Origin of the sequence: Bacillus sp. CGMCC 1.16607, from assembly GCF_042683745.1 — a bacterium.
Taxonomy (GTDB): domain Bacteria; phylum Bacillota; class Bacilli; order Bacillales; family Cytobacillaceae; genus Pseudoneobacillus.
The window spans coordinates 173,014-228,829 of the sequence record NZ_JBHUJX010000025.1 but is presented as its reverse complement, the minus strand read 5'-3'; the positions used below and the strand labels follow the sequence as shown (position 1 = coordinate 228,829).

General features: G+C 35.2%; 70 protein-coding genes and 2 pseudogenes (2 of these 72 running past the window's edge). 52 read left to right on the top strand and 20 right to left on the bottom strand.

Translation table 11 applies throughout. The annotated features are described in order from the left end of the window. From ACFSO7_RS17545 to ACFSO7_RS17510, 8 genes are all read left to right on the top strand, one after another. Positions 1-144 carry the 3' portion of a BrxA/BrxB family bacilliredoxin gene (locus tag ACFSO7_RS17545; RefSeq protein WP_377878639.1) on the top strand. It extends 294 nt beyond the left edge of the window, so the window shows 144 of its 438 coding nt (coding positions 295-438); its start codon lies beyond the left edge, outside the window; its stop codon occupies positions 142-144. A gap of 261 nt (positions 145-405) precedes the next feature. Next, positions 406-1,179 (top strand): class I SAM-dependent methyltransferase, encoded by a 774-nt coding sequence (locus ACFSO7_RS17540; RefSeq protein WP_377878638.1) that lies wholly within the window; start codon positions 406-408, stop codon positions 1,177-1,179. Between the two features lie 99 nt (positions 1,180-1,278). After that, positions 1,279-1,872, top strand: a complete 594-nt coding sequence (locus ACFSO7_RS17535) for a YpjP family protein (RefSeq protein WP_377878636.1) — start codon at positions 1,279-1,281, stop codon at positions 1,870-1,872. Between the two features lie 161 nt (positions 1,873-2,033). Continuing rightward, positions 2,034-2,771, top strand: a complete 738-nt coding sequence (locus ACFSO7_RS17530) for an anthrax toxin lethal factor-related metalloendopeptidase (RefSeq protein ID WP_377878635.1) — start codon at positions 2,034-2,036, stop codon at positions 2,769-2,771. A 136-nt stretch (positions 2,772-2,907) separates the two neighbouring features. Next, positions 2,908-3,402, top strand: a complete 495-nt coding sequence (locus ACFSO7_RS17525; protein ID WP_377878634.1) for a CarD family transcriptional regulator — start codon at positions 2,908-2,910, stop codon at positions 3,400-3,402. 143 nt (positions 3,403-3,545) lie between these two features. Next, positions 3,546-4,340, top strand: a complete 795-nt coding sequence (locus ACFSO7_RS17520) for a thymidylate synthase (RefSeq protein WP_377878633.1) — start codon at positions 3,546-3,548, stop codon at positions 4,338-4,340. After that, positions 4,337-4,831 carry a dihydrofolate reductase gene (locus tag ACFSO7_RS17515; RefSeq protein WP_377878632.1) on the top strand — a complete coding sequence of 165 codons (495 nt, stop codon included), beginning with the start codon at positions 4,337-4,339 and terminating at the stop codon, positions 4,829-4,831. The genes ACFSO7_RS17520 and ACFSO7_RS17515 overlap by 4 nt, the downstream gene beginning before the upstream one ends. A 69-nt stretch (positions 4,832-4,900) precedes the next feature. Then, positions 4,901-5,632, top strand: coding sequence for a lysophospholipid acyltransferase family protein (locus ACFSO7_RS17510; protein WP_377878631.1), 732 nt, complete (start codon positions 4,901-4,903; stop codon positions 5,630-5,632). A 43-nt stretch (positions 5,633-5,675) separates the two neighbouring features. Here ACFSO7_RS17510 and ACFSO7_RS17505 read toward each other — a convergent pair whose 3' ends face one another. Continuing rightward, positions 5,676-5,906: a hypothetical protein gene (locus ACFSO7_RS17505; RefSeq protein ID WP_377878630.1), complete on the bottom strand. Its 231-nt coding sequence runs from the start codon at positions 5,904-5,906 to the stop codon at positions 5,676-5,678. Between the two features lie 377 nt (positions 5,907-6,283). Here ACFSO7_RS17505 and tatA point away from each other — a divergent pair, with 377 nt between their 5' ends. Next, positions 6,284-6,478: a twin-arginine translocase TatA/TatE family subunit gene (gene tatA, locus ACFSO7_RS17500; protein ID WP_377878629.1), complete on the top strand. Its 195-nt coding sequence runs from the start codon at positions 6,284-6,286 to the stop codon at positions 6,476-6,478. Between the two features lie 68 nt (positions 6,479-6,546). Beyond that, positions 6,547-7,296 carry a twin-arginine translocase subunit TatC gene (gene tatC / locus ACFSO7_RS17495; RefSeq protein ID WP_377878628.1) on the top strand — a complete coding sequence of 250 codons (750 nt, stop codon included), beginning with the start codon at positions 6,547-6,549 and terminating at the stop codon, positions 7,294-7,296. A 38-nt stretch (positions 7,297-7,334) separates the two neighbouring features. Here tatC and ACFSO7_RS17490 read toward each other — a convergent pair whose 3' ends face one another. Both ACFSO7_RS17490 and ACFSO7_RS17485 read right to left on the bottom strand, forming a co-directional pair. After that, positions 7,335-7,919 carry a class D sortase gene (locus tag ACFSO7_RS17490; RefSeq protein ID WP_377878627.1) on the bottom strand — a complete coding sequence of 195 codons (585 nt, stop codon included), beginning with the start codon at positions 7,917-7,919 and terminating at the stop codon, positions 7,335-7,337. Between the two features lie 68 nt (positions 7,920-7,987). Next, complete coding sequence (locus ACFSO7_RS17485) at positions 7,988-8,329, bottom strand: helix-turn-helix domain-containing protein (RefSeq protein WP_377878626.1); 342 nt, start codon at positions 8,327-8,329, stop codon at positions 7,988-7,990. Between the two features lie 288 nt (positions 8,330-8,617). Here ACFSO7_RS17485 and ACFSO7_RS17480 point away from each other — a divergent pair, with 288 nt between their 5' ends. The 11 genes from ACFSO7_RS17480 (at position 8,618) to ACFSO7_RS17430 (ending at position 17,800) form a co-directional block, all read left to right on the top strand. Beyond that, positions 8,618-9,238 (top strand): TasA family protein, encoded by a 621-nt coding sequence (locus ACFSO7_RS17480; protein WP_377878625.1) that lies wholly within the window; start codon positions 8,618-8,620, stop codon positions 9,236-9,238. A gap of 190 nt (positions 9,239-9,428) precedes the next feature. After that, positions 9,429-10,004: a signal peptidase I SipW gene (gene sipW / locus ACFSO7_RS17475; protein WP_377878624.1), complete on the top strand. Its 576-nt coding sequence runs from the start codon at positions 9,429-9,431 to the stop codon at positions 10,002-10,004. A gap of 62 nt (positions 10,005-10,066) precedes the next feature. Next, positions 10,067-11,029 (top strand): TasA family protein, encoded by a 963-nt coding sequence (locus tag ACFSO7_RS17470; RefSeq protein ID WP_377878623.1) that lies wholly within the window; start codon positions 10,067-10,069, stop codon positions 11,027-11,029. A gap of 53 nt (positions 11,030-11,082) precedes the next feature. Then, entirely contained in the window at positions 11,083-11,715 is a 633-nt protein-coding gene (locus ACFSO7_RS17465) for a TVP38/TMEM64 family protein (protein ID WP_377878621.1), read from the top strand. A gap of 31 nt (positions 11,716-11,746) precedes the next feature. Next, a complete protein-coding gene (locus tag ACFSO7_RS17460) occupies positions 11,747-12,121 on the top strand; it encodes a DUF5658 family protein (protein WP_377878620.1) in 375 nt (124 codons plus the stop codon). A gap of 362 nt (positions 12,122-12,483) precedes the next feature. Beyond that, positions 12,484-12,735: a DUF2535 family protein gene (locus tag ACFSO7_RS17455; RefSeq protein ID WP_377878619.1), complete on the top strand. Its 252-nt coding sequence runs from the start codon at positions 12,484-12,486 to the stop codon at positions 12,733-12,735. A gap of 240 nt (positions 12,736-12,975) precedes the next feature. Continuing rightward, positions 12,976-13,818 carry a DegV family protein gene (locus ACFSO7_RS17450; protein WP_377878618.1) on the top strand — a complete coding sequence of 281 codons (843 nt, stop codon included), beginning with the start codon at positions 12,976-12,978 and terminating at the stop codon, positions 13,816-13,818. Positions 13,819-13,953: 135 nt separating this feature from the next. After that, the gene (locus tag ACFSO7_RS17445; protein WP_377878617.1) at positions 13,954-15,579 is read left to right on the top strand and encodes an ATP-binding protein; all 1,626 of its coding nucleotides are present in this window, start codon (positions 13,954-13,956) and stop codon (positions 15,577-15,579) included. Between the two features lie 134 nt (positions 15,580-15,713). Beyond that, positions 15,714-16,292, top strand: coding sequence for an SCO family protein (locus tag ACFSO7_RS17440; RefSeq protein ID WP_377878616.1), 579 nt, complete (start codon positions 15,714-15,716; stop codon positions 16,290-16,292). A 94-nt stretch (positions 16,293-16,386) separates the two neighbouring features. Next, entirely contained in the window at positions 16,387-17,217 is an 831-nt protein-coding gene (locus ACFSO7_RS17435; RefSeq protein ID WP_377878615.1) for an SGNH/GDSL hydrolase family protein, read from the top strand. 1 nt (position 17,218) lies between these two features. Beyond that, positions 17,219-17,800, top strand: a complete 582-nt coding sequence (locus ACFSO7_RS17430; protein WP_377878614.1) for a YpmS family protein — start codon at positions 17,219-17,221, stop codon at positions 17,798-17,800. 85 nt (positions 17,801-17,885) lie between these two features. On the opposite strand, the gene ACFSO7_RS17425 is transcribed toward ACFSO7_RS17430, so the two are convergent. Next, positions 17,886-18,458, bottom strand: a complete 573-nt coding sequence (locus tag ACFSO7_RS17425) for a DUF502 domain-containing protein (protein WP_377878613.1) — start codon at positions 18,456-18,458, stop codon at positions 17,886-17,888. 229 nt (positions 18,459-18,687) lie between these two features. On the opposite strand from ACFSO7_RS17425, the gene ACFSO7_RS17420 reads away from it, so the two are divergent. The 12 genes from ACFSO7_RS17420 to ACFSO7_RS17365 all read left to right on the top strand — a co-directional run bounded on the left by ACFSO7_RS17420 (position 18,688) and on the right by ACFSO7_RS17365 (position 33,079). Then, positions 18,688-20,154, top strand: coding sequence for an NAD(P)/FAD-dependent oxidoreductase (locus ACFSO7_RS17420; protein ID WP_377878612.1), 1,467 nt, complete (start codon positions 18,688-18,690; stop codon positions 20,152-20,154). A 121-nt stretch (positions 20,155-20,275) separates the two neighbouring features. After that, positions 20,276-21,253 carry a S66 family peptidase gene (locus ACFSO7_RS17415; RefSeq protein WP_377878611.1) on the top strand — a complete coding sequence of 326 codons (978 nt, stop codon included), beginning with the start codon at positions 20,276-20,278 and terminating at the stop codon, positions 21,251-21,253. A 109-nt stretch (positions 21,254-21,362) separates the two neighbouring features. After that, on the top strand, positions 21,363-22,709 hold the full coding sequence (locus tag ACFSO7_RS17410; protein ID WP_377878609.1) for an aspartate aminotransferase family protein: 1,347 nt from the start codon (positions 21,363-21,365) through the stop codon (positions 22,707-22,709). Beyond that, positions 22,709-23,401 (top strand): CoA transferase subunit A, encoded by a 693-nt coding sequence (locus ACFSO7_RS17405; protein ID WP_377878608.1) that lies wholly within the window; start codon positions 22,709-22,711, stop codon positions 23,399-23,401. Before ACFSO7_RS17410 ends, ACFSO7_RS17405 begins: the two co-directional genes overlap by 1 nt. After that, positions 23,386-24,051 (top strand): 3-oxoacid CoA-transferase subunit B, encoded by a 666-nt coding sequence (locus ACFSO7_RS17400; protein WP_377878607.1) that lies wholly within the window; start codon positions 23,386-23,388, stop codon positions 24,049-24,051. Before ACFSO7_RS17405 ends, ACFSO7_RS17400 begins: the two co-directional genes overlap by 16 nt. Before the next feature lie 24 nt (positions 24,052-24,075). Next, positions 24,076-25,341, top strand: a complete 1,266-nt coding sequence (locus ACFSO7_RS17395; protein ID WP_377878606.1) for a peptidase — start codon at positions 24,076-24,078, stop codon at positions 25,339-25,341. Between the two features lie 19 nt (positions 25,342-25,360). Beyond that, positions 25,361-26,692 carry a 4-aminobutyrate--2-oxoglutarate transaminase gene (gene gabT, locus ACFSO7_RS17390; RefSeq protein WP_377878605.1) on the top strand — a complete coding sequence of 444 codons (1,332 nt, stop codon included), beginning with the start codon at positions 25,361-25,363 and terminating at the stop codon, positions 26,690-26,692. Between the two features lie 731 nt (positions 26,693-27,423). Beyond that, on the top strand, positions 27,424-28,842 hold the full coding sequence (locus ACFSO7_RS17385) for an aldehyde dehydrogenase family protein (protein WP_377878604.1): 1,419 nt from the start codon (positions 27,424-27,426) through the stop codon (positions 28,840-28,842). A gap of 61 nt (positions 28,843-28,903) precedes the next feature. Then, complete coding sequence (ablB, locus tag ACFSO7_RS17380) at positions 28,904-29,773, top strand: putative beta-lysine N-acetyltransferase (protein WP_377878603.1); 870 nt, start codon at positions 28,904-28,906, stop codon at positions 29,771-29,773. A 53-nt stretch (positions 29,774-29,826) separates the two neighbouring features. Then, a complete protein-coding gene (locus ACFSO7_RS17375; RefSeq protein ID WP_377878602.1) occupies positions 29,827-31,239 on the top strand; it encodes a sigma-54 interaction domain-containing protein in 1,413 nt (470 codons plus the stop codon). Between the two features lie 117 nt (positions 31,240-31,356). Then, positions 31,357-32,787: a lysine 2,3-aminomutase gene (gene kamA, locus ACFSO7_RS17370; protein ID WP_377878601.1), complete on the top strand. Its 1,431-nt coding sequence runs from the start codon at positions 31,357-31,359 to the stop codon at positions 32,785-32,787. Between the two features lie 10 nt (positions 32,788-32,797). After that, the gene (locus ACFSO7_RS17365) at positions 32,798-33,079 is read left to right on the top strand and encodes a YokU family protein (protein WP_377878600.1); all 282 of its coding nucleotides are present in this window, start codon (positions 32,798-32,800) and stop codon (positions 33,077-33,079) included. A 514-nt stretch (positions 33,080-33,593) separates the two neighbouring features. Here the strand turns inward: ACFSO7_RS17365 and ACFSO7_RS17360 are convergent. After that, positions 33,594-34,172 carry a CBO0543 family protein gene (locus ACFSO7_RS17360; protein ID WP_377878599.1) on the bottom strand — a complete coding sequence of 193 codons (579 nt, stop codon included), beginning with the start codon at positions 34,170-34,172 and terminating at the stop codon, positions 33,594-33,596. A gap of 348 nt (positions 34,173-34,520) precedes the next feature. Here ACFSO7_RS17360 and ACFSO7_RS17355 point away from each other — a divergent pair, with 348 nt between their 5' ends. After that, positions 34,521-34,766 (top strand): hypothetical protein, encoded by a 246-nt coding sequence (locus ACFSO7_RS17355; protein ID WP_377878598.1) that lies wholly within the window; start codon positions 34,521-34,523, stop codon positions 34,764-34,766. A gap of 374 nt (positions 34,767-35,140) precedes the next feature. Here the strand turns inward: ACFSO7_RS17355 and ACFSO7_RS17350 are convergent, their stop codons facing one another. Next, positions 35,141-36,079 carry a sigma factor gene (locus tag ACFSO7_RS17350; RefSeq protein WP_377878597.1) on the bottom strand — a complete coding sequence of 313 codons (939 nt, stop codon included), beginning with the start codon at positions 36,077-36,079 and terminating at the stop codon, positions 35,141-35,143. Positions 36,080-36,280: 201 nt separating this feature from the next. On the opposite strand from ACFSO7_RS17350, the gene ACFSO7_RS17345 reads away from it, so the two are divergent. Continuing rightward, complete coding sequence (locus tag ACFSO7_RS17345) at positions 36,281-37,285, top strand: RNA polymerase sigma factor (protein ID WP_377878596.1); 1,005 nt, start codon at positions 36,281-36,283, stop codon at positions 37,283-37,285. A gap of 87 nt (positions 37,286-37,372) precedes the next feature. After that, positions 37,373-37,747 carry a VOC family protein gene (locus tag ACFSO7_RS17340; protein ID WP_377878595.1) on the top strand — a complete coding sequence of 125 codons (375 nt, stop codon included), beginning with the start codon at positions 37,373-37,375 and terminating at the stop codon, positions 37,745-37,747. 413 nt (positions 37,748-38,160) lie between these two features. On the opposite strand, the gene ACFSO7_RS17335 is transcribed toward ACFSO7_RS17340, so the two are convergent. Beyond that, entirely contained in the window at positions 38,161-38,499 is a 339-nt protein-coding gene (locus tag ACFSO7_RS17335; protein WP_377878594.1) for a DUF5655 domain-containing protein, read from the bottom strand. 489 nt (positions 38,500-38,988) lie between these two features. Between ACFSO7_RS17335 and ACFSO7_RS17330 the strand changes: the two genes are divergently transcribed. Continuing rightward, positions 38,989-40,083 (top strand): L-dopachrome tautomerase-related protein, encoded by a 1,095-nt coding sequence (locus ACFSO7_RS17330; RefSeq protein ID WP_377878593.1) that lies wholly within the window; start codon positions 38,989-38,991, stop codon positions 40,081-40,083. Between the two features lie 309 nt (positions 40,084-40,392). Here the strand turns inward: ACFSO7_RS17330 and ACFSO7_RS17325 are convergent, their stop codons facing one another. Continuing rightward, positions 40,393-40,827: an ASCH domain-containing protein gene (locus ACFSO7_RS17325; protein WP_377878592.1), complete on the bottom strand. Its 435-nt coding sequence runs from the start codon at positions 40,825-40,827 to the stop codon at positions 40,393-40,395. A gap of 744 nt (positions 40,828-41,571) precedes the next feature. On the opposite strand from ACFSO7_RS17325, the gene spxA reads away from it, so the two are divergent. The 3 genes from spxA to ACFSO7_RS17310 all read left to right on the top strand — a co-directional run bounded on the left by spxA (position 41,572) and on the right by ACFSO7_RS17310 (position 42,924). Further along, positions 41,572-41,967, top strand: coding sequence for a transcriptional regulator SpxA (gene spxA, locus ACFSO7_RS17320; RefSeq protein WP_377878591.1), 396 nt, complete (start codon positions 41,572-41,574; stop codon positions 41,965-41,967). A 108-nt stretch (positions 41,968-42,075) separates the two neighbouring features. Next, entirely contained in the window at positions 42,076-42,489 is a 414-nt protein-coding gene (locus tag ACFSO7_RS17315) for an RrF2 family transcriptional regulator (protein ID WP_377878590.1), read from the top strand. 99 nt (positions 42,490-42,588) lie between these two features. Next, the gene (locus tag ACFSO7_RS17310) at positions 42,589-42,924 is read left to right on the top strand and encodes an IDEAL domain-containing protein (RefSeq protein ID WP_377878589.1); all 336 of its coding nucleotides are present in this window, start codon (positions 42,589-42,591) and stop codon (positions 42,922-42,924) included. Positions 42,925-43,200: 276 nt separating this feature from the next. Here the strand turns inward: ACFSO7_RS17310 and ACFSO7_RS17305 are convergent, their stop codons facing one another. From ACFSO7_RS17305 to ACFSO7_RS17275, 7 genes are all read right to left on the bottom strand, one after another. After that, positions 43,201-43,500 (bottom strand): spore coat protein, encoded by a 300-nt coding sequence (locus tag ACFSO7_RS17305; RefSeq protein WP_377878588.1) that lies wholly within the window; start codon positions 43,498-43,500, stop codon positions 43,201-43,203. Positions 43,501-43,521: 21 nt separating this feature from the next. After that, positions 43,522-43,716 carry a hypothetical protein gene (locus ACFSO7_RS17300; RefSeq protein ID WP_377878587.1) on the bottom strand — a complete coding sequence of 65 codons (195 nt, stop codon included), beginning with the start codon at positions 43,714-43,716 and terminating at the stop codon, positions 43,522-43,524. An 18-nt stretch (positions 43,717-43,734) separates the two neighbouring features. Beyond that, the gene (locus tag ACFSO7_RS17295; RefSeq protein WP_377878586.1) at positions 43,735-44,871 is read right to left on the bottom strand and encodes a zinc-dependent alcohol dehydrogenase; all 1,137 of its coding nucleotides are present in this window, start codon (positions 44,869-44,871) and stop codon (positions 43,735-43,737) included. 18 nt (positions 44,872-44,889) lie between these two features. Continuing rightward, on the bottom strand, positions 44,890-45,258 hold the full coding sequence (locus tag ACFSO7_RS17290) for a spore coat protein (protein ID WP_377878585.1): 369 nt from the start codon (positions 45,256-45,258) through the stop codon (positions 44,890-44,892). A 16-nt stretch (positions 45,259-45,274) separates the two neighbouring features. Next, the gene (locus ACFSO7_RS17285; RefSeq protein WP_377878584.1) at positions 45,275-45,520 is read right to left on the bottom strand and encodes a spore gernimation protein GerQ; all 246 of its coding nucleotides are present in this window, start codon (positions 45,518-45,520) and stop codon (positions 45,275-45,277) included. Between the two features lie 284 nt (positions 45,521-45,804). Further along, the gene (locus ACFSO7_RS17280; protein ID WP_377878583.1) at positions 45,805-46,293 is read right to left on the bottom strand and encodes a CBO0543 family protein; all 489 of its coding nucleotides are present in this window, start codon (positions 46,291-46,293) and stop codon (positions 45,805-45,807) included. Positions 46,294-46,547: 254 nt separating this feature from the next. Then, on the bottom strand, positions 46,548-46,982 hold the full coding sequence (locus ACFSO7_RS17275; protein ID WP_377879462.1) for an Rrf2 family transcriptional regulator: 435 nt from the start codon (positions 46,980-46,982) through the stop codon (positions 46,548-46,550). 204 nt (positions 46,983-47,186) lie between these two features. Here ACFSO7_RS17275 and ACFSO7_RS17270 point away from each other — a divergent pair, with 204 nt between their 5' ends. The 4 genes and pseudogenes from ACFSO7_RS17270 to ACFSO7_RS17255 all read left to right on the top strand — a co-directional run bounded on the left by ACFSO7_RS17270 (position 47,187) and on the right by ACFSO7_RS17255 (position 49,643). Beyond that, the gene (locus ACFSO7_RS17270) at positions 47,187-48,050 is read left to right on the top strand and encodes an SDR family oxidoreductase (RefSeq protein WP_377878582.1); all 864 of its coding nucleotides are present in this window, start codon (positions 47,187-47,189) and stop codon (positions 48,048-48,050) included. A gap of 231 nt (positions 48,051-48,281) precedes the next feature. Further along, on the top strand, positions 48,282-48,542 hold the full coding sequence (locus ACFSO7_RS17265; RefSeq protein WP_377878581.1) for a hypothetical protein: 261 nt from the start codon (positions 48,282-48,284) through the stop codon (positions 48,540-48,542). A gap of 377 nt (positions 48,543-48,919) precedes the next feature. Beyond that, positions 48,920-49,351: pseudogene (locus ACFSO7_RS17260) on the top strand (lysine 2,3-aminomutase); the annotation flags it as partial. 10 nt (positions 49,352-49,361) lie between these two features. After that, positions 49,362-49,643, top strand: coding sequence for a YokU family protein (locus tag ACFSO7_RS17255; protein ID WP_377878580.1), 282 nt, complete (start codon positions 49,362-49,364; stop codon positions 49,641-49,643). Between the two features lie 88 nt (positions 49,644-49,731). On the opposite strand, the gene ACFSO7_RS17250 is transcribed toward ACFSO7_RS17255, so the two are convergent. Next, positions 49,732-50,535, bottom strand: a complete 804-nt coding sequence (locus ACFSO7_RS17250) for a recombinase zinc beta ribbon domain-containing protein (protein WP_377879461.1) — start codon at positions 50,533-50,535, stop codon at positions 49,732-49,734. Beyond that, positions 50,532-50,786: a DUF7662 domain-containing protein gene (locus ACFSO7_RS17245; protein WP_377878579.1), complete on the bottom strand. Its 255-nt coding sequence runs from the start codon at positions 50,784-50,786 to the stop codon at positions 50,532-50,534. The genes ACFSO7_RS17250 and ACFSO7_RS17245 overlap by 4 nt, the downstream gene beginning before the upstream one ends. A 565-nt stretch (positions 50,787-51,351) precedes the next feature. Between ACFSO7_RS17245 and ACFSO7_RS17240 the strand changes: the two genes are divergently transcribed. The 5 genes and pseudogenes from ACFSO7_RS17240 to ACFSO7_RS17220 all read left to right on the top strand — a co-directional run bounded on the left by ACFSO7_RS17240 (position 51,352) and on the right by ACFSO7_RS17220 (position 53,638). Beyond that, complete coding sequence (locus ACFSO7_RS17240) at positions 51,352-51,831, top strand: GNAT family N-acetyltransferase (protein WP_377878578.1); 480 nt, start codon at positions 51,352-51,354, stop codon at positions 51,829-51,831. A gap of 103 nt (positions 51,832-51,934) precedes the next feature. After that, positions 51,935-52,087 carry a hypothetical protein gene (locus ACFSO7_RS17235; protein ID WP_377878577.1) on the top strand — a complete coding sequence of 51 codons (153 nt, stop codon included), beginning with the start codon at positions 51,935-51,937 and terminating at the stop codon, positions 52,085-52,087. 120 nt (positions 52,088-52,207) lie between these two features. After that, a pseudogene (locus tag ACFSO7_RS17230) lies at positions 52,208-52,490 on the top strand (YokU family protein). Positions 52,491-52,599: 109 nt separating this feature from the next. After that, positions 52,600-52,824: a YozE family protein gene (locus tag ACFSO7_RS17225; protein WP_377878576.1), complete on the top strand. Its 225-nt coding sequence runs from the start codon at positions 52,600-52,602 to the stop codon at positions 52,822-52,824. A gap of 130 nt (positions 52,825-52,954) precedes the next feature. After that, positions 52,955-53,638 (top strand): hypothetical protein, encoded by a 684-nt coding sequence (locus tag ACFSO7_RS17220; RefSeq protein ID WP_377878574.1) that lies wholly within the window; start codon positions 52,955-52,957, stop codon positions 53,636-53,638. Here ACFSO7_RS17220 and ACFSO7_RS17215 read toward each other — a convergent pair. Beyond that, positions 53,635-53,787: a hypothetical protein gene (locus ACFSO7_RS17215; protein WP_377878573.1), complete on the bottom strand. Its 153-nt coding sequence runs from the start codon at positions 53,785-53,787 to the stop codon at positions 53,635-53,637. The genes ACFSO7_RS17220 and ACFSO7_RS17215 overlap by 4 nt on opposite strands. A gap of 157 nt (positions 53,788-53,944) precedes the next feature. Here ACFSO7_RS17215 and ACFSO7_RS17210 point away from each other — a divergent pair, with 157 nt between their 5' ends. From ACFSO7_RS17210 to ACFSO7_RS17200, 3 genes are all read left to right on the top strand, one after another. Next, on the top strand, positions 53,945-54,115 hold the full coding sequence (locus ACFSO7_RS17210) for a YozD family protein (RefSeq protein ID WP_377878572.1): 171 nt from the start codon (positions 53,945-53,947) through the stop codon (positions 54,113-54,115). Between the two features lie 164 nt (positions 54,116-54,279). Beyond that, positions 54,280-55,050: a sporulation protein gene (locus tag ACFSO7_RS17205; protein ID WP_377878571.1), complete on the top strand. Its 771-nt coding sequence runs from the start codon at positions 54,280-54,282 to the stop codon at positions 55,048-55,050. 159 nt (positions 55,051-55,209) lie between these two features. After that, the gene (locus ACFSO7_RS17200) at positions 55,210-55,518 is read left to right on the top strand and encodes a YodL domain-containing protein (protein WP_377878570.1); all 309 of its coding nucleotides are present in this window, start codon (positions 55,210-55,212) and stop codon (positions 55,516-55,518) included. A gap of 136 nt (positions 55,519-55,654) precedes the next feature. On the opposite strand, the gene ACFSO7_RS17195 is transcribed toward ACFSO7_RS17200, so the two are convergent. Then, positions 55,655-55,780: a hypothetical protein gene (locus ACFSO7_RS17195; RefSeq protein WP_377878569.1), complete on the bottom strand. Its 126-nt coding sequence runs from the start codon at positions 55,778-55,780 to the stop codon at positions 55,655-55,657. Between the two features lie 12 nt (positions 55,781-55,792). Then, positions 55,793-55,816 carry the final stretch of a hypothetical protein gene (locus tag ACFSO7_RS17190; RefSeq protein WP_377878568.1) on the bottom strand. Its footprint extends 102 nt past the window's final position, so 24 of the gene's 126 nt are visible here — the last part of the coding sequence; its start codon lies off the right edge, out of view; it ends in the stop codon at positions 55,793-55,795.

The following is a 55,816-nucleotide window of genomic DNA, read 5'->3' as shown; positions in this document are numbered from 1 at the left end:
GGACTAGAACCATCTTCACCATCCATGGCCTTGTTAAAAGGAAAAGAAGTTGTTCACTTTATCCCTCGACATGATATAGAGAGCTATCCGATGGAAGCAATCATGGAAAACCTATTAACAGCATTTGAAACGAAATTAGGATAAGGGTGCCATTGGCATCCTTATTTTTGACTAATAAGATAGTATAACTTTTTTAGATTTCGAAAATTGTCTAGCGCAAGCGTCCTAGCCCCGACGTACAGGATGTACGAGTGTCGACAATGCGACAGGACGTCGCGTTCTTGTCGACCTCGAGGTCAAATGTTCGAAACCCAAAAAGTCAAAGAACGACTTTCCGGGCTTCGAAGCATTTGCTTGTCGGGGCTGATCAAGGCGCTTGCGCTTTTCCTATAAAGGTGATATTTGATGTTTATTACAACGGCTGGTCGAACGAATGAGGAGATGAAAGGTCAAGCAAAAGCAATTGCTGTGGAACTCCAAATCCCTTATGTTGAAAGAAATAAACGTTCCGTTGCTCAAATGCAGCATCACATGAATGACTCATGTATCGTTGTGGGTAAGGAAAGACTTGAATTATTTGCAAATGGTGAATCTGAACCGTTCTTCTTCCATCCTAATTCAGCGATGTTTAGAATAAAAAGACTTATTCGGGGTGAACACGACCCTTTTATTGATGCATGTCAATTAAGGAGAGGTATGAGTTTCGTTGATTGTACGCTTGGACTTGCTTCAGATAGTATCGTTGCCAGTTTTCAGGTTGGACCTGAAGGAAAAGTCATCGGTACGGAAGCAGAAAAATATCTAAGTTACATTGTTCAAAGGGGTCTTAATCAGTGGGAGTCAGAAATATCGGATATTAATGCAGCTATGAGTAGAATAAAAGTAATTCATATACATTCGTATGATTACTTAAAAACTTTAGCAAATGAAAGTGTGGATTGCGTTTATTTTGACCCGATGTTTGAAGAGAGTATTTTAGAATCGGATGGGATTCGAGCATTAACAAATATCGCTGTATATGAAGAGTTTCAAAGCTTATTATTAGAGGAAGCACTCAGAGTAGCAAAAGAACGAGTCGTTCTGAAAGACCATTATCAAAGTAAACGTTTTAGCCAGTTTGGCTTTCAAGTAATCCAAAGAAAAACAGCAAAATTTCATTTCGGAATTATTGAGAAATAATTTTGTGAAAATTTTTAGAAATCGAAGGGTTATTTGTCCATTTTTATAATAAAAAGTTGTATAATAGTTTAAAAGAATGGTAGTAGGGAGTGATCAAGCATGCCGAAGTGGTTACGAAAAACCTTTGTTGTCATGATAACGATATTAACATTTGGAATGGTTACACCTACCCAAGCTGCTTGGTTAGAAGAGCTAGGTCAGGATCCTGCACAAAAACGCGACATTATTGAATCGGAGCCACCTAAAGGTGACGATCAAAACATTGAGGCTATTACAGAAGCTCTCTCAAGAGAGCAATTTATTGATGAAATGCTTGTACAAGCAGAAAACTATGCTTATCAGAAGTTTGGAAATAAAATTAAACCTATTATAGAAGACGAGTTTAAAGAAATTATATTACCAGAAATTGAAAAAGTTATTGAAGATGTGACGCTTCAATTCCCAGAAGGCAAACTACAATATTTAAATATCTCGGAATTTCCTACTGGGGGAATTTCTGAACGAATTTTTCATATCCAAAATCAATTAACGGGCGAAGACATCATTCGTTTTCATGTAAGAAGGGACAATCCACCCCAAGAGGGCTATTGGTTTAATTTCCACTATCACACATACATAGATGGATTTCAAAATCATCATACAATTGGTTCAATTTATTGGAATAAAAATATGCCACCAAAATGGATGTCATAACATGTAACTCGACTTCAATCGGGTTATTTTTTTTGAATTATTTACTTGATCTTACCGCTATTTTCCACATATGAGAAGCTCCATCTTCATTTATTGCTATGTTATAATTTTAATAGAATAATAATTTTTCAACTTAGATTTAGACATACAGGGAGTGGAGTATGGTGAAAAAATGGGCAATAGCATTTAGTATTCTTGTCCTTTCATTTTCTTTTTATAAAATTTCTCAAGCCTCTGTAGAAGGGATTATGTTATCGGAATTTAACGAAGATACCGTTCTTCGAAAGTCACTTACAAAGGAACCGAAAAAGCAGCTTGACTCCATTGTTATTCTTCCTGAAGCCCCTTTTAACCAAAAGGAAGCAGCTAACATAATAAGTCGACTCTCGCTCCTTCCAGATACTTTACTTGACCAAATCGTTGATAAGGATATTAAAGTAAAGCTTTTTGAAGGTAAATTAACGAAAAATCCGACAGCTAGTCATTTGTCAGGTTTGATACCAAGGGGATATCAAACGAAGATCACATGGGATGACGTACCCGGCATTGGTGGAGGAAGTTTGGTTTTAGTGAAAATCGGTTCAAGTGAAAAGGGTAAAGGACATGGATCTGTTAACTTAGAATTACATGAACTTGCCCATTCCATTGACAAATTTATTTTGCATGAAGTGAAATATAATCGCTTATTTTTAGATGCTTGGGAAGAAGAGAGAGCTGATTTATTTCCTGGTCGTTCTTATTTCTTGTTGTTCCCTGAAGAATATTTCGCCGAATGTTTTGCCATGTATTATTTAAATGATTCCACAAAAAAAACTCTTTTTGAACATGCACCAAAAACATATTTATTTATTAATAAAATAAATGAAAAACGGTTTCCAAATCCATTAATTAATCATTAAGAATGGTTTATATTTAATATTGTAAATTTTTCGAAAATGCCGAGATAAAAATCATTGACACGATTAAAATATCGTGATATTATTAAAAATTTGACAATGAATTATTAGTGTGATACTCTTAAATTGGTTGACCAATATGGAGGTGGATTCGTTGTTTCAAATAGGAGATAACATTGTTTATCCAATGCATGGGGCAGGAAAAATAGTAGGAATTGAAGAAAAGGAAATTCAAGGGAAAATTCATCAATATTATGTCATTAAAATGCCAAGTAATAATATGCAAGTGATGATTCCAATGGATAAAATTCTAAAATCACACATCCGTCTTGTTAGCGATATACCTACCTTAAAAGAAGTCTTACTCATATTTAAGCAAGACTCTAGTGATCGGTCACTTACTTGGAAGCAACGCTACCAAGTGAATATGGATAAAATGAGAACAGGTAAAATTCAAGAAGGTGCTGAAGTCATTCGTGATTTAATTCAAATAAACAAAGAAAAATCTCTTAATTCGAGCGAAAAGCAAATGCTTGAAAATGCTAAGAAAATTTTCATAAGTGAATTAGGACTAATTAAACATATTAGCGAAATTCAAGCGAATGATTTATTAGATAGTGCGATAAATGGATAAAAAAAAGTAAATATATGAATGTTAGAAAAAAATTAGCTAAAAGCTATTTTTTTTTTGTGGAAAATTGTAAAATGAGCACTAAGAGAAAACTGCGGAAGCGGCATGTTAGCCCCGACAAGTAAATTGCAAAGGTTGTGACCTGATTGAAACAATATTTGGACTTGTGTAAATACGTATTAGCTAATGGAACAATAAAAGAAGACCGGACGGGTACGGGAACAATTAGTACGTTTGGCTATCAAATGCGTTTTAACCTGGGGGAAGGTTTCCCTCTTTTAACTACCAAGAAACTTCATTTGAGATCGATTATCCATGAACTGCTTTGGTTTTTAAAAGGAGATACGAACGTTAAGTATTTGCAAGAAAATGGTGTGCGTATTTGGAATGAATGGGCAGATGAAGAGGGAAATCTTGGTCCCGTTTACGGACATCAGTGGCGCTCGTGGACAGGGGCGGATGGAAACACCATTGATCAAATTAGTGAACTAATTGAACAAGTAAAGAATAACCCCGATTCAAGAAGATTAATTGTGAACGCATGGAACGTAGGCGAAATCGATAAAATGGCCTTACCACCTTGTCATTGTTTATTTCAATTTTATGTTGCCGAAGGTAAATTGTCATGTCAATTATACCAACGTTCAGCAGATGTATTTCTAGGAATCCCATTCAATATAGCTTCCTATGCACTACTTACATATATGGTTGCCCATGTTTGTGATTTAGAGCCTGGAGAATTTGTTCATACTTTTGGAGATGTTCATATTTATCAAAACCACATGGAGCAAGTTCATTTACAAATGGAAAGAGAGCCTCGGGCCTTACCAAAATTGATCATTGCACCTGAAGTAACCAATATTTTTGATTTCAAATACGAAGACTTTTCGTTAGAAAATTACGATCCACATCCACATATAAAAGGAGTGGTTAGTGTATGATCTCATTTATATGGGCAATGGATGAAAATCGAGTAATCGGTAAAGATAACCGCTTACCATGGCATTTACCTGAGGATTTGAAATTTTTTAAAAAAGTAACGATGGGACATCCAATTGCAATGGGAAGAAAAACCTTTGAGTCAATTGGAAGGGCACTTCCTGGTCGAGAAAATATCATCATAACTAGAAATCGAAATTTTGTTTGTGAGGGCTGCACAGTTGTTTATTCAGTGGAAGAATTTTTAACCTACTGCCGTAAAAAAGAAGATGAAGTATTTGTCATCGGTGGTGAGGAAATTTTTCGAGAATTACTACCGTCAGTCGACAATCTCTATTTAACGATGATTTATGAACAATTTGCGGGAGACACCTTTTTTCCAGAAATTTCGATGGATCATTTTGAATTAGTTTCTAGTGAAAAGGGAATCCGCGATGAGAAAAATCCTTATGATTATGAGTTTCTAATTTATCGTAGGCGAAAAAACAGCTGAATGAACAGCTGTTTTTTCAACAAATAACCAACTAGAATTCATGCTTAATAGATTGAAAGGGGCAACATAGTGTTTCGACTAATCATTTGTTTTGTTTTTATGGTAGGCTATTTAATATATAGTTTACCGTTTCTTAGGATGATGAAAAAACTTGATCCTAAAAAGGATGTTGCGAAGAGAGATCAAATTATTAATCGAATCCCGAAGCAATTCGCAAAAATATTTATCAAATTAACAGGTTCTACAGTGACCGTAAAAGGGAATGATCGAATACCGGAAGGTCCCGTTTTGATCATAAGCAATCACGAGGGAGATTTTGATATTCCGGTATTACTTGGGTTTATTGACAAACCTTTCGGATTTATCTCTAAAGTAGAGGTAAGAAAAATTCCGATTGTAGCAAGTTGGATGGAAGTTATGAATTGTGTGTTCATTAATCGGAAAAACCGAAGACAAGCTATTGAATCCATTAAAGAAGGTGTAAAGCAGCTTAAAAAGGGACATTCCCTCGTTATTTTCCCAGAAGGAACGAGAAGTAAGGGAGGCCCGATTCGTGAATTTAAAAATGGTGGCTTTCATTTGGCGGTTGATGCTCAAGTACCAATTGTACCTATTACAATCGTCGGTACCTCAGATATTTTTGAAAAAAATAACCGTTTAATTAAGCCGGCTAACATTCAATTAATTATCGGAAATCCGGTTTACTCACATTTGAAATCGCAAATGGATATTAAAGAACTATCTTTAGAAGTAAGGTCGATAATAATCAATCAATTCGATCAGGGAAAAAAGGTATCATAAAAACCGTCTGGGTAACCAGACGGTTTTGTATTAAGGCCACTCATTAATAGGAATTTTCATACTCAAGAAGTTTTGAAAGCATCCCCCTGAATTCCCTAGGATCGCAAAAATCCTCTTCGTGGAAATGCGTTTTTACCCAAGAAATCAACTCAAAAGGGCTATTAAAAAATTCACCGCTTCGATCACTTTTTCGAATCATGTAACGTCCATTATCTTCGTCAATAGTTACTTCCACAGGTAATGCACTATCAAAACTACATAACGAAAATTCCATTCTTTCACCCCGTCTCATATATTTGATTATAGTATATGACGGATTGGATCAATAAATAAATAGGTTAATGATTAGATTTTTAAAAATTCAAATAATATTTATCTGACTGAATGCTTATGATTTATATAAATGATGGAAATAACAATAAAGAAAGAAAATAAATCGATTTCTTTTTGAAAAAGTGAAGACAAGTTAGACAAAGAGCAGAATAAATATGTTAGAATAGATTCGGTAACAAAAACTAAAAAATATCACATGATTAATAAAAGGTGATTTGTGAATATCTTATGAACTTTTGCTTTAAATTAACCACTGTGAAGATGTTAGTAATATAATCGTATTAGATTAAACACTCAAATAAGAAGGAGTTGTAATCCATGTTATCAAATATTGGAGTACCTGGATTAATTTTAATTTTAGTTTTAGCATTAATTATTTTCGGACCTAAAAAGCTTCCTGAGATTGGAAGAGCATTCGGTCAAACACTTCGTGAATTCAAAAAATCTACACGTGAATTAACAAGTGATGTAATGGAAGAAATCGAAGATGTAAAAAAAGAAGCTTCAAAATAAGGTGTAAGAGATTTATATCTTGCACCTTTTTTTTATCATTATGTAATTGAGCTGGTAGGGGAAAAAGTATGGATGACAAAGAATTAAACTTAGTGGATCATTTAGATGAATTGCGTAAGCGGTTAATTATATCCATCGTTGCGTTTATAGCCTTTTTTATCGTTGGATTTATCTATGTGGAAGAGATTTATGCCTGGTTCGTTAAAGATTTAGATGTGAAATTAATTGCACTAGGTCCAAGTGATATCCTTTGGATTTATTTTATGTTAGCTGGCTTAATCGCCATTGCTGGGACGATTCCAGTATTAGCATTACAAATTTGGTTATTTGTGAAACCAGCACTTAAACCGAGTGAACGAAAAATATCACTCTCTTATATACCTGCCTTATTTATATTATTTATTGTAGGGTTAGCATTCGGTTATTTTATCATATTCCCGATGGTTTTAAAATTCTTAGTTGAACTAAGTGGCGATATGCTTGTTGCAAACTTTACAGCCGATAAATATTTCCGCTTTGTGATGAATATGACATTACCGTTCGGTGTATTATTTGAATTACCTGTCGTTGTTATGTTTTTAACATCTTTAGGTGTTATTAATCCATTTGTGTTATCAAAAATTCGCAAATACGCTTACTTCGCTCTAATTATTATTGCGGTCATCATTACACCGCCAGACCCAATGTCTGACTTTTTAGTAACCATTCCACTTCTAGTTCTTTACGAAATCAGTATCAACTTATCAAAAATTGTGTATCGTAAGAAACTTAGAAAAGAAAAGGAATGGGAAGAAAGTTTTGAAGGGACAGTTGAATAATAGAAAAAACCCCACTTTTCGTTGTGAAGAGTGGGGTTTTATTTTACTTCTTTTATTGGTTTTGCGGTAATTATATATCGATCTGGTGCATTTCCAATAAAAGTGAACGGATAGCATGTCGTCAACGTTAAAACTTCCTTTTTCTTTTGTAAGGTAATAATACTTCGATCATTTGCATCAACGATTTTCGTACTTTCGATTTGATACCAATAAGATCCACTTGCAAGTGAAATGGATAAAAGATCTCCGATTTTCAATTCTCCTACTCTCCGAAATACGGTATCACGATGGCCAGATAGGACAATTTGCCCCTTTTCATTTGGAAAAGCCGATCCTTTAAAATGTCCAACCCCTTTTTCTAAATCATCTTCATCGGTGCCTTCAATGATGGGGAGTTCTCCTCTAATAGCGGGAATCTTTAATATCCCAATAACTTCACCGATGAGGGGTTCATTGTTTTTGTCTGTAGACAAAGCAGGATTGTTAGGATATTTTATTTTTTCCTTTGCCTCAGTTAAGCTCCTATTTTGCAAAATTTCCGTTTTGGAAATTTGGAAGGTTCCTAATCCGAGGAATATCGCTCCAAGTAATAGTAATGTAAGTATGATTATTTTCATAGGCATTTACTTTTGTATTGAATTTTTTTGTTTATCATATGCCTAAAGACCATTTAGTTTCTCCTTTGTAGTTTTTATTTACTCAAACTATTTTGTTGATTTTTGAAACGAATGAAATTACTCAACTCCTTAAACTCTTGCTTACTCATACCATCATTAATTGCCTCTTTAACAAGATTGGTCCACTCACTATCTAATTGTTCTTTATAAGGAATGTTTTCTTCATTACCTAATAAATACTCAATAGAAGTATTTAAAGGGTCAGCTACCTTTGATAAAAGCTGTAATGAAGGGTTAATCTGTAACCCCCTTTCGATTTGACTTAAGTAAGATTTTGATACACCTGCTCGTTTCGCGAGCTCAGAGATCGAATAACCATTCTCGATTCTTAAGTTCTTAATTCGTGTACCTACCATAAATGTCTCCTTTAATAAGCATTATTCCTTATTTGTACATTATAAAGAACGTTGTGTTCAAAATAAAATACAAAAAAGTGAGAAATAGGGAGATATAGCTAGGGAACGAACGAAAAGTGTTCTTTATATGGAAGAAACGACCGAATTTGGAGATTTTCAAATATCAGATAGTGCTTTATACTCAAGTTGTGAGTTCGTTAAAGAGAACAACTTGAACGTAAGAGTGCAAGAGAGCTCTTTAAGAAGTCATAACCAATTTATAAAACAAATAAGAGGAGGAAACAAAAAATGAGTTTAAAAAAGAAATTAGGTCTTGGAGTAGCATCTGCAGCACTAGGTTTATCTTTAATTGGTGGAGGTACATATGCATACTTCAATGATGTTGAAACATCAAACAATACGTTTGCAGCAGGTACATTGGATTTGACAGTTAATCCAGGAGTAATTATTAATGTTGACAAAATTAAACCAGGGGATAGAATGAGCCGTACTTTTAAGCTAGAGAATAAAGGGTCATTAGACATTTCAAAAGTACTATTATCTACAAATTATACAGTAGTTGATGCAAAGGGAAATAATACTGCTGCTGATGATTTTGGTAAACATATTCGAGTTAATTTCTTGAAGAATGAAGATAAGAACGGAGTAATCCAACCAGAAGAAAATATAATTGTGCGCACTACATTAGCCGATTTAAAGGGCCAAACTCCAGATGCTGTACAAAATAAAATTGATGCTTGGTTTGGATGGGGAGACGAGGCAAGTGGAATTAAAGCAGGAACATCTGATGACCTATATGTACAATTTGAGTTTGTAGATAATAATCAAGATCAAAATGTATTCCAGGGAGATTCTTTAAAATTGGAATGGAAATTTGATGCTAAACAAACTGCTGGAACAAATAGATAATAAGGTAACAGGAAGGGTGGGTCTTACCCACCTTTCTTTTAGTAATAATATTTTATTTTTTTCAACATAAATAAAAAATCTTTTTTTTATTTATGTTGAATGCAATAAAAACATATTGGAGTAAAAAATCTTTTATAGCAAAAAAATAATTTTTGTATTAAACACAATCCATAAGAGGAAGGTATCTAAAATGCAAATGAAGAAAGTGAAAAAATGGATAGCTAATACAATCACAAGTCTATTGATTTTAATTTTTGTTTTTATGCTTTTTCTTGTAATAACAGCAAAAATAGCCGGTGGTGAACCACAGTTTTTTGGATATCAATTAAAAACCGTATTGTCTGGATCGATGGAACCAGGAATAAAGACTGGATCCATCATTGCGGTAAAACTAAGTAGTGAAAATAAAAATTTCCAAAAAAATGATGTAATTACCTTTAAAGCCGAGGAAGATAAGTTAATTACCCATAGAATTATCGAAGTAAATAAAAATGGGGACCAGGTCCTTTATCGGACTAAAGGAGATAATAATAAATCCGAAGATATGAACCCTGTAATGGCAGAAAACGTAGTGGCAAAATATACAGGATTTACTGTACCTTATTTAGGATATTTTATTGATTTTACAAAATCTAAAAATGGAAATCTATTGCTTCTAGTTTTGCCTGGTCTTTTATTGGTTGCTTACTCTGCGTTATCAATTTGGAAAACTATTGCTCAACTTGAAGGTAAAACTACGAATAAGGAGATAGATAAAACTATTTAACTCAATTAACAAACGGATGGCAGGGCGCTTTTCCCTGCCTAAAAAATTAGGAGGACTTTATAGTGAAAGTATATATTTCATTAATAAAAACTTTAGTTCTCTTCTTACTATTAATGATAACAATAGGTGGAAAAGTCTCTGCTGAAGGTAAGCAAATCGATATTGTAACCTTCCCAGATAAAGTTTTATTTAGTGTTGAAAATTTAAAACCTGGTGATTGGGCGAAACGTAAGTTAACGATTCAAAATAGGGGGGGAATGGATTTTACTTACTATTCGAAAGCGAAATTTAAGAGTGGATCAAAGGATCTGTATAATGAATTTTTGTTGCAAATCAACGATTCTACTAAGAGTTTATACAATGGAAAATTAAAAGATTTTAATGGGTTTGATCCTCGATACTTAAGAAAATCAAATCAAGAAGATTTACTCTTTCGAATAGACTTTCCAGCAGAATTAGGTAATGAATTTCAAGGGTTGGGGTTTGAGGTAGAATTTAGCTTTACTGCTGAGGAACAAAATAACGGTGGTCCAATAGACCCGGAAAAACCAACCGATCCAGAAAATCCAACAGATCCAGAGAAACCGACCGATCCAGAAAATCCAACAGATCCAGAGAAACCGACTGATCCAGAAAATCCAACTGATCCAGAAAATTCAACAGACCCAGAGAAACCGACTGACCCAGGAAAGCCAACAGACCCAGAAAATCCTAAAGATCCTGGTGAGTCAACCAATCCCAGTAACCCAACTCAACCCACAGATCCTAATCAATCAACCGATCCTGCAAATCCAACACAACCAGACAATTCTGGAACTCCTGATGAAAACAATACAGATGAAGTCAAACCAGAACGACCAATTGATGAACAAGAATTAATATCTCCACCTACAGAAGGGCAAGTTTTACCATCAACAGCTACGAACTACTTTAACTTCATCATTGCTGGATTATTTTTTATCATTTCAGGGTTTGCGGCAATGATTTATCAGAAGAGAAGGAAGTTAAATATAGATAAGAAATAATCTTTGAGTTATCCGATCCATTAGTTTAAATTTCCTTAATTTGAGGTATAAAAATGAAACGAATATTTCCTATAATTCTCTCGGTAATAACTATTTATTTAGGATTTTCCCAAAAAAGTTTCTTGCTAGATACGGTCCAATCGGAATCCTATTTTGCCATCCCAACCAGCATTCTCTTTGTTGCCATACTAGTATTCTTTCCCATCATACCCTATGTTGTTCTAGCTGGAATGATAGGTTCAGTTTTCGGAGTTTTTCTTGGGACGGGAATATCATTGATTGGTATTGGTTTAGGTACTATAACAATGTTTTTCCTTTCTAGATATGGCTTTCAAGACTGGTCACAAAATTATTTGAAAAAATACCCGAAAATTCAACAGTATGAAGGAATTTTTGAAAAGAATGCTTTCATTAGTATCTTACTAGCAAGATTAATTCCAGTGATTCCATCTCCTCTTGTCAATATATTATCAGGACTAAGCAAAATTCAATGGCATGTATTTTTCAGTGCCTCTCTACTTGGGAAAATGCCAGCAATTTTCACTTTTACACTGGCTGGTAGCTTAATTGGAAATCAAAAATGGCTATCGGTAATCATTTATGCTGTCTATTTTATAACTATCGCGATCCTTGTAGGGAGAAAAATTCAAAAGAATAAGCTTTCTGAACAGATTGCACGAACATAATATATCTATTAAAATAAAGCATCCTTCAACAATGATAATAAAACCTAGTTTAAATTTTGAAAAAGTTGACCTTACTAAGTTGAATAAGGGTGTGAATGTATTGACATTTATGTTTATTTATTTAGCTTTCATTAATATTGTTGATGGATTGGTCACTTATATCGGGCTTAAACTAGGAAATATTGAAGAAGCAAACCCGTTGATGAGTTTCTTATTTGATTTTGATCCCATTCTATTTATCAGCGTCAAGCTGGGACTCTCCATCTTGTTAATTATGTTTATTTATTTGATCAAGGCTCCCAAATCGCGTGTTATTCACAGTTTATTAGTTTTTTCCTCGATGATATATACATTCGTATGTTTCAAACATCTGTATTGGATTGCTCTCATTACGAATTTGACATAATTTTATTTACTCGAAATACAATTATTATAATAGAAGAGAGAGGGTGTCGAAATGTACAAAAAAACATGCACTTGCTGTAATCAGCCATCTTTTAGCAGCTGTAAGACAGGGACTTGGATTTGTCCAGTTTGTCAAAAAGATATCACAAATGTTAAAGCACAAGAGCCACCTTATAATGACAATATTAAAAAGCTGTACTCGGAGTTAGTCAATAAAATGGGCTAGCTTTTTCCGCTTTAATTTAACTTTTCGACGAATCCACTTTTTCACAAATATTTTTTAGATCCACGCATAATTAGACACATTTCGAGTTAATAATAGAGTATAATATAATCAAACGGGTGAAAAAGAGGATTGATATTTTGTTGTACAAAAGCCTAGAGTTCAAAAATGTTGTTGGACAGAAGGTTAAAGTCATGGAGATTCCTGTATTGGAGGAAGATAGTCGGTTTTATTTTATGATCCAAGTCCGTTTGCAAACTTTTATTACCTCGCTTTATAAGAATTCAAAAGGAAAGAGATGCTATTCATTTAGAGAATACTTAAAGCGAGCTTTGAAATGGCCAGATTATGAAGAATTATTTAAATCTGTTGAATTAAAGAATAATGCCTAATTTTACTTGAGAATCGTTCATTCGGTTCTCTTTTTATTGTGGATATTTTTGTGAAATTCGTTACTAATAAGTGAAATTTAACTTTCTTAATCTGAGTTGATTGTCTGGAACGGAAATCAACGGACAAACTAATTTGTCTTTTTATTTTAAGGCGTTTTTGTGTATTATTGTCGGAAACATTTCTCTTATATTCGGAAAAAATGTATAATACATTCATGATGTATTTAAGGAAGTGGACATATGGCTAAAATTAAAATTGTAACAGACTCAACTGCTGATTTAACGGAAGAACAAATAAAAGAATATAATATTGAAGTCGTTCCTTTAATGATTACAATAGATGGACAATCTTTTACAGATAGAGTTGATATTACCCCAATTGAGTTTCTTGAGAAAATGGGACAAGCTAATGAATTGCCAAAAACTTCGCAGCCATCAACAGGAGTCTTCTTAGAATTATATGATCGCCTTTCAAAAGAAGGGTATGAAATCCTTTCCATTCATATGACAGGTGGAATGAGTGGAACGGTGCGATCTGCAGAAAGTGCAGCGCAAATGACAGAAGGAAAAGTAACTGTTGTTGATTCAAGATACATTTCAAAAGCATTATCGTTTCAAGTATTAGAGGCTGCTGAACAAGTAGCACAAGGGAAATCGGTATCCGAGATCGTTAAGCATCTTGAACATGTGCAGAAGCAATCAAGACTATATATTATGGTCGATACACTTGAAAATCTTGTAAAAGGTGGGAGAATTGGCAAAGGAAAAGCCTTTATTGGTTCATTATTGAATATTAAGCCGATAGCTTCCTTAGAAGGTGGGGAGTATACACCTGTATCAAAGGTAAGGAGCCATTCTCAAGTTGTTAAACATCTGATTAAACAATTTTCCGAGGATGTAAAAGGAACAACCGTGAAAAGAGTTGGTCTAGCTCACGCTGAAGCCCAAGAACTTGCCGCCAAACTTAAGAAGGAAATTGAGGATTTAACGGGATTTAAAAAAATCGAAATCGATTATACAACTCCTGTTATAAGTACTCATACTGGCAAAGGTGCCATTGCTTTAATGTATTATTTCGATTAACAAGATAAGCCTAAATGCGAATTAAATCGTTGCATTTAGGCTAATTTTATGTCTAATTTTTTATATGAAAAAAGGATAAATGATGGACTGTGTCGAATTTCCTATTTACTGAAAGCTGTGGAGAGGAAATTACATATGAAAGTGAAAGGTTTATTTAAAAACCTACCATTATACAAAAGGATTTTTATGTTTTCATTTTTTATTACTTTTTTAGTTGTACTTTTATCTGCTGGAATTAGTTTTCATTATCAATCCAAACAGTTGAAAGAACAAATTACAGAAAAAGTAGTAGGGGTTGCTTCATTGTGGAGTGCAACCATTACACAAGAAGATGTTGAAATAGCATTAGAAGTCAGGGATCCTAATCACCCTGCTGTACAGAGTTTAAACTATATCCTTACTATGATTAATGAGCGACATTCCGATTATATTGACGGATATATTTTTGATGCAAACGTTTATCAAGAAAAGAAACTTTATTTTCTTTCTGTTTCTCAATCCGGAGAGAAAATAGGGTTAGATAATTTTACATACTATAAAGCTACTAATGCATATCTTGATGTTTTTAGGCGTACAATCAGTGAAAAGTCGGTTCAATATAGTGAATTGCATCGGGATAAATATGGTACATGGATTACAGCTTTTGCGCCTATTTTTGATAAAAACGATAAAGTAATAGCGGTATTAGGTGTCGACGTCGATGCATCTGTACTAGTTAAGGATACGAAGAGAAGTGCTTACTTTTTATTTGGGTCCGTACTGTTTATAACGATTTTTGTATTTTTTGCTTTGCGGTGGGGATTAAGAATCGTGACTGAACCTATTGATGAGATCATAACAGGAATCAATCAAGTGAGTACTGGTAATTTTGATGTGAAATTGCAAATTAAAGAAGAATCAGATTTAGGTAGATTGAGTGAAAACTTTAATCAAATGACAGACCAGTTAGCTGCTTTATTCGAGCAATTATCAGTGACATCGAAGGAACTAGGGTCTACGCAAAAAAATAAGGGTAATGTAATCGGTTTTGAAGATGCGATTGATGAAATGGAGCAAATCATTGAGAAAACAAAACTTCAGAAGGAATTGCAACGTGCTGAAAAAATGAATGCGATTGGTCAACTTGCTGCATCAGTTGCCCATGAAATTCGTAATCCTATGACAGTTGTAAAAGGATTTCTACAAATTTTCCTAGGGAAAAACAATATGTCTGAAGAAGAGCACAGCTATATTCAATTAATGATTGATGAGATGAATCGGGCAGAAATCATTATTAATGATTATTTATCTCTTGCAAAGCCTGATTTAACACAAGAATCTACGAAAATTAATGCGAACGATATGGCACTTAAAGTAATGGATTTAATGAATTCGTATGCGATGCTTTCAAAAAATATCGGGCTTAATACTTATTTTGAAATGGCTGTCAATGTGAAAGGTAATGAAAGTGAACTAAAGCAAGTTTTAATTAATATATTAAAAAATGGAATTGAAGCAATGAAAGACGGTGGCCAATTAAGTATCACTGTATCAGAAGAATCAGGGTTTGGTGTTTTTAAAATAAGTGATACAGGGGTAGGTATGTCTGAGGCAGAAATTTCAAGATTAGGAACAGCCTTTTACTCTCTAAAAGAGAAGGGTACAGGAATAGGCTTAATGGTTTGTTATCAAATCATTGAACGAATGAAAGGGAGAATTGAAGTAGAAAGTAAAGAAGGAAAGGGGACAACTTTTAGAATTTATTTACCCCTATATAAATAGTGAATAATTTTTGAACATTAGACACCTTTTCTTTCATTATCGGATTAATTTTGTTAAGATAATATAGAAATATCAAAGGATTATGGACAATTCCTCTTAAATATTGGAATATAATGAAAGTTAGGTGTTTGTAGTTGAAAAAGAAATGGTTTGCTTTGCTAATTGCCGTCTTGACAATTATAATGACGGCATGCGGAAAAGGAGAAATCAAAGATGCGGTAAATTGGCCTGTTGGTGAGTTTGAATATACAAATCAGAATGGCGACTCTTTTGGTTTAAAAGACTTAAAGGGAAAAGTTTGGGTGGCGGATTTTATTTTTACAAATTGTGCTGACGTATGCCCGCCAATGACAAATAATATGAAAAAACTTCAAGATAAGACGAAAAAAGAAGGAATAAAAAATATTCAATTTGTCTCATTTAGCGTTGACCCTACAGTCGATACTCCTGAAATATTAAAAAAATACGCTGACAATTATGATGTTAATTATAAAACTTGGAACTTCCTCACCGGCTATACACAAAAGGAAATTGAGAATTTTGCCAAAGATAGTTTTAAATCATTGGTAGTAAAGCCTGAAACTGGTGATCAAGTTGCACACTATACTTATTTTTATTTAGTTGGACCAGAAGGAAAAGTTTTAAAGTATTATACTGGACTTAATGATATTCCATATGAGGATATTATAAAAGATATCAAAACCTTACAATAAATAGTAAGGTTTTTTTCTTTGATATTTAGATAATAAGGTTTGATTGAGCTCATTAGTGTTATAATATCTTTACAAATTAAGTGAGGTGAGGCAAATGAAAAGGGCTTTCATCTTCTTTGTGTTTACTATTTTCATCTTATCCTCTTGTAGTCAAACGAATTTAATTAGTGGAAAAATTCATTCCATAAAAATGAATTATCCTTTAAATAAAGCAACCGTTCCTCTTGATTTCATTCCATCGAATTTAACCATCGTTTCAGCAGGAGATTCTTTAACACAAGGTGTTGGAGATAGTAGAAAACGTGGAGGGTATATTCCATATTTAAAAGCGGAGCTTGAAGGTGAAAAGGGAATAAACAAAGTAAACTTTATGAATTATGGTGTGAAAGGGAATAAAACAGGAGATTTATTGAAAAGACTTAAATCAATAGAGCTGCAAAAAGCCATAAAGTCATCTGATATGGTAATTTTGACTATTGGTGGCAATGATATTATGAAAGTAGTAAAAGAAAATATATCCCACTTGGAAAAAAAGGATTTTCAGTCAGCGAAAATCCAATATGAAAAAAATCTTATTCAAATTATGAATTCCATTCGTGATATGCATGAGAATGTTTCAATTGTCTTAATTGGATTATATAATCCATTTCATACTTGGTTTGCAGATGTAAAGGAAATGGATGAAATATTATTTGAATGGAATATAATAGGTGAAAAAGTTATTTCTTCATATGATCAAACGTATTTTGTAAAGATTGATGAAATTTTTAAAAATTCAACAGAAAATTTGCTTTACAAAGATTACTTTCATCCTAATGATAAAGGCTATTCGTATATTGCCAATCGTTTATATAAATCATTATCCGATAAAGCAATAGATGACCTAGCATTGAAGCGGTATTTGGCAAGTAAAGAGGAGAACTGAAATGAAAACGAATATATGGAAGAAGTCATTTTTTATATTACTAATTTTTAATATTGTAGTTGTTTTGCTAGTTGCGATTAATCTCCTTGTCCCAATAAAAGATGAAAATTTCGAAAGGTCGGGTAATAATTTTCAAGGTTATGTCCCCTTTCTCATACATACTAAAAAGGAAAATCTAAATGAGGTAATAAATCATTATATTGAAAAGGAGGCCTCTGGAGGTCCTGTCAATTACGAAGTTGTACTAGGGGATGAAGTGGAACTATACGGAACCATTCCTATTTTTACCGAGGAAATTCAGTTGAAAATGACTTTTGAACCGAAGGCAATGGAAAATGGCGATTTAATTTTACAGCAGAAATCAATGACAGTTGGACAAATGCAATTGCCTGTGTCTTATATCTTGAATTTCATTCGTGATCGCTACCATTTACCAAAAGGGGTAATTATTCAACCACATGATAAATTAGTTTATATTTCGATGCAAAAATTAAAATTGAAAAGTGATTTCAAAATAAAAGTGAATAAATTTGATTTAAAGCAGGATGACATTTCTGTTCAATTATTTGTTCCAATAAAATAAGAAAAGTTACAGCGCCTTGATTAGCCCCTTGAGGGGCTAATCAAGGCGCTGTAACTAGACAAAAAAACCGCAAAAATGCGGTTTTTTATTTTGAGGTCATTCCCCCCGATAAGATAAATTTCATTGCCTCTTCTGGTTTGACATCAATGATTTCGACACTTTCTTTTGGTACTAGTACAGTGAATCCCGCAACTTGAAAGGTTTGTGGGATATAGACTGCCACACAATGTGCGAGTGGCTCATAGAAATGCTGTAAATCCTCAGATGTTAAAAAACCGACGCTCTTCATATCAGAACCAGGATGGGAGATAAGCACAACTTTTGAAAATGACTTTTTTTCGCCAAGAAAGGAATTCACGGTATCTTTAATAACAGAATAGATGGTTTTAACGAATGGTATTCTTTCCAACAGACGATCAATGATTTTGAAAATGGTTCCTGTAATGAATTTCGTCGAAAGAAATCCAAGTACCGTAATCAGAATGATCGTGAGTAAAAGGCCAATTCCTGGAATATAAGACTCTTTCAAATAGGGCTTTAATACATTTCCAAGAATACCATCTAAAAACATGAAGATTTTATAAATGACATAGATCACGAGTAATATAGGTACGATCGTTAAAACTCCATTTATAAAATTCTTAAGTAGCACTTTCATTTCGTTCACCTACTTTAAAATTCATTTACTCATTTATTCTATCTTAAAAATCCTGTCACTAAAAGAAAATTAGGAAATAAGTTAATCTGAATTATTAATTAAATGATAAATACTCGAACGTTTTTTTATTATGTAAATTTAATGTTCGTGTTTTTCTTGACCCTTACTAATTTATTTGATATATTAAGCGAGGGAAAAAGGAAATCGGCAATAAGGGGGATATTTTCAGATGAAAACAAATTATGATGTCATTGTAGTAGGGGCAGGTCCAGCGGGAATATTTACTTGCTATGAATTAACTCTAAAAATGCCTCAAGCAAAGGTGTTATTAATTGATAAAGGGCATGATATTTATAAACGAAACTGCCCAATTCTTCAAAAGAAAATTGAAAAATGTCCTCCAGCGGCAGGAAAGAAAGACTTTGCAGGCTGCTTACCAGCATGTTCCATTACTAATGGATTTGGTGGAGCTGGAGCCTATTCTGATGGGAAATTTAATATAACGAGTGAATTTGGTGGGTGGATGACGGATTATTTATCAAACTCACAAGTGATTGATTTAATAAAATATGTGGATGATATTAATTTACAACATGGGGCTACTGAAAGTATTACGGACCCATTAACAGATCAAGTGAAGGATATTGAACGACGTGGATATGCTGTAGGATTAAAGCTTTTGCGCGCCCAAGTAAGACATTTAGGGACAGAACAAAATTTACAAATTTTGCAAAGTATCTTTGAATATTTAAAAGATAAAGTTGATATGGTTTTCAAAACAGAAGTCGAGGACATCATTACAGAGAAAACTTCTGAAGGGTTTCAAGTAAAAGGAATTTTATTGAAAAATGCGGAAAAAATCTTTGCTGAAAAAGTGGTCATTACACCTGGACGTGACGGTTCGAAATGGTTAAGTGATCTGTTTAGATCTCGTCGTTTACGCCTGAAAAACAATCAAGTAGATATTGGGGTCCGTGTAGAAACCTCTAATGTGGTGATGGAGGAAATTAACGAACATTTATATGAAGGGAAATTTGTCTATAATACTTCTGTAGGGACGCGTGTGCGAACATTCTGCAGTAATCCTTCTGGACATGTCGTTGTTGAAAATCATTCGGGAATTATGCTGGCAAACGGACATGCCTACAAAGATCCTAAACTAGGAAGCCCGAATACGAACTTTGCTTTACTTGTTTCTCACACATTCTCTGACCCGTTTGACCGTCCAAATGAATATGCCCATGAGGTTTCAAGATTAGCAAATAGCTTATCCAATGGTGGTTTAATCGTTCAAAAATATGGCGATATCCTAAAAGGAAGAAGGTCAACGGTTGGTCGAATCAAAGAAGGCTTTATTGAACCAACCTTAAAGGAAGCCGTTCCTGGTGATTTAGGTTTAGCTCTTCCATATAATACAATGAAGAGTTTAATCGAAATGACGGAGGCATTAAATCATGTTACTCCTGGTCTAGCTTCAGAGCATACATTATTTTATGGAGTCGAAGCCAAATTCTATTCTGCCCGACCAATTTTAAATGATCGCTTTGAATCACAAATTGATGGTTTATATGTTGGTGGAGATGGTGCAGGAATTACAAGAGGTCTAGCCCAAGCTGGCGCATGTGGAGTATGGATTGCTCGAGATATCGTAAGTAAAAATAGTACTCTTAAAAAAGAGGCAGTCGTAAATAGTTAATTAGAAACTGAGCCAACTTGTGTTGGTTCAGTTTTTTTATACCGAGTTTCTTCCATATATTTTATTTAAACAAGCAATCTGATAGAATAGTAATATTTAAATCAGAAAAGAGGTTATTATGATGTTATCTAACCGATTACAACCTGGTGATGAAATAAGAATCATCGCCCCTTCACGAAGTATGGCACTTCTTAAGGATGATCAAGTTAAGATCTCTGTTAATCGACTCGAAGCTTTGGGTTTCAAAGTAAGTTTTGGTAAGCATGTCTACACACATGATGAGTTTTTTAGTTCGTCGATTGAAGAAAGAGTGGAAGATTTACATGATGCTTTCCGAGATACGAATGTAAAGGGGATTCTCACGGTCATTGGAGGCTTCAATTCGAATCAATTACTAAAGTACATCGATTTCGATCTTATTAAAAATAACCCAAAAGTTTTTTGTGGTTATAGTGATATCACTGCATTAAGTCTTTCTATTTATCAAAAAACAGGGTTAATCACTTATTCAGGACCTCATTTTTCAAGCTTTGGGATGAAGCATGGATTCGAATACACATTGGATTACTTCCTTACAGCTCTAACGAATGATGCACCATTTGAAGTGATTCCGTCAGAAACGTGGAGCGATGATGCTTGGTATTTAGATCAAGAAGACCGTAAATTTCATGAACAGAAGGAATATTTAGTACTTCAAGAAGGAGAGGCAGAAGGTACTTTAATGGGTGGAAACCTATGCACAATGAATCTTCTTCAAGGAACAGAATTTATGCCATCATTAAAAAATTCAATCCTACTAATAGAGGATGATTATGAATCACATCCAAGTACATTTGATCGCGATCTGCAGTCAATTCTCCACTTACCAGATGCGAATGAGATAAAAGGAGTGCTCATAGGGAGATTTCAAAAAGAATCCCATATGACAGACGAAGCATTAAGAAAAATCATTTCGAGTAAAAACGAATTAAAAGGTTTGCCAATTATAGCAAATGTAAACTTCGGGCACACTCAGCCTATGGTGACAATACCGGTAGGTGGGAAAGCGAAGATCCATGCTTCTTCTAGTAAAATAGAAATCATCATCGATCAAAAATAATAGTGAACAGCCAACCTCATCGGTTGGTTTTTTTATTTCTATTAAGAAAGATTTAGCAATCATCACATACAATCTAATATATTGTCCATTTTGGTGAGGGGTGTAATCCGTGGAAGAATCTTATCTGATAAAACCAAGTCTCGAAGCAAAATATCCAATGATTGATTATGGCAAAGGGGTCTACTTATATGACCTTGAAGGGAAAAAATATTTAGATGCTTCATCAGGTGCGGTTACTGCCAATATTGGCCATGGGGTGGAAGAAATTATTGAAGCGATGCTTGAACAGGCAAAGAGAGTTTCCTTTGTGTATCGTTCTCAGTTTACGAGTGAAGTCGCAGAGAAGCTAGCAAAAAAAATCGCTGACATGGCAACAGGTGATTTAAACTGGAGCTTTTTCGTCAATAGCGGTTCAGAGGCAACGGAAACAGCGATGAAGATCGCTATTCAATATTGGCAAGAAAAAGGGATAAAGACGAAAAATAAAGTTCTCTCCCGCTGGGTTAGTTATCATGGTATTACATTAGGTGCACTCTCATTATCCGGTCATGCAGGAAGAAGAGCACGATTCGTTCCTCTCCTTCAAGATTTTCCTGTTATTCATCCACCATATTGTTACCGTTGTCCTTATCATTTGGAAGCACCATCATGTGGATATTTATGTGCAGAGGAACTAGAAACAGCGATTCATAGAATTGGGGCTGGGCAAATTGCTGCTTTTATTGCTGAACCAGTCATAGGTGCTGCTGGAGGGGCAATCACTCCACCTCAAGATTATTTTAAAAAGATAAAAGAGATTTGTGAAAGAAATGACATATTATTTATCGCGGACGAAGTGATGACTGGATTTGGAAGGACTGGTAAACCACTCGCTATGGAACATTGGGGTATTATTCCCGATATTGTTGCGCTTGGAAAGGGGATGGGAGCTGGCTATGCGCCAATTGCTGCTACCTTAGTTAGTGATCATGTAATGGACCCAATTGTGAATGGATCCAAAATCGTAATGAGTGGACATACATTAAGTGCGAACCCTCAATCCTGTGCTGTATCGCTGGCGGTCTTAGAATATTTAGAGAAAAATAATGTGATGAACGATGTAGAATCTAAAGGCTGTTATTTACGTAATCAGCTAGAACGACTGAAAAACGAATTTGAAATCATCGGTGATATTCGTGGAAAAGGTTTGTTGCTTGGAATCGAATTCGTCCAAAACCGAGAGACAAAGACCCCTTTTCCACGAAAAATGCTTGTCACTTCGAAGATGGTTGATCTAGCTCAGAAAAATGGGCTCCTAATTTATCCTGCGGGTGCTGGAATTGATGGAATCCATGGGGATGCCATCATCATCGCTCCACCATTAACGATTACAAAACGAGAGATGGAGGAAATCGCCCGATTATTGAAAAAAACGATACACGATTTTATCTCAATCCTACAAGGTGAGGTATGGTAATGGAAAATTTGTTTGGTAAATTAACGACTTTAAATAATGTTCTTCCTTTCTTTCGTGATGAAATGACGATCATGTTTGGTGGATTCGGAGGTGTAGGTTCTCCGCCATCTTTAATTGATGGCATTATTGATAAAGGGATAAAGGATTTAATATTAATCGGTAATGATACCGGTTTTCCTCATATTGGAATTGGGAAAATTGTCAGCCTAGCACGAGCAAAAAAAGTGATTGCATCACATATCGGTTCAAATCCAGTAGCTGGGAAATTAATGAATGAGGGGAAAATGGAAGTGGAATTTTCACCACAAGGGATATTAGCAGAAAGAATCCGAGCAGGTGGTGTCGGTCTAGGTGCTATTTTATCGGATATTGGAATGGATAATGAAATGGTTTCTTCTAATAAACCTCGTTTTACCTTAAATGGAAAGGATTATCTAATTGAAACAGCCTTAACCGCTGATGTGTCGATTATTTTTGCAAAAAAGGCTGACCCATATGGCAATTTAATATATGACAAAAGTGCCCGAAATACGAATCCACTTGTTGCAATGGCTGGTAATATTACGATTGCCGAGGTGGAAGAAATCGTACCTTTAGGATCTTTAAATCCCGATGAAATAATGACACCAGGTGTATTTGTTGACTATGTCATTCCGTCGAAAGGAGTGAATTGGAAATGGGCATGGGAATAGATAGTAGAAATCAAATGGCAAAGCGAGCAGCAGAGGAAATTCGAAATGGAATGGTCGTGAATCTTGGTATTGGGATTCCTTCGCTCGTTCCCAATCATCTCCCTAATCAAATGAATGTGATGTTTCATGCTGAAAACGGAATTGTCGGAATGGGGCAAAGTCCATCCATAGGAGAAGAGGATGAAAATTTATGTAATGCAGGTGGCTTCCCTGTCACAATAAGAGCTGGTGCATCTTATTGTGACAGTGCGATTGCTTTTGGCATGATTCGCCGAGGGCGTATTGATTTGACGATATTAGGAGCATTACAAGTCAGCCAATATGGTGATTTAGCTAATTGGATTGTACCGGGGAAAAAGATTCCTGGAATGGGTGGGGCGATGGAGCTTGCCCAAAAAGCGAAGAAAGTGATTGTATTAATGAATCAAAAAGATAAAAATGGTGTTTCAAAAATTGTTTCTGAGTGTACACTCCCGTTAACTTCTGCCAAATGTGTACATATGATTATTACTGAAATGGGCGTATTTGAAGTAAGAACCGATGGGTTAGTGCTAAGCGAAGTGTTTTTACCATACACTGTTGAGGAAATAAAAAAATATACTGCATGTGAATTTCACATTTCTGAGTCTATTCGAAAAATAAAGTACTAGTTGAAGCTAAGGGGAGAGTTGCGTGTGAATCCAAAGGCTTTGGTAAAGGATTGGTTAAATCAAAATCGCGAACGCGGTACGAGGCTTTTACAAATACTCGTTCAAGAGGATAGTACAAGGGGAAAAGAAAGCAGTACACAAGCAATTGTCATTGAAAAATGTCGTCAGCTAGGATTAGAGCTTGATATATGGGAAATTGGGCAAGCCTCTTTATTTAAACATCCCGCCTTTTGTTCAGATCGTAAGGATTTTAAAGGGAATCCAAATGTTGTGGCTGTATTAAAAGGTTCGGGCGGTGGAAAATCACTTATATTAAACGGTCATATTGATGTTGTTCCAGCTGGTGATCGAAAAACATGGAAGGCTGACCCATTTAGTGGACTCATTCAAGATGGAAAAATTTTTGGAAGAGGCACAACAGATATGAAAGGCGGAAATGTGGCATTGCTTTTTGCATTAGAGTCTTTAATAGCAAACAATATTCGTTTAAAAGGCGATGTTATTTTTCAAAGTGTGATTGAAGAAGAAAGCGGAGGTGCGGGTACACTTGCAGCTGTTTTAAGGGGATATAAGGCAGATGGAGCGATTATCCCAGAACCTACGAATATGAAGCTATTCCCTAAGCAACAAGGATCGATGTGGTTTCGAATTACGGTCAAGGGTAAGGGAGCACATGGAGGTACTAGATATGAAGGGGTTAGTGCGATTGAAAAGTCTGTGCTCGTAATCCAAAGTCTACAACGTTTGGAGAAAGAGCGAAACGCTAGAATTTCCGACCCGCTTTATGAAGGGATTCCGATACCGATTCCGATCAATGTCGGAAAAATTCATAGCGGTGAATGGCCTTCTTCCGTTCCTGACCTTGCCATTATTGAAGGTAGGATGGGGGTAGCTCCAGATGAAACGATGGAGCGAGCCAAAGAAGAAATGATGCAATGTCTACAAGCTTTATGTAAGAATGATCCATGGTTTAAGGAATACTTACCAACTGTTGAATGGTTTGGTGGTCGATGGTTGCCGGGCAGCTTGGAAAATGATCACCCTTTAATGGAATGCTTGACTCGTAGTTTTATAGAAGTGAAGAAACAACAACCAATGATTGAGGCATCTCCATGGGGAACAGATGGTGGGTTATTATCTAATATTGGTGACACACCAGTAGTGGTGTTTGGACCTGGTGTGACAGAGGTCGCTCACCAATCGAATGAATATATTGTATTAGAAGATTTATTTTTATCAGCAGAGATAATCGCTTACGCCATTATCGATTGGTGTGAGATTGTAGATTAGGAGAAGAGGGGATTCTCGAATGGCAAATATTCATTTAAAAACAGAAATTCCGGGACCGAAGGCAAAAGAACTTTTAAAAAGAAAAGAAGCAAATGTACCAGTGGGGCCTTTTAATACGATAAAGACTTTTGCTGTAAAAGGGGAAGGGGCACTGTTAACTGATGTGGATGGGAATACGTTTCTGGATTTTGCCGGTGCGATTGGTTCCTTAAATACGGGGCATTGCCCGCCAAGAGTGGTTGAGGCACTTCATAAACAGATTGACTCCTATTTACACCCTTGCTTTCATGTAATGATGTATGAGCCATATATTGAATTAGCTGAGAGATTGAATGAAATAACGCCTGGGGGTCATTCGAAAAAAACGTTCTTTTTGAATAGTGGTGCCGAAGCAGTGGAGAATGCGGTAAAAATTGCAAGGAAATATACAGGTCGAAAAGCGGTAATTTCTTTTGAGCGAGGATTTCACGGACGAACTTATATGGCAATGTCTCTAACTAGTAAGGTAAAACCATACAAATTTGAGTTCGGTCCATTTGTCCCCGATACGTATAAATGGCCTTATCCATATTATTTCCGAGCAGATGGTTTAGATGTTGAAAATTTAGATGATCAGCTACTAAAACGATTTGAAACCTTTTTCCTAAGTGAGGTTCCACCAGAAGAAGTGGCAGCAGTGATTATGGAGCCAGTCCAAGGAGAAGGTGGCTTTGTCATTCCATCAAAACGCTTCGTACAAGGTGTAAAGAGTCTGTGTGAAAAACATGGAATCTTATTTATTGCAGATGAGGTTCAGACTGGCTTTGGCCGTACGGGAAAAATGTTTGCAATGGAGCATTTTGATGTGGTTCCTGACCTTATAACGATGTCTAAATCCATTGGGGCAGGGCTGCCAATTAGTGCAGTGACTGGTCGAGCGGAAATAATGGATTCTGCGAATGTTGGGGAAATTGGTGGTACTTACGGGGGAAGTCCATTAGGATGTGTTGCTGCACTGGAAGTAATACGAACGATTGAAGATGAAAGATTGTTGGAAAGAGCTAGTCAAATTGGGGAGATCTTTCGAGAACGTTTTGAGGGATTGCAGTCACGCTTCGAACAAATTGGTGATGTACGTTCCCTAGGAGCGATGTGTGCAATCGAATTTGTAAAGGATTCTAAGACGAGAGAACCGAACAAGGAGCTAGTACAAGAAATCATTCAAAACGCCCATCAGAAGGGTTTAATTATTATGAGTGCAGGATTATATGGTAATATCATTCGATTACTAACCCCATTAGTGATTATGGATGAACAGTTGAATGAGGGGTTAGATGTGTTAGAGAAAATCATTATTAAATGCTGTCAATAGGTATAGGGAATTAGAATGATGCAAGAGTAATTAAATGGATCTGAACGATTGATAAAATTGAGGCTACTGTTGAATTATTCCGTAATAGGGCTTAAGTAAGGGTAAGCGCTAGTAAATCGCTTTTATGTGCAAGTAAAGAGGGGTTTAACGCAAGTAAATCGCTTTTATGTGCAAGTAAACAGGGGTTTAACGCAAGTAAATCGCTTTTATGAGCAAGTAAACAGGGGTTTAACGCAAGTAAATCGCTTTTATGCGCAAGTAAACAGGGGTTTAACGCAAGTAAATCGCTTTTATGTGCAAGTAAACAGGGGTTAAACGCAAGTAAATCGCTTTTATGCGCAAGTAAACAGGGGTTTAACGCAAGTAAATCGCTTTTATGCTGAAGTATGCAGGGGTTAGACGCAAGTAAATCGCTTTTATGTGCAAGTAAACTGGGGTTAAACGCAAGTAAATCGCTTTTATGTGCAAGTAAACAGGGGTTAAACGCAAGTAAATCGCTTTTATGCGCAAGTAAACAGGGGTTAGACGCAAGAAAATCGCTTTTATGTGCAAGTAAACAGGAGTTAGACGCAAGTAATCGCTTTTAGTGCAAGTAAACAGGGGTTAGACGCAAGTAAATCGCTTTTATGCGCAAGTAAACAGGGGTTAGACGCAAGTAAATCGCTCATGCGAGCAAGCAAACAGCTCTTAGCACAAGTAAACCAGAAAAATGATAAAAAGGAGGATCCAAATTGAAGCAATATCTCTGGATTAATGGAGAATCAATTGAAACACCCACTTATTACGAGTTGAAAAGTCCCTATTCCGGTGAAAAGCTGGCAGAGGTTGCAACGGCCGAAGCGGACCAGATCCAATCAGCAGTTTCTGCGGCTGATTACGCATTCACTGAATGGAAAGAAACACCTGCTTATCGAAGGGCAGAAATTTTAGAAAAATTGGTCGTCCTCTTAAAAGAGCAAAGGGAACAATGTGCCCGAATCATCGCTAAGGAAGCAGCGAAACCGATTAAGACGGCAAGAGCGGAAGTTGATCGAACGATTATGACATATCAGTTTGCTGCCCATGAAGCACGAAGAATTCATGGTGAGACAATCCCGTTAGATGCGGCTCCTGGTGGCGAGAATCGAGTTACTTATACGGTAAGAGAACCGATCGGTGTTATCGCAGCGATTACACCATTTAACTTTCCGATGAATTTAGTAGCACATAAGGTGGGTCCTGCCCTTGCAGCTGGAAATACAGTTGTACTTAAGCCTGCTAGTCAAACACCGTTGTCAGCTTATAAGATCGCTGAATTGCTACACGTAGCAGGTTTACCAAAAGGTGTTTTAAATGTCGTAACTGGAAGTGGTCGAGCCGTTGGGGATCAATTAATGAGGGACGATAGAGTGAAAATGATTACTTTTACTGGAAGTCCCGAGGTTGGAAAATATATTAAAGAAAACGCAGGTCTTAAAAGAGTGACACTCGAACTTGGTTCGAATTCAGCTTTGATCATAGATAAGGATACGAAGTTCGAAGCGATAATGCCAAGAGTTGTTATGGGGGCATTTAGTTTTCAAGGTCAAGTATGCATTTCCATTCAAAGAATTTATGTTCATCAATCGATCTACCATGAGTTTGTTGAAGCATTTGTTCATGAAACGGAAAAGCTTAAAATTGGTGATCCATTAGATGAGCAAACGGATTTATCAGCCATGATCTCACAAGCAGATGTAAAAAGAGCAAAATCTTGGATTGATGAGGCGAAAGCAAATGGGGCAAAAGTAGCTTATGGTGGTCATGCTGGTGCAAGAATCCTAAAGCCAACAATTTTATTAAATGTTGCATCAACGGAAAAAGTGTCTTGTCAGGAGGTTTTTGCCCCTGTCGTTCATATCAACGCTTTCGAAGATTTTTCAGATGCGATTGACTATGTTAATGATTCAGAATTCGGTCTTCAGGCTGGTGTATATACTTCAAATCTCTCACATGCTTTCCAAGCGATAAAGAAATTGCATGTAGGTGGAGTTATGATTAATGATATTCCGACGTTCCGCGTGGACCATATGCCTTATGGTGGAGTAAAAATGAGCGGAATGGGTCGTGAAGGAATAAAGTATGCCATTGAAGAAATGACTGAATTAAAGCTAGTTAGTTTTAAATTGTAAAAAAGTTTGAGGGCAAGACCAAATTCATGGTCGCCCTCTTTTTTAAAGGAGAGTATTTAAAATGAACGATACTGCTACTCAATTTGAAATAAGTGAAAAAGGATTTTGGCTCCAAGTTTATGATGATCCGTTTAATAAACGAACGAGAATTGATGATTATTTTGGCAATACGACATTAATCATTGATTTTGCTGAGGAATGGGTGAAACAAAAAAAACGTGAAAAGCTTATTTTCAAAGTTCGTAAGGAGCAGTTCAGTGAATTTATTCAACATGGCTTTACTTGCGAAGCTCTTATTGATCATTATTATCTTGGTTCAGATGCCTATTTTTTCACAAAATATTATGAAGTTGATCGATTGAAAAATGATCACTGGCTAACAGAAGATCAAACGATTCAGAGTATTCAAGGCTTGAAGATTTCTTCGGAAACGTTAAATCCCCCTATTGAATTTCATTTGAAAAAGGTAGAGGAATCAGATGTTATTAAACTATCCGAACTATATCAAACGGTTTTCCAAATATATCCTACCCCATTACATGATCCAGAGTATATTAAAAAGACGCTAAAGGAAGGGACAATTTATTATTCATTTTATTGGAATGATCAAATTGTTTCGGCTGCCTCTGCCGAAGTGAATCGAACGTATCGAAATGCTGAATTAACAGATTGTGCCACTTTGAATGAACATCGCAAACATGGATTGATGAAAATATTATTGAAAAAGCTGGAGAACGAGCTTTATGATCAAGGAATCTATTGTTCTTATTCAATTGCAAGATCTCTTTCGTTCGGAATGAATGCCGTTCTTCATCAATTAGGCTATGTTTATCGTGGCCGATTAAAAAATAATGTTTTTATTTTTGATAAACTAGAAAATATGAATGTTTGGGTGAAAAATTTAGCAAATGAGCCGAATTTTCGGCAGTAAAATGACAAGAATTCGGCACCTTGCTCATATACATAATATGGGTAGGTGATTAGATGGTTCATATATCAGAAATGACTAATGAAGTTTTAGCGTCAATCCTTAAAAGTATTGATGAAGGAATTCACGTCATCAATACTGAAGGAATAACGATTTTCTATAATGAGGTGGCGGCGCGGCATGATGGGATGCACATCGATGAAGTGTTAGGCAAACCGTTATTAGAGGTTTTTCCCTCCTTAAATAAGGAGACAAGCACTCTTTATAAGGTTTTATTAACGAAAAAGCCAATTTATAACCAACCGCAAACGTATTTGAATAAGCATAGTGTCAATATTGAGACGATTAATACAACCTTGCCTATTTTCGTTAAAGAGGAATTTATAGGTGCAGTGGAAATTGCCAAAGACTATTCAAGAATGAAATTGCTCTCTGAACGCCTTCTCGAGCTTCAAAACGGGCTAACCCCAAATAAGAAAGTACAGCTGAAATCTAAAAACACAAAATTCACTTTAGAGGATTTAATTACTAGAGATGAAAATTTTATCGAAATGAAGGAAAAAGCTTACAAGCTAGCACAATCTGATTCACCTATTCTCGTATATGGAGAAAGTGGAACGGGGAAGGAATTGCTTGTCCAAGGAATTCATCACGCTTCTAGAAGAACAAATGGCCCTTTTATTGCTCAAAACTGTGCGGCAATTCCGGAAGCGTTGCTTGAAAGTCTGTTGTTTGGAACAGCTAAAGGAAGTTATACTGGAGCATTGGACCGACCGGGCTTATTTGAATTAGCACATGAAGGAACACTATTCTTAGATGAATTGCATACGATGCCCATTGAGCTCCAGGCGAAACTATTAAGAGTATTAGAGGATGGAATGGTTCGTAGAGTAGGTGGTTCAAAAAGCTTCTCTGTTGACGTTCGCATTGTAGCGGCAATGAATGAACACCCAAGAGCGGCGCTGGCGAATCAAAATTTAAGATCGGATTTATTTTATCGCCTGAATGTTTTAATGTTTGAATTAGTACCGTTGCGAAATCGGAAAGACGATATTCTCATATTAACTGTTCATTTTATTCAACAATTTAATCTTCAATTAGGTAAAAAAATTAATGGAATCACACGTGAAGTCGAGCTGTTATTTTTACAGCATCAATGGCCTGGAAATGTTCGCGAATTAAAGCATTGTATTGAATATATGATGAATATTTGTGAAGGACAACAGCTTACATCAAATGACTTACCATCTTTTTTTAAACAAAATATCAATCAGAAGCGAAAGTCGGGACAGAAATATGAAAGTTTGTCACTTCGAAAAAATGTTCAACAGCTCGAATCGACTTTAATATCTGAGGCATTAGCCATTAGCGCTGGTAATATCAACCAAGCTGCTAAATTACTTGAAATCCCTAGACAAACATTACAATATAAGCTTCAAAAATCTGATACACCTCCAACTGCCGAATAATTGGCAGTTTTTATTTTACTTTTTCAATAAATCACTTAAATCGCTCATACATTAGCATTCTGAATTTTGGCATGATTCTTGCAATGTATTAAGAAAAGGATTTAGGAGGAATGACATATGAAGCAAACATTATATAAACCTACTAGACATTGGAAGGATATCGAGCTTTGGAAGGATGTTACGGATGAGCAATGGAATGACTGGCTATGGCAGTTAACGAACACGATTCGGACTATAGATGATTTAAAAAAAGTTATCCAATTAACTCCAGAAGAAGAGGAAGGCGTCCGGATTTCAACGAAAACCATTCCTTTAAACATCACTCCATACTACGCATCATTAATGAATGAAAATGATCCGCGATGTCCTATTCGTATGCAATCGGTTCCGATTTCAAAGGAAATATATAAAACAAAGTATGACCTTGAGGATCCATTGCACGAAGATGAAGATTCACCAGTACCTGGTTTAACACACCGATATCCAGACCGAGTATTATTTCTAGTCACCAATCAATGTTCGATGTATTGCCGTTATTGTACGCGAAGAAGATTTTCGGGTCAGATTGGAATGGGTGTACCAAAAAAGCAATTAGATGCAGCGATTGAATATATTCGAAACACTCCAGATGTTCGAGATGTTCTTATTTCGGGTGGAGATGGATTGTTAATCAATGACAATATACTGGAATATATTTTAAAAAATCTCCGTGCTATTGATCATGTCGAGATTATTCGAATTGGTACAAGAGCTCCAGTAGTCTTTCCGCAACGAATTACCGAAAATCTATGCAATATCTTGAAAAAATATCATCCCGTTTGGTTAAATACCCATTTCAATACTTCGATAGAGATTACCGAAGAATCAAAGAAAGCATGCGAAATGTTAGCGAATGCTGGGGTACCAGTAGGAAATCAGTCAGTCATTCTTGCTGGAATTAACGACAGTGTGCCAATCATGAAAAGGCTTATGCATGATTTAGTCAAAATCCGAGTGAGACCATATTATATCTATCAATGTGACCTTTCAGAGGGAATTGGACATTTCCGTGCACCTGTGTCGAAGGGCCTTGAAATCATTGAAGGACTAAGAGGGCATACGAGTGGGTATGCAGTCCCAACCTTCGTGGTCGACGCTCCTGGTGGGGGAGGAAAGATTGCGTTGCAGCCGAATTATCTCATTTCTCAGAGTGCTAATAAAGTAGTTTTACGAAACTTTGAAGGAGTCATCACATCGTATCCGGAACCGGAGAATTATATGCCCGGCCGGGCGGAGGACTATTTCAAAGGAATCTACAATGATTATGATAAGTATCAATCAAATGTAGGAATTGCTGCTGTTATGAACGATAGTAAATTCAACCTGGTTCCTGAAGACCTAAACCGCTTAAATCGTAGAAAGAAGTATCAAGAGGATCAATCACATTCCTCTTTGAAGGATAAACGTGGGAAGCGCGATGAGCTGAAGGAAAAGAAATTCCAAGCACAACAAAATAAATCAGTGGATAGCCAGGGAGCCCAAAAGGAGGGCTCAAAAGCTAGTGAATAGGAGTGTGAACATGGATATATACTGCGAATGGTGCGGAGGGAAAGCGAACAAAGGAGAAGGAACCGTTTTTTGGGAGTTGCCGGATGGTTCAAGAGCGATTGAAATTACGGCAACGCCTACGGTCATTTGTAAAGAATGTGACATGGTGTATCAAACTGACGATGTAACAAAAGAAATTGAGGATCAATTGTTTTTGGTTGATACAAAAAAGATTAGTAGTTCGATAAGTTTTAAGGAGCTATTGGAACTACCTAGACTGTTGAAGAGAAATTATTTTGATTTTTCTTCTTAGTGTGTTTCTCCCACAAAAAATGGCACTTAGAAACTGGTGCCATTTTTTAATTTATAACTTACATTAGTATGAAAAGAGTTTATTAAAACTAATATAATTATGGTAATCACTTGCATAAAAGTAAATAAATATTCACTGTCTTATTTTTTTCTTAAGCAACTAAAGGGGCAAGTTAGTACAAGAAGAACAAGTAAATTTATAACGCAGTAGACGTAAAATGAGAAGCAAGAATTTGACTGAATGTTTGAAACTTGTTACGGAAATGAATTCGTTTAGAAGCTTTTGAAAAATGATAAAGAAAAGTATGTTGATAGCGACTGTATATACTTCAAACTACCTTCCTTGAGTTCGGATTATTGGAAAGACATAATCGGACTGATAAGTGTTAATAGGATGAACAGAAATATAGGTTATGGCCCTTCGCTTAAATTGTACTGATAATCGACTAAAATTACGTATTAAGTATATGAAGTGAAAAAAATAGAAAAAGCACCCATATTTTATGAGTACTTTACTACTCTCTATTCTGAGTTGAGAATTTAGGTTTATGTAATTTATGAAATAACCAGGTTATAACTTTTGCTATCAAAAGTACAAATAGGTAACCAAAAAACAAGTGAAAATAATTAATTTCACCGTACATTCTAAAAAGACCAGTACTTACTAATATAGGCTTTAAAATAAATGCAAATATAGCAGCAGTTATTATAGCGTATAGGTAATAATTTTTATGATTATTTAATGTCCATTGGTAAATGAGCATGAAAGACACAGGGACCATGGAGGTGTCCAATGAGATGCTTGGCAGTGCAGGGATAACCTGATAAGGGTAATGCCAATACCCTCTATTTATACCGTATATATCGATAAATGTAAAAAAAACATGAACGCTATATCCATAAAAACCAATTAGAAATACTTTACTTCGGTCAATTTTGATATAAAGAATAACCAATGGGACTAAGAGAATAGCAATTAAAACCCAAAACTGCCATGTAGAAGGGTTAGAATAGTCTGTCCAATAATTAATTAAAGAATCGGTATTTTCTTTTCTACCGTATAGAATCTTGTCAAATTCACGTAAACGATCCAATTATTTTCCTCCCTAATGTTTGCCAATTATACAGTTAGAATAACCTAAAATATTTAGTTTATTAGTAATTAAATATAGATAAGAATTATTGCACATTTCGACAAAATTGTTTATCAAATCAGAGATTCTTATGCAACTAAACCTGCATGCGCTATAATGAACTGAATTATGAGGTGTGAAGCTAGGTGGATTCGGTAGAACGAAGGCTAAAGCCACTTTACTTAAGAAGGTATGCCAACGAATATGCCACACGGCTGAAAGGAAGTCGTTGACCAAATTCCTCATGGCCATAATAACAGTATCTGATGGAATGCTGGCCATATCTTAGTAGGTTGTTGGGATAATACAATGTTTCCTGCTATTAATGTGAATAGACAAATGCCTATATCTTATCACTTGATGATTCCAAGTGGGAGTAAACCAAAAAATTGGACAGAACAACAGCCTTCAATGGATAAACTAATTAAGCCACTAGAAAATCAAGCTATTCTAATTGAACAAGCATTTAAGGGACACCTTCATGAACCACTTAAAGAATCTTTTTTAAGGTATGAGAACATTAGGAGAAATGGTTATTTTTCATATGAACAATGAAAATCTATACATGGTGATCATTAAAAGTATGAAGCAAATGCAATTAAAATAAACTGCATTATATATTTTAATTGCACTAACAAAGGCTAATCATCCATAAGGGATAATCACAGTAAGCCGATAATATGCAAGGTTAATATTGTATCCGTTCTAATTATAGTTTTATTTGTTCCCATAATAAGAGCTTGCTCAAGCTATATCTATATCAAGTAACGTAGGCTTATGCTTAAGTTAGGTGATGTACGGCAGCTCTTTTTAAATGGACTTTGAATAAACTATATACTGTATATCATTTCTGCAACAAGTAGAAACAAAGGTATTAGTTTTAATATGTAAGAAACAAAAAAAGGATAACAAATGTTATCCCCTAAAGCTTAGGTCCAATCCACCGGTGGTTTTTCCAACTGCGCTTTTATTCCAAGCGCTTTTGCAGCAGCCAGAATAAACTCTCTTCTAAAGAAATAACTTTTATGACTTACTATTTTTCCGTTTTCAATCTCCTGTAGTTGTATATCATGGATTTCAGGTCCCTGTTCCCCATTAGCAAACACAATAATCACGGGTTTATTCCATAGAATAATTTCTCGTGCGGTATGTCCAGGTAGGCCGTACCTTAGAGATCCTTTTATCATCTCATCCTTAGAAAACTCTTGGAACCCAAAATAGGCTTCATTCTGTGCATGATCACTGAATAGTTTTAACATACCATCCAAATCACCATTATTAAATGCTTCTAAATATAATTGAATGGTTCTTTTGGTTTTATGGTTAGAAATCTCAGAGTTTGATTGAGTAAAATCAATGGAATCTATTTTTCTCCTCGCACGTTGTACTGCAGAATAAACTCCTCCTGGAGTGCTTTGTAAAATTCCGGCTGCTTCCTTAGCATTAAATTTGAAAATATCCAATAAAAGAAAAGCTGCAAGTTGCTTTGGTGTCAAATGAGAATCTAATGATGTTAGAATTTCTTCCAATAAAAGAGGACTCGAGAAATCTTCGATCATTTCACATGGTTCCTCTAAAATTCCCGTTTCTCGTTTTAGCTTTCTGCACTGGTCAATCCAGGTATTTGTTGCAACTTTAAACAGGTAATATTTTTTGTCAGTTATTTCACTCCATCTTTGTGGAAGAAAGCCAAAAGATTTTATCATCGTTTCTTGATAGAGGTCTTCACCATCCCAAGGGGATCCAGTGATATATTTACAATAATTCCATAAATCTGTTGAATAATCAGAAATGGTTTTGAAAAATTGATCTCTTACTTTTCTCGTTTCATTCACCATATCCAAAGAAATGTTATCAATTACTTTCATTAAAATTCCTCCTAATATCAATATACTAAATAAACGATTTTATATCGTAGAATTATACGTGCTAGGAAAAATATTTTTAAGAAATTAAATGATTAGTATCATCTTTCATATAAAAGGGGTAGAGTTTATTTTTCTGAAGCTGTTTGTTGGACAAAAGGTACTTGATAAGAAGCAGGATAAAGGAGTCTTTTTGTGGAATAAGTGAATTCAGCTAAAAAAGTACAATTAGGTTTGGAGATATATTTTATGTCAAAAGATAACCTTAACATCCTAAGCGATGATTTAAGAAATATTGAGCGGGAATTCAAACAAATGATTGAGCCATATCGAAGTGAATTGTGGAATTATTGTTTTAAATTAACAAGATCTCCCTGGGATGCGGAGGATTTAGTCCAAGACACCTTATTGAAATCACTTTCCGTATTAGCCAAGATATTTCAGCCTATAAATACAAGAGCGTATCTATTTAAAATAGCCACTAATTTATGGATTGATCAATTAAGAAAACATAAATATCTAAATGTACCGTTAGAAGACTATATTTTGGACGATAAAGCAACAACCAATGAGTTTCTATTATTGGAACATCTGGATTTTTTGGTAAGAAATTTACCACCTACCCAATATGTTGCTCTTATTTTGTCTGATGTTCTTCAATTTAAAGGAAGCGAGGTTGCGGAAATTTTGACCACTTCCGAGGGGGCAGTTTACACAAACCTAAGCAGGGCGCGAAGTAAAATGCGTCATAATTTGAAATTGGAATTATTCAGAAAGGAAAAAAGAGCTTTAAAAAATCTTGCTGCTAATACAACAATTGATTTGCTTCTAAAAGGTTTTAGAGAGAAGAACCCGGAACTAATTGCTTCAGTATTAAATGAAAATGTAATAACAGACATCACTCATTCTGGGCTCGAGATGGGTAAAAATGAAACAGAGAAAAACTCTTTAAGAGATTGGGCAGAAATAGTTCAAAACCAACATATTATTGTTTCCGAGTACGTAGAACTTTGGGGTCGCCCAGTAATTGTTGAGTTAGAGGAGAAGCAAGATAACAAACTTTACCTCAACAACATTCATTACTTTGAACTCTTTGAAGGAAAAGTGTCTTATTGGAAATTTTATTGTTTTTCCTGGGATTTAATGACGTTGGCAGCAAAAGAGCTAAATGTAGATATGAATGCCAAATATTTTTATCACATTTTTTAAAAAATGTATGTAAGGTTTTTATTGCCGACTTCGTTATATAGATGAGACCGTAATGTGTTTCCATTTATATAAGGAGTGATATTTATTATGAACAGCCCAGTTAAAAACCAAATTAATACTATTTTTGTTCATGTCAGTAATCTAAAAAGATCAGTGGAATGGTATTCAAAGCTACTTGGCCAGGAGTACGACTACTCTAATATTGTCCGACCTGTATTCAATATAAAAATAAATAATCAAACAGGTTTAACCTTAGATGCAGGGCCTGAAGGTGTAATAAAAAGGTCAAATAATAGTGAGTATCCAATATTCAACTTTCACACTTTTGATATTGATGAAGCGTTTACTTACGTTAAAAGTTTAGGATATAAAATGGAGTCGGGGATCGTAAGTTTTGATGATTTTTCCTATTTTACAATTAGTGATCCTGACATGAATAAAATTATGATTTGTACAGGATGAGAGACAAATTACCTAATAATTAAAGTACAGGGATGCAGTATAAATTCTTTTTGCTTATATATTTCCTGAAAAGTTGATCTAAAACTTCAATATATTACTGCCATCGGTCAATTCAATAAACGGACAGTTAGCTCGAGAAGAAACTGTACTTTTTAAGCTATAATGGGTTGGAGTAAAAAAATAATAATTTACAGATTCCAATCACTTTTAGAAAAGTGTTCCGTATTATAAAAGATGATATTTATTTTTAGGAGGCAGGGCTAGATTCTCTTCTTCTTATAGCGGGGCGATTGTTCAATAAGAACAGTCGCTTTTCTTGTTCAACTAATGCGTACAGATAATAATTCAAATATTATACCTGATATAATTCCTAAGAAAATGATGTTCATTTGTAATAAATATCCTTTCTCTAACTAACTCATTAATTGATATGATTCTTTTAAGAGAAATAAAAATTCTTGATTAAGTTCGTCTTCACTATGAAATCTAAAATTATTGTGAAATCGGTTTTTGGAAACTTGTTCAATCTTAGTTATCTTCTCGTGTTCAATTTGATGGTTTGTTACTAAAATAAAATCTAACCATTTCTTTTTTGGATGAACTCCTCCAAAGGAAGATTTATTTAAAAGATGTATAGAAGCCTTTTTAAACTCAATTTCAAAAGGTCCAATTTCTTTCAATAAATCGAGTATTTTTAAATATATTTCATAAACATTAGATCCCTTATTTGAAAATAAATCATCTTCTGACATCTCACCATCTCCTACTTTCACTTTAAAATATTGAACTTCATTACCTCATTTTCCTTATTTTGCCTCTCTTTACATAATCTTAACATTTTTTTATTCACTAACTGCGTTGTTACCACACAAAAACATTTTTAGAAAAATGTATTAATATTAATATCTATACAACTTCGCTTTGTGTGATAATTCGCAAGGTTCCATAACATACATGAATCAATTTCTCAAAAAAACCTATGTTTGTAAATGTTAAAAAATATAAATACCTACTGTATATTATGCGACTAAAAAGATAGTAAACTGACATTTTTCGTATCCTTGCTTGCGTTTAATACGGTGGAAAAACATACTATATATATTTGGGGTTCTGACAGAATTATTAAATTTCGAAAACAATCATTTCAATTATCTCTTCAAAAACTTATTAAGAAACATGCACTAGAAAAAATATAAATCATATATAGGAGATATCCGTTTACAATGTTTGAGGAGGATATTATGAAACCTATGTTACCTAGTGAAAAATATTTCGGTAATTTAGAACTAGTTTATGCATTTTATGGGGCTATGCCTACAGGTGTTACTGTTTCAGAAACCGGTCGTATTTTCATTTGCTTTCCGAAATGGGGAGACGATGTTAAATTTACGGTGGCGGAAATTGTTGGGGATAAATTGCAGCCTTTTCCTAATTTACAAACTAATTTGGTTAACCTCGAGAATATCACAACGACTTTCATCAGTGTTCAAAGTGTAGTGGCTGATGGAAGGGGAACGCTTTGGATATTAGATACTGCCGCACCTAATTTTTCTGAACCTATTAATGGCGGGGCAAAATTAGTCGCAGTTGATTTAAAAACCAATACAATTAGAAGAGTATATACCTTTACGGAAGATGTTGTTCTGACTACAACTTATCTGAATGATGTACGTTTTGATTTTCGTGTTGGAAAAGAAGGTTATGCCTATATAACGGATTCTTCTTCAAGAGGACCGGGAGCTATTATTGTCGTAGATTTATCAAATGGAAACGCGTTTAGACGGTTAAATGGTGCAAATTCAACTTCACCCGATCCCTATTTTTTACCGAAAGTAGAAGGTCGAATATTAATGAATCGAAACAAAGATGGTTCAACTTCTCCATTTAGACTGGCTTCTGATAGTCTTGCGATTTCTCCCGATGGAAAGATATTATATTTTGCTCCACTAACCAGTCGTCATTTGTTCTCGATCTCAACAGAAGCCCTGAGAGACAGAACAATACCGGATTTGGATTTAACTTATCATGTGGAGTATTGGGGAGAAAAAGGTGCGTCCGATGGAATGATCACCGATGTAAAGGGAACTGTTTATGCTGGGGACTACGAAAATAACAGTATTCGAAAGATATTGCCGAATGGTGTAATGGAAACCATTGCACATGATCCAAGAATACTATGGCCGGATACTTTTTCAATTGGCCCTGATGGATACTTATATGTCATTGTAAACCAATTACATCGGCTGGCCAGATTTCATTATGGAAGAGATTTACGAGAAAAACCATATAGTTTACTTCGAATGAAAATTGGCGAATTACCTGCTCCGGCCTTTTAAAAATAATGGTCTATTTCCTTCAGAGAAGTAGGCCATTTAGATGTTATTCAGCTACTTCTATCCTTATAATGGATAAATTGCAGGTCCCATGAGGCTCCCGGCCTAGGATTCTGAAGTAAGTAAATACGCTGACTAGGCCGATGGGGAATAACAAATAACAAAAAAAAGACCTTTCCCGATACTTCTTTGTGTTAACAAGAATACGACTACTCCAGGGTGGTGGCTGCTCTCCTAGCAACTACGGGATTACATTTTAGGTAACACATTCGCCGTTTTAGGAAGTCCTGCTGACTTAACTAAGACGAGTTTTTAATGAATTAATCCGGGATATTCCCACAGCCCAAGCTGCCCTTTTGCAGGAATAAACTCATTTAACGTCCGCATCCCTTCCACTTCCCAGGCGTAACCGCCTACCCGATAATCACCTAATAAAAATTCAATTCCCGAAACAATGCGCCCATCTTCCAGTACCGCCAAAGTTTCATTGTTTTCAACCACTCTTATGCAATTTTTCAGTTCACAAACGCCAATGATCACACCTGTCGGGAGGTCTTCTCCTGAATATCCGTGTTTTTGGAGCAGCTCCTGAACCCTCGGGTAGCCACAGGCGGCCTTGTCCGGTTTTTTGCTTGTATGAATCGCTAATGGACCTCGATAGTTGGTTCTCCATGTCCTCGTTTCATATTTGGACTCGCCAAGGACAAACAAACTAGCCCAGGGCTGAATCATGGATAGAATTTTCATTTAGCCCGTCCCCAATCAGAGAAATGTATGACTAGGGTTCCCTTACCGAAGGAAAGTATATACTTGCTTCGTTACATTCATTTAAATTTGTAACGGCCAAACTGTAACTTGTTCGAAAAGTATCTATAATTTTAGGAAGATAGGATGAAAGAAGCTTTTACATAAAAACAGAGCAAAGAAAAAGGTATGGGGTCTTCATATTTGAAAAAATCTAGGGACAGTGTTTCGATTAAGCAATCATGAATTTATGATCATCAAAATTGTTTATGTATAGAGCTCAAAAGTTAAAACGTATACTTTTTTAGCGGAAAAGTTTCTGTGAAATGTCCCTTATTAAGGCTTAGGCTTCCGGTACTCTACCATCATCACTACCGGCTATGAAGTAGGGAATCCATGATTTAGAACCCACTTACCCTGCTTCGTAAAGCCGATGAAGCAGGGTATTCCCGCAAATGCATTCAGCTGTTTCTAGCCTTTTCGGTTCAACATAGATGAAGCTTTTATCCTAGTCTTAATTAAATTTGCTGTTGACTTTATTAACTGTAAATATTATAGTTACAGTATAGTTATTTGCATAATATAATTGGTATTGTTATTTTTGCAAAGTACTAATCGTTTTTTGGTAAAACTGTAATTTTTAATTTTACATTTCAGTTTTGCCAAACTAAACGGTTTAATCACATAAACTACATGCAGGACTGTTCGGCAAAGCATAAAAAAATTGTAATCAAGGGAGTGGAAAATATGGTGACGCTTTATGTAACATCAAGTTGTTCCTCCTGCCGCAAAGCAAAAGCTTGGCTTGAGGAACATCAAATTGATTATATTGAAAGAAACATCTTATCAGAATCCATTACACTCGACGAGATTAAATCCATTCTTCGCATGACAGAAAATGGCACAGAAGAGATTATCTCAACTATTTCAAATGCATATCAGGAATTAAACGTAAATATTGAATCGCTTCCGCTGAAAGAATTATATAAATTGATTATGGATAATCCCAAGATGCTGAAGAGGCCAATTATCCAGGATGAAAAAAGATTACAGGTTGGATTTAATGCAGAAGAAATTACAAGTTTTCTTCCGCGTAAGCTCCGTAAATTCACCTATACGCAAGCGTTTAATGTAGCAAATTAACAGAGAATATTGAAGTGCTTTGCTTGACAATGAAATCTGTAATGTTTATTATTACAGTAATTCTTGCTATTATTGAAAGAAATTGCTTAACGGCTTAGGAGGCTGCTGATGAATAGTGATTTTACTCTAGCCATTCATAGTTTAACTTATCTTGCTCTGCAGCCGGATCGGATGTCTACAAGCGATGCTATATCGGAAAGTGCTGGGGTGCATCCAGTACGGATTCGCAAAGTCCTTAGTTTGTTAAAAAAACATGGATTCATAAAATCCAAAGAAGGAACTGGCGGCGGATTTATTTTTGTGCTGGATTTAAGTGGAGTAAATCTATGGGATATATATAGAATCACATCTGAAGGCGCATTGCAGCCTAAATGTCCTGATTCAAATGAAAATTGTATTGTAGGCGCAAATATGAAAAAGGTACTCTTTAACATTTTCTTGGGTGCAGAAGAACATCTCGGAGAATATTTAAAGCCCTATACCATTAAAGACGTTGTCGACCATATCAATCACGCGGAATAACCAGCAAACGGAGGCCAAGCCTTCTCTTTATTATAAATGTAATAAAATAAATTACAGTTATTTTGCAGTTTAGCCAAAAATTAGAGAGGTGAATAAAAAATGATTGCAAATAAAGATTCAATTTTAAAAGCAGGGGATTGGGTAAAGGGAAAGTCAATCGATGGGGAGCTGCTAATAGGTTATATAGAATCTCTTGCTATCCAGGGTGGGGCTCTGAAAGTAACGGTCGTTACATCTGATAATGAGATGACTGTTGGGAAAACTATTCTAATGCAGAGCAAAGATGTGAAGAAATTGCCGGAATCGAAAGTATCAAACAAAGAGCAAATTCGTTTTCTGATTGATTTGGCGCTTTCTACAGGAGATGAGGAATGGTTTATTGAACTATCCTCTCAGATAAACTCCATGAGGAAGCTTGTTGATTCCATTAGATAACGTAAAAGAAGAAATGTCGAATCGGAAGGTTCAATGCCTGTCACTTTACGGATTACCCTCCACATTTCCTGCCAATCACCAATAACTGAGTGAGGGGTGATTCAAGTGTCCCGTCCCAGCCTTAAACAAGAAGTCTAAAAACTGGGCAACGGGTTACCTTGATAAAATCTGTTCTTTTATCAAAAAACTGCTAGGTATACTGGCCGAGAACAGCTCAAAAATGTTCTGACTTAAAGGTGGAACATTTTGGTGATGTAATATTGTCTCAATAGCGGTTCATAGTAGTGGTAAATTTAAGGCTGTTTCAATATTTTGTAAATTCAAGTTGATCTGTTCATTTTTATTCCGAGGATGATACCAGCCCTGTTCTATCATATAGCTTGAGACTTGCTCATGCAAATTAATTGAGTCCTCTAAATGGCGTATGAGAATTTCTTTAATTTCAGGTGTTCCTGCTTCTGTAACTGCAAAGGCATAATTTCTAACCCCGCTTTTGGCTGAATTTAAAAGATCCATTGCAATTACTTGGTCAGTAAGTGCATTTAAACCAGTTAAATTTTCTACGAATGAATTCATTTTTTTATTCATCTCCTAATTTTATTGCTGTGCTTTGGATAGGATAGAAGAAAATTCCTGCAATTGTCTAGTGGATGTTTCGACATCTTCTTGCATAATGTCTAGCAGCTTTTGATCGGTTACCAAGGCTCTCATTGTTTTGGACTTGCTCAAACAAAGAGTCTTGAATGCTGCCATTTCTTGAACCTCAAGGACTTCGTGTAAGGCATAGTTCATTTCAGACAACTCCTTTCTTTATGGTTTCAAGACAACTTTGATACAATTATCCATTTTGGTGTCAAAAATTTCATAGCCATGTTTTGCTTCACTTAGAGGAATGACATGACTTACGACATCGCCCGGGTCAATCTTGCCAGTTGTTACTAATTCAAACATGTATGGCATATAGTGAATCACAGGAGCTTGTCCGGAGCGGATATTGACATTTCTCTGCATAATATCCCCAAGAGGGAAACCATTATATCTGCCTCCGTAAACGCCAGTAACTTGAATTGTCCCGCCTTTACGCACTGCTTGTGAAGCCATGATAAACGCACTTAATGCTCCGCCATGAAGCTTCATTCCGCTTGCAAGGAACTCCATATCAGTCATTTTACCGTCCATACCAACTGCATCAATGACAACATCAGCGCCGCCTTTGGTGATTTCCTTCAGGTAATTTCCTACATTCTCATGGTCCTCAAAGTTAACAATTTCTACTTTGTTGGTGCGCTTGGCGTGCTGCAGGCGATAATTGACATAATCAACGGCAATGACTCGCTTTGCCCCTTTTAACCAACAGAATTTTTGAGCAAAAAGACCAACCGGACCACAGCCAAGAACAATAACTATATCTCCATCCTTTACACCTGCATTGTCCACACTCCAAAAACCAGTAGTCATCGCATCGGCAATAACTGCTAACTTTTCATCTGGCTCTTCACAAGTCTCTGGAATTTTGAAATGAGTAAAGTTGGCAAATGGCACTCTTAAATATTCAGCTTGCCCGCCTGGATAACCACCCGTCGTACCAGAATATCCAAAATAGGCACCCATATCACCATTATCATTAGAATTATCACATTGGCTTTCCAAATGATTTCTACAATAAATACATTCCCCACAGGCAATGTTAAAAGGAATAATAACACGATCCCCTTTTTTTACTTTCGTTACATTGGGTCCAACCTCTTCAACAATTCCCATCGGTTCATGACCGATAACATAGTTTTCTTGCAGGTTAGGAATCATGCCATGAATCAAATGTAAATCAGACCCACATATAGCTGTACTTGTTACTTTAATAATCATGTCATCTGGTTTTTCAATCTTTGGATCTGGAACTTCTTTGACTACAACATTTTTAATACCCTGATACGTTACTGCCTTCATTGGTTACAGCCTCCAGTGTTAGTGTTCGTCCGGTGTCCGGTCAAACATACCTTTTCTATTGGTCTCAACAGGGAATAGATTCATTTTGCCAATCATCAATGTATTGTTGGCAGAGAGTTGATCTAGTTTATACTGTTCACTTAATTCGTATGGATGGAACCATTTTTTATTAATCATTAATTCTGTGATTTCTTGGTGCATGGCAATACCTTGCATTAACTGATTTCTTAATATGGTTCTAACATCAGGTGATGCAGACTCCGTTAATGCAACCGCAATATTGCGCACACCTTCTTTGGCACGAAGAAGTAAATCCATCGCAAATGTGGTATCTGCTAGCTCTGGTACGTGTAGCGCGTTTATAGGGTCTAAATAATCTTGGTTCAATGAATTTGCCTCCTTTTCAATCTACTATTGGTGTTGGGCGGTTTTGAGGAACTGGAGCTTCAAAAGGTGCGCGTTGATAAACTGCCTGTAATTCTAAAAGCGCTTGCATGGATTGTTCAACATCTTTTTGCATTAATGCTCTCAAATCATGATCAAATACCAATCCTTGCATTAGTTTTGATTTCGCTAAGCAAAGGGTTTTAAAATTGATAACTTCATGTAAATCTAATGATTCATGATCTGCTAATTTTTGATTATCCATTTCTAATTAACCTCCTTATTCATTAATACAATCAATTGTATTGTTCCAAAAATAGGAGTGGACATTCTTAAATGTTTTTTTTTGTTGGTAAATTATCTTAAATGGTTGGAATATTCATGAAGTGTGGAAATTCATTTATTGTGATAGCTGAGGATCATTGTTGACGGTTTTTTTTCTTGTAACTAAGAAAATGTTCAACCAGAAATATCTGGTTGAACTTTAATACGACAGGAAGACGAAATGCCTTATCCTTTTTACTCTTTTGTTAATTAAGAACCTCCATCTTAAGAAAAATCATATTTATTATTGAAGAGACTTCTTATAACAGACATTGAAAATCTGACCAATAAAAAGGAAAAAGAAAGCGAATAAAAAGTTGTTTTCCAATTCCACCCCTTTTTATATTTAATAAGCTGTGTATTTTTTTCTAGCCATAGCTCAGTAATAGTCATCGGTATACTGAAATACAGAACTTTTAAAAGGCACTGAAGGATACGAGAATCCTTAGTCAGTTGATTATAAAATACACAAGAAATTGGGAAAAGTATGTAATCAAACACCACACTTGTTTTAACTTGTTTTGGAAATCGGGTGGGATATTTAACATAACCTTTATTTACAACCAGTTTATCGACCAATGAGGCATAATAACTTTTTATAAAGAAAACAAGGAGCCAGTCCTTAGCAAGTGGTTTTTTAATTAAGTAAATAAAGGAACTAATACCAAAGAAATATAGCAATTTTATAAGGTTTTTTTCAAAATTTCGACCCATGTATTGCACCTCCATTAGATAGGTTATCTCTGACACGGAAGGTTATACTTAGGACATTCGAAAATTAGATAAGTAAACAATGAATAAACAAGGCTTTATTTTGATATAAAATTGTTCCTAATTATGAACTTTTTCACTTAAACAAATGAGTGCGTTGAGTTAAAGCAGGATTAACTCTATTTTTGTGGACTTAATGAACTATAGAGCAGAGTAGTTGTAAGAAAGAGAAAAGACATTCCTTTGGAATGTCTTTTCTAACAGATATTTCCTTTAGTAGCAATGTCTCTCACAACATCTTCTAAAGTAACATTTCTTAAAACCTTCTCCATTGCCAATTGGGCAGCTGTGAATAATGGTTCAATTGTATTTTGTATGTTCCTTCCTACAAGACAATCAGGATGTGAACTTTCGTGTATGCTAAACAACTCTTTCTCTTGTACAACATTCACTGCCTTATATACGTCGAACAAAGTGATACTAGATAATTCCTTTGCCAGTTTAGCACCTGCAATTCCTGGATTTACTTCTATCAAACCAGCTTTTTTTAACATCCCCATTAGTTTTCTTATAACGGCTGGGTTCGTATTAACACTCTTAGCTAAAAATTCAGAAGAAGTAACTCCTTCATTATTTAATTCAATTAGAGCCAATATATGAATTCCTACTGCAAATCGACTGCTGATAGATATGTTCAGTCACCACCTCTATTAACTAATACTTATATTATTGTTTATCTTCATCGTGTAATTGTTTTGATTACAAGTTTTATTATACCAAAATATGAACAAAATAATAGATATTATTTCACCTGTTGACAAAACAGTTACATGTAACTAAAATAAATACATGTAGTCAATATTGTTACAGATAGAACTTAAACGGAGGGAATATTAATGAAAATTTTAGTTACTGGAGCAACGGGTAAATTAGGTTCAAAGGTTGTAGAATCGTTATTGAAATCTGTACCTGCAAGTAATCTGGTGGTGAGTGTCCGAAATCCAGAGAAAGCACAAGGACTTCGTAAACGTGGAGTGGAAGTTCGGCAAGGCGATTTTGACCGACCAGAATCATTAGATAATGCTTTTAAAGGGATTGACCGATTATTAATTATTTCTGCTGATGGTGACAATGACACAAGAATCCAACAACATGCTAATGCTGTCCAAGCAGCTGAACGTGCAGGGGTAAAATTTATTGCTTACACAAGCTTAGCCAATGCAACAGAAAGCAAAAATTTAATGGCTCCACCTCATGTTGCGACAGAATCAGCTATCATTAAAACGGGTATCCCATATTCCTTCTTACGTAACAATTGGTATTTGGAAAACGAAATTGGAAGCATACAAGGTGCTCTTGCAGGCGCTCCATGGGTAACATCTGCTGGAGAAGGTAAAGTAGGTTGGGCACTACAACAAGATTACGCAGATGCTGCTGCAACAGTCCTTGTTGGAAACGATCACGAAAATACAGTGTATGAACTTTCTGGTCCACTTTTAACTCAAGAAGAATTGGCATCTGCTCTTGGGAATGTATTGGGTAAAGATATACCTGTACAACATGTTAGTGACGAACAATATGCTGAAATAATGAGAGGCTTAGGTTTACCTGATTTTGTGATCCCGATTGTAGTAGGAATTCAAGAAAGCATTCGGAATGGTTCACTAGAAGTAAATAGCAATGATTTCGAGAAAGTTCTCGGTCGTCCAATAACTTCTCTTAACGAAGCACTGAGCCAACTCGTTAATCGAATTTCATAAACAACATAAAAGAATTAAAAGACCGACATTATGATATTATCCCCTTTAAGTAGACAGTGTAAAAAAACCACAAAATTTTTTGTGGATGATCCACTTTTACTTGGAGGGGATTTTTCATGGTTAAAAAAGGGCAGGAGTTTCAAAGTTATACAGATGAATTTAAGCAGTTATGAAATATACCAATAGTAATAAAAGATATACAGTTTTAGGTGAGGAACTTGGGGTTAAAAATTGTACTCAACTAAAGTATGGGTTAGAAAGTGGAAATCTGGAGAACCGTTTGATACACGATCTGTTGGTGAAAATAATCCGCTAAAAAGTAGAGCACGTAAAAAGTTTAATTCGGCAGAAGAAGAAAGAGATTATTTGAAAGAGCAGGTAGACTATTTTAAAAAAGCAGTACCCAAATCTGATAAAGGAGGAGAGGATATCCTACAACGATTAAAGTATGAAATAATAGAAGAACTAAGGGGAACTTACCCTACAAGATGATTGTTAGAAATCTCTAGTGTGAAGCCTGCAAGTTATTTTAAGTGGAGGGGTTCTAGGACAAAAAGACAGCATATAAGAAATCAGGATCAAGATATACCTCGCTATTTGTGTGACCGTATTTTTATTAAGCATTGTAGACAGATTACCTTGGCTTTATAGATCATTAGTAAATGATATTTTTTTAGAGCCCTTATTCATTTTGGACTGTTATCTATGAAAATAATTCTAGTCAATTCACTAATCCTAACCCGAAAAGAAATGAATTATCCTCAATTATGATTCGTTAAGACACGGAGATTCTCGTTGAGTAAAATCTTGTTAATGACTTGATTTGCTGTTTTTTATTATTTTTTATACTTACAATAAAAAACTCAGACCCTACTTTTGTGGTTGACGCTACGGGTGGGGGAGGAAAGATTGCGTTGCAGCCGAATTATCTAATTTCGCAGAGTGCTAATAAAGTAGTTTTGCGAAACTTTGAAGGAGTCATCACATCGTATCCGGAACCTGAGAATTACGTGCCAGGCCGTGCGGATGACTATTTCAATGGAATCTACAATGATCATGAAAAATATAAGTCAAATGTAGGGATAGCCGCAGTCATGAATGACAGTAAATTCAACCTTATCCCAGAAAACTTGAACCGCTTAAATCGTAGACAGAAGTATCAAGAGGATCAATCACATTCCACGTTGAAGGATAAACGTGAGAAACGTGATGAGTTGAAGGAGAAGAAGTTTCAGGCACAACAGAATAAAGCAGTTGTTAGCCAGGAAGTCCCAAAGGAAGGCTTGAAAGTAAGTGAATAGGGGTGTGAGTATGGACAGATATTGCGAATGGTGTGAAGGTAAAGCGATCAATGGAGAAGGAACGGTTTATTGGGAGTTGCCGGATGGCTCAAGAGCGATTGAAATTATAGCAACGCCTGCTGTAATTTGTAAGGAATGTGACATGGTGTATCAAATTGACGATGTAACAAAAGAAATTGAGGATCAATTGTTTTTGATTGATACAAAAAAGATTGGTAGTTCGATAAGTTTTAAGGAACTAATGGAGCTGCCTAGATTGTTGAAGAGAAATTATTTTGATTTTAGTTCTTAATATGTTTTCATAGTTACTTTAGGGAGCTTATTTTGTTTACCTACTCAACACATATTGAGTGCGTGTCACAGATAGTTTTGAGGGAAAATTAACCAGGTAAAATTGTAAACCGATAAATAATTGTCGGCGTGCCGTTTCTGTCTACATCAATACGTTCAACAAAGTGATGGAGTATCTCCTCGGTTACTTCATTAAGAGGCAAGAAACGGTTTATTGTGTTCCGGAGGTTTTCAATTCTTCCAAGAAATTCATCATGTCGGAGTGAGGCTTCAAGCCCACTCCTTTTAATATTTAATTCATTAATTCGACCTTGATGTTCATCAGCAACTTCACGGTATTCTTCATGAGTGATTTGTTTTTCTGCAAGCATCTCAAGGTAACGTTTCTTTTTGGCTTTAGAAGCTTTAATCTCATTTTCAATGTTGTTTAAAATTTGAGTAACTTGCTTTTGTTTCTTTTGAGCATCTAAGGCAAGGGTATTTAGGTATTCCTTATCGTTAATAACTTGAGCCATTTTTTTAATATCAGAAAGGATTGTTTCTTTTAAATCTTTTTCTTTTATTGTTCTTTGAGTGCAAGCAATTTTTCCATGACGAGCGTAACTCCCGCAAATGTAGCCGGTTCGATTTTGCCTATACCACATACCCGCTCCACAATCAGAGCAAAATAGGACATTTGTAAAAAGATGCTTTTTTACCTTCGTATAATTTTTCTTGCGACTTCTCATTAGCTCTTGTACGGTATCAAAGGTTTCTCTTGGAATGATTGCCGGGTGTGTATTTCTTACAACAATTTGGTTTTCTTCAGGAATACTGTGCCTGGACTGGGAGGTGACACTTCTTGTAGTCTCTCTTCCCTGAACTAAATCACCTGTATAATGCGGATTACTCAGGATGGTCTTAATAGTTGGGTGATTTTTTTCTCTTGTGGATTAGGTTTGATGGTCTTCCAACCCGCCTTCATCCATGCCCTTGCCTGAGAATGCGTTTTATCATTCCTCCAATAAGCATCATAAACTAAGGCAGATTCCGGAAGCTTATTTCTTAATATCTTTTCAAGTTCTTCAAATGTAAGAGTAATTTGCGAAACACCTTTTTTAGTATTTAAAAAATCAAATAATATAGACCAATTAACCCTGGACAATTGATTCCTTCCTTTCCTTTTACAATAATTCCTTTTTTTACAAGAATCTTATATTAAGAGAGGAATGTCAATCCTACATGAAGCGAAAAAACAACAATTATAGCAAATTATTATTGGTCTTTGTTGAATATTTTTGAAAAGTTAGATTGGTAAAAATTAATCATAAAGGCGAATGAAAAAAGTTCGATTTTCCGTCCATTTTAAAGACGAATTTTATAAAATGACGATACAAAGTTGATAAACAAGGTACATGGAAATCCTTTTGATGATTAAAGCAAATCTCAAATAAAAAGCAAAAAGCGACATTATAGCAAATTAGCTTTCGCTTTTGTGGGAATTTCGAGAAAACCTTTGCTCAAAAAAATTATTTTTGATTTTTAAAAAATAATTTCGATTTTCCATCCATTTTAATTTTCAATTTTGTATTATGACAATACCAAGTTTGGAAAACAAATTGACTAGTTAAAAAAAACAACTAGATTGGAGTAACAACCATGAAAATGCAAATCAAAGGTCCTGCTCAAAGGATTAGAAATAGTAACAATAGAAAGGTAGAGTACATAAGATGATCGCCCAAATAATGTTATGCAAATATGATTCAAAATACGATTCTACATTAATGCATTTTTATTTACCTGAGGAACAGGCACAATTTACAGGATTGCCGTTAGAAATGCTTCATACAGCAAAAAATGATAATAACAGAAATCCTATAGTGATTTTAAATGACTCTGAACCTGTAGGCTTTTTCGTTCTTTGTACAGGTGAATTAGTCTTTAATTACACGGCAAATCCAAACGCATTATTATTAATTGCATTCTCTATTAATCATTCTAATCAAGGGAGGGGCTATGCCAAGGATGGCTTAAAACAGTTAAGAAACTTCATTGTCCAAGAATTTCCCGATAAGAATGAAGTAGTACTAGCTGTAAATTGCAGAAACGTTCCTGCTCAAAAACTTTATGAAAAGGTAGGTTTTGCGGATACAAGTAAGAGAAAAATAGGGAATAATGGTGAACAAATGATTTTATCGCTTCAATTATAATGCTTTATTGAGCATACAATAGGTTTAAGATTAAAACTCTTAAGGATTATTACTTTTTGAAATTTTAAACTTTTCATAATACGAGATAGTTTGGGGAATAGAAATGTGCAAATGGAGAGCGGAAGATTATTTTAAGGAAGTTTATTCGGATATGGAAAGTAAGCGATCTAATATTGGAATCGCTAATTTAATGAATGATAAACAATTTAATCTCATTCCTGAAAACTTAACAAGCTTAAATCGACGTCACGATTAGGAGCATAACCCATCCCATTCGTCATTAAAGATAAGCGTGAAAAACGTGACGAATTGAAGGAAAAAAAGTTTCAAGCACAACAATCGAAACAAGATCCTAATGAAGTGCCACTAAGGCAGGATAGGGGGGATATTGCCGGAAGAAGTGTTAGAGGAGGTTGATTCAGTATATTGGGAGCTTCCTGACGGTTCCCGGGCGATCCAAATTGAGAAAACTCCCTTTAGTTAAATGTAAAGACTGTGAGATGAACTACCAAAGTGAACAGATTACAAAAGAAATTGAAGACCAATTGCTTTTAATCGATACGAAGCAAATTTGCGCTAAAATTTCCAATATAGACTTAATGAAAATTCCCAGATTATTAAAACGAAATTACTTTGATCTACGAAGTAGTGGAGGTTGAAATGGCCATTCTTTTATCGAATGGTCATTTTTGGCTTTATTTTGTATATAGACAATCATTGATCTAATCGTTTATAGTTATGGGAAAAATACGGAAAGGCGTTTAAATTATGAATCGTTCTTTTTATCATTACTTGATGAAGTATCGCCATCCCGAGCCACAGGATGATATTAGTCGTTTTGCAAATGATGCTTTTTTAGATCATGGATTTCCGAAAAGTTCTACAGATTACGATGAAATTAGCTCGTATCTTGAATTAAATGGTCATTATTTAGAGAATATGTCCATTTTTGATGAAGCGTGGAGTCTTTACTTAATAGAAGATAAAAAATAATGCGAATGCCTCTTCCAAATGGATGAGGTATTTTTTGGATTAGAACGAAAAGCTTTTCATTATCATGTTCAATTTCAAAGCATATAATAATATACTCACTTCACGACGAATCATTGGGAGGGTAGACAAAATGGGAAAAAAGAAAAAACCAAAATTTGCAATCGGTGATACAGTCGTGATTAAGGCTTATGGAACGGTAGGAAAAATTACAGATATTAAATCGATCGATGGGACTTACATTTATGAAATAAATAAGGATGTAGGATTGTTTGTGGAGGAAAGGCTCCAATTACTATCTGAATATGAAGATAAAGTTATCGAAAAAGAACAAATTGACATTGAATATCAATTTTATTTTGGAGATTTAGTCCAAGTGAAGGACTATGGGACAGATTTGTTTAAAATCGTAGGATTTCGAACGGAGATTTGGCGGTATAAGGAAGATGCGTGGGAAGACGTTATTTATGAGCTTTCAAGAATTTCCGACGGAGAGTGGCTTGAGGCAAATGAGGATGAAATATCTTTAGTGGCTGAAGCTGATCAAGCAGAAGTCTTTATCCAAAAATTAGGGTATTTATACATGGCGAATATAAATAAAAATACATTGAAGCTTCCCGAACCAAAGAAGAAACCCAGTCCCCATGTTAAAAGTGAAGAAGAACAAAAAAGAATCATCGACAATTTGTTAGATGTTTATAACGATTATGAACTATTATCTGCAATGTTTCGTGACCCAGAATATGATAAGATAAAAAAAATGATCTTGCGTAAATTAAAGAAGCTGACTAATAATGACGATAAAAGCACCGTTTAAAAAGCCTTAATTAGGAAATATAAGAAAATAGGAATAGCTAGAAGAATTGTTCCTTTAAAAAGGTAAGAAGTAAATATAGTAAAATAAGTTAAAATGGCCCCATCTTGATTATTAACATCTTCTTTAAACTTTTCCATCCAATATTTCATGCAAATTCCTCCTGCCAATCATTTTTATCATATATATGCTTGTCCAAATGAATTATTCTTTTTACTTTACAGATTGAACAAAGCTTTTCTAATTGGTAAGTAACTGTCATCAAAATGGTAATAATGGCATACATTCACTAGAAAGGGGGGAGATGCGATGAAAGAAATGGAAGTATTTATTGATACGGAGGAAATTGCGGAATTTTTCTTTCACGAGCTTGTCAGACGTGGTTATGTTCCAACCGAGGAAGAGCTTGAAGAAATCGCGGATATCACCTTTGAATATTTATTAGAAAAATGCATTATTGATGAAGACGTCAAGGAATAATTAATAAAGAAGAATATATTTGAATGAATAATTCTAAGGCTACATGTGTTTACAAAAGCGAGTGATTGGAGCTCGCTATTTTTTTTGAAAAAATAATGAAACTTTTTCAGTTTAAAGTCGTACATATGAGTAGAAGTTATTATGAAAAAAAGCGGGGGATATTGATGTCATTTTTCAATAAAGTATTTGCAAGTGTTGGTATTGGTTCTGCAAAGGTAAATACAAAACTTGAATCTGATACATTGACAGCTGGCGATCAAGTAAAAGGTGTTGTTGAAATTCAAGGAGGTAATATTGAACAAAAGGTTGATGGAATTTATTTAGCATTACATACCACATATGTGAAGGAATCAGATGATAAGAAATACACAGTTTCAGCACAAATCGATCGGTTCCCATTGGCAGAATCTTTTACCATTCAACCGAATGAAAGAAAAGAGATTCCTTTTGCCTTTCAATTACCATCAGACACTCCAATTTCATTAGGTAGAACAAAAATTTGGGTTTCAACAGGTCTTGATATTAAAAATGCAGTGGATCCTTCGGATAAGGATTATATTAAAGTCTTACCGAATCGATTAATGTCTTCTGTATTTCAAGCGGTAGAGGATTTAGGTTTTCGTATGCGTGAAGCAGATTGTCAACAAGCATCTCATCGTTTAAGAAAACGACTTCCGTTCGTTCAAGAATTTGAATTTGTGCCAACTTCAGGACCATTCCGTGGTAAATTAGATGAGCTTGAACTTGTATTTTTTGCTCATTCGAATGATCAAATGGATATTTACATGCAAGTTGACCGTCGAGCGAGAGGGCTAGGTGGATTTTTATCAGAAGCACTAGAGATGGATGAAACAAATGTGAAAATGACTGTTTCGACAAGTGATATACCAAATTTACGTTCAAAACTTCAAAGTGTCATTGAAAAATACTCCTAAACGGGATGGATGCTCTTATAGCAAGGGCATCCTTTTTATTGAAAAATCTGTCGGAAAAATTTTTACATCCGACAAAAATAGAAGAAATATGCTAAAGGAATCGACAAGCTCTACCTCTAACTTAAGTAATTAAATAATTACAAATAGGGGTGGTATAAATTGTTAAAGATTAAGCTTAAATTAATCAATCATTCTTATGATGTAACGATCTTTCAGTCACCGCAATTTTTGCAGCAAAAAGGTTATAAAGCTGTGTATCGGACAACTTTAAGTGGTAATAACCATCGAGATTGTCTTGATCATGCTTTTCGATTATTTAATGTAGCAGATCTGATGCCACCAGATTATGAAGGGACTTATATACGAACAGGAGACATCATTCTAATTGATGATGGTTGGCAAGGAAAGCACTATTATCAATTACAAACAGGTGGATGGACGAAAATTAGTCGGATTCTGGTAAGATAAATAAATCCCAAAGTGATATATCACTTTGGGATTTATATCGTTTAGCTAATCAGAATTTATATCCATAAAATCTGAACGCATAACTGCAACTACCCCTCTGTCTTCGCCTAAAGGCTTGCCAATCGGCGAGTTTACTTTATCTTTTCCGTCCTGTAGCGCTATTTTCTTTTGCATGAGCTTCATGTTCAGCAACTATCGCTTCTGCAGGGATATGATTGTTCTTTTTCGGTTGATTCACACGATTTCGATGTTTCTTACCCATCAAGATTCCTCCTTACTTAGGGTTTTTCATTTTATC

Excerpts from the sequence above, each read along its gene's own strand:
- ACFSO7_RS17280 (WP_377878583.1), bottom strand. The coding sequence starts at position 46,293 with ATGGGTCGAAATTTTGAAAAAAACCTTATAAAATTGCTATATTTCTTT.
- ACFSO7_RS17310 (WP_377878589.1), top strand. The coding sequence starts at position 42,589 with ATGATTGCAAATAAAGATTCAATTTTAAAAGCAGGGGATTGGGTAAAG.
- ACFSO7_RS17425 (WP_377878613.1), bottom strand. The coding sequence starts at position 18,458 with ATGAAAGTGCTACTTAAGAATTTTATAAATGGAGTTTTAACGATCGTA.
- ACFSO7_RS17330 (WP_377878593.1), top strand. The coding sequence starts at position 38,989 with ATGAAACCTATGTTACCTAGTGAAAAATATTTCGGTAATTTAGAACTA.
- ACFSO7_RS17335 (WP_377878594.1), bottom strand. The coding sequence starts at position 38,499 with ATGTCAGAAGATGATTTATTTTCAAATAAGGGATCTAATGTTTATGAA.
- spxA (WP_377878591.1), top strand. The coding sequence starts at position 41,572 with ATGGTGACGCTTTATGTAACATCAAGTTGTTCCTCCTGCCGCAAAGCA.
- ACFSO7_RS17430 (WP_377878614.1), top strand. The coding sequence starts at position 17,219 with ATGAAAACGAATATATGGAAGAAGTCATTTTTTATATTACTAATTTTT.
- ACFSO7_RS17515 (WP_377878632.1), top strand. The coding sequence starts at position 4,337 with ATGATCTCATTTATATGGGCAATGGATGAAAATCGAGTAATCGGTAAA.
- sipW (WP_377878624.1), top strand. The coding sequence starts at position 9,429 with ATGCAAATGAAGAAAGTGAAAAAATGGATAGCTAATACAATCACAAGT.
- ACFSO7_RS17365 (WP_377878600.1), top strand. The coding sequence starts at position 32,798 with ATGGATATATACTGCGAATGGTGCGGAGGGAAAGCGAACAAAGGAGAA.
- ACFSO7_RS17375 (WP_377878602.1), top strand. The coding sequence starts at position 29,827 with ATGGTTCATATATCAGAAATGACTAATGAAGTTTTAGCGTCAATCCTT.
- ACFSO7_RS17325 (WP_377878592.1), bottom strand. The coding sequence starts at position 40,827 with ATGAAAATTCTATCCATGATTCAGCCCTGGGCTAGTTTGTTTGTCCTT.
- ACFSO7_RS17460 (WP_377878620.1), top strand. The coding sequence starts at position 11,747 with ATGATAATAAAACCTAGTTTAAATTTTGAAAAAGTTGACCTTACTAAG.
- ACFSO7_RS17420 (WP_377878612.1), top strand. The coding sequence starts at position 18,688 with ATGAAAACAAATTATGATGTCATTGTAGTAGGGGCAGGTCCAGCGGGA.
- ACFSO7_RS17300 (WP_377878587.1), bottom strand. The coding sequence starts at position 43,716 with ATGAACTATGCCTTACACGAAGTCCTTGAGGTTCAAGAAATGGCAGCA.
- ACFSO7_RS17210 (WP_377878572.1), top strand. The coding sequence starts at position 53,945 with ATGAAAGAAATGGAAGTATTTATTGATACGGAGGAAATTGCGGAATTT.
- tatC (WP_377878628.1), top strand. The coding sequence starts at position 6,547 with ATGGATGACAAAGAATTAAACTTAGTGGATCATTTAGATGAATTGCGT.
- ACFSO7_RS17490 (WP_377878627.1), bottom strand. The coding sequence starts at position 7,919 with ATGCCTATGAAAATAATCATACTTACATTACTATTACTTGGAGCGATA.
- ACFSO7_RS17535 (WP_377878636.1), top strand. The coding sequence starts at position 1,279 with ATGCCGAAGTGGTTACGAAAAACCTTTGTTGTCATGATAACGATATTA.
- ACFSO7_RS17235 (WP_377878577.1), top strand. The coding sequence starts at position 51,935 with ATGTGCAAATGGAGAGCGGAAGATTATTTTAAGGAAGTTTATTCGGAT.
- ACFSO7_RS17435 (WP_377878615.1), top strand. The coding sequence starts at position 16,387 with ATGAAAAGGGCTTTCATCTTCTTTGTGTTTACTATTTTCATCTTATCC.
- ACFSO7_RS17350 (WP_377878597.1), bottom strand. The coding sequence starts at position 36,079 with ATGAAAGTAATTGATAACATTTCTTTGGATATGGTGAATGAAACGAGA.
- ACFSO7_RS17525 (WP_377878634.1), top strand. The coding sequence starts at position 2,908 with ATGGAGGTGGATTCGTTGTTTCAAATAGGAGATAACATTGTTTATCCA.
- ACFSO7_RS17205 (WP_377878571.1), top strand. The coding sequence starts at position 54,280 with ATGTCATTTTTCAATAAAGTATTTGCAAGTGTTGGTATTGGTTCTGCA.
- kamA (WP_377878601.1), top strand. The coding sequence starts at position 31,357 with ATGAAGCAAACATTATATAAACCTACTAGACATTGGAAGGATATCGAG.
- ACFSO7_RS17505 (WP_377878630.1), bottom strand. The coding sequence starts at position 5,906 with ATGGAATTTTCGTTATGTAGTTTTGATAGTGCATTACCTGTGGAAGTA.
- ACFSO7_RS17530 (WP_377878635.1), top strand. The coding sequence starts at position 2,034 with ATGGTGAAAAAATGGGCAATAGCATTTAGTATTCTTGTCCTTTCATTT.
- ACFSO7_RS17355 (WP_377878598.1), top strand. The coding sequence starts at position 34,521 with ATGTTTCCTGCTATTAATGTGAATAGACAAATGCCTATATCTTATCAC.
- ACFSO7_RS17225 (WP_377878576.1), top strand. The coding sequence starts at position 52,600 with ATGAATCGTTCTTTTTATCATTACTTGATGAAGTATCGCCATCCCGAG.
- ACFSO7_RS17295 (WP_377878586.1), bottom strand. The coding sequence starts at position 44,871 with ATGAAGGCAGTAACGTATCAGGGTATTAAAAATGTTGTAGTCAAAGAA.
- ACFSO7_RS17285 (WP_377878584.1), bottom strand. The coding sequence starts at position 45,520 with ATGGATAATCAAAAATTAGCAGATCATGAATCATTAGATTTACATGAA.
- ACFSO7_RS17480 (WP_377878625.1), top strand. The coding sequence starts at position 8,618 with ATGAGTTTAAAAAAGAAATTAGGTCTTGGAGTAGCATCTGCAGCACTA.
- ACFSO7_RS17195 (WP_377878569.1), bottom strand. The coding sequence starts at position 55,780 with ATGGGTAAGAAACATCGAAATCGTGTGAATCAACCGAAAAAGAACAAT.
- tatA (WP_377878629.1), top strand. The coding sequence starts at position 6,284 with ATGTTATCAAATATTGGAGTACCTGGATTAATTTTAATTTTAGTTTTA.
- ACFSO7_RS17270 (WP_377878582.1), top strand. The coding sequence starts at position 47,187 with ATGAAAATTTTAGTTACTGGAGCAACGGGTAAATTAGGTTCAAAGGTT.
- ACFSO7_RS17540 (WP_377878638.1), top strand. The coding sequence starts at position 406 with ATGTTTATTACAACGGCTGGTCGAACGAATGAGGAGATGAAAGGTCAA.
- ACFSO7_RS17255 (WP_377878580.1), top strand. The coding sequence starts at position 49,362 with ATGGACAGATATTGCGAATGGTGTGAAGGTAAAGCGATCAATGGAGAA.
- ACFSO7_RS17465 (WP_377878621.1), top strand. The coding sequence starts at position 11,083 with ATGAAACGAATATTTCCTATAATTCTCTCGGTAATAACTATTTATTTA.
- ACFSO7_RS17240 (WP_377878578.1), top strand. The coding sequence starts at position 51,352 with ATGATCGCCCAAATAATGTTATGCAAATATGATTCAAAATACGATTCT.
- ACFSO7_RS17315 (WP_377878590.1), top strand. The coding sequence starts at position 42,076 with ATGAATAGTGATTTTACTCTAGCCATTCATAGTTTAACTTATCTTGCT.
- gabT (WP_377878605.1), top strand. The coding sequence starts at position 25,361 with ATGGCAAATATTCATTTAAAAACAGAAATTCCGGGACCGAAGGCAAAA.
- ablB (WP_377878603.1), top strand. The coding sequence starts at position 28,904 with ATGAACGATACTGCTACTCAATTTGAAATAAGTGAAAAAGGATTTTGG.
- ACFSO7_RS17450 (WP_377878618.1), top strand. The coding sequence starts at position 12,976 with ATGGCTAAAATTAAAATTGTAACAGACTCAACTGCTGATTTAACGGAA.
- ACFSO7_RS17400 (WP_377878607.1), top strand. The coding sequence starts at position 23,386 with ATGGGCATGGGAATAGATAGTAGAAATCAAATGGCAAAGCGAGCAGCA.
- ACFSO7_RS17340 (WP_377878595.1), top strand. The coding sequence starts at position 37,373 with ATGAACAGCCCAGTTAAAAACCAAATTAATACTATTTTTGTTCATGTC.
- ACFSO7_RS17405 (WP_377878608.1), top strand. The coding sequence starts at position 22,709 with ATGGAAAATTTGTTTGGTAAATTAACGACTTTAAATAATGTTCTTCCT.
- ACFSO7_RS17485 (WP_377878626.1), bottom strand. The coding sequence starts at position 8,329 with ATGGTAGGTACACGAATTAAGAACTTAAGAATCGAGAATGGTTATTCG.
- ACFSO7_RS17415 (WP_377878611.1), top strand. The coding sequence starts at position 20,276 with ATGTTATCTAACCGATTACAACCTGGTGATGAAATAAGAATCATCGCC.
- ACFSO7_RS17220 (WP_377878574.1), top strand. The coding sequence starts at position 52,955 with ATGGGAAAAAAGAAAAAACCAAAATTTGCAATCGGTGATACAGTCGTG.
- ACFSO7_RS17305 (WP_377878588.1), bottom strand. The coding sequence starts at position 43,500 with ATGAATTCATTCGTAGAAAATTTAACTGGTTTAAATGCACTTACTGAC.
- ACFSO7_RS17445 (WP_377878617.1), top strand. The coding sequence starts at position 13,954 with ATGAAAGTGAAAGGTTTATTTAAAAACCTACCATTATACAAAAGGATT.
- ACFSO7_RS17215 (WP_377878573.1), bottom strand. The coding sequence starts at position 53,787 with ATGAAATATTGGATGGAAAAGTTTAAAGAAGATGTTAATAATCAAGAT.